Raw genomic sequence first — 57,671 nt, 5'->3', positions numbered from 1 at the left:
CGCCCGGATCGCTTTCCCAGATGCCGGAAAAGAATTTGCCGTCCGGCGACGCATAGAGGTTCCAGGTGCGGTTCGCCGGATTGCCGTTCACAAGCCGCTCGGGCGGCGGTGCGCCGGTCTCGGGCGTGAGGCCGTCGATGTCGAAAGGGATGAGGGTGTGTGGCATGGAGGCTCCCTGGCGTGGTGCGGGCGTTGCGGCAGCCGATCCTAGCATGCCGGATTTCGGCCGGTTTGTGGTCCGGCGCTGGCCGGAAGCTTGCTTGGTTCGGGTTGGGGGCGAAACCTTGTCCTGAATTGGGACGGTGTCGCGCCGAAAACGGACGGGTGACGGAAGCATGAGCCTGACGACGGACGATACAGACACGGTGTCCACGATGCTGCCCCAGCGGCGCATTCGAGGCGTAGCCGCCTCCTTTCCGGAACGTGTGGCGCGCGCGGCCGGCATCACGGTCTATACGAGTTTCGAGGCGGCGGAACCTGTCTGGCGCACTTTCGAGACGACGGCGGCCGGCACCGCCTTTCAGTGTTTCGACTGGCTTTCGGCCTGGCATGCACATGCGGGCGTTGAGACCACCCCGGCGATTGCGGTTGTGTCGCGACAGGGCGAACCGCTGTTGCTCGCGCCTTTCGGCATCGAGCGTTTCATGGGGCTCAAACGGCTGGTCTTCATGGGCGGCCGCATGGCCGACTACAAGGGACCGCTGCTCGCGCCCGATTTTGCGATGCATGTGCCTGACGGCGAATTTCCGGCGATGTGGCGCCAGATCGCCCGCGCCCTGCCGCGCCACGATCTCGCAATGCTGATGGACCAGCCCATTGCGCTGGGCGCGCCATTGGCGCCTGTACACAATCCTTTCGCCGAACTTGGCGGCGTGGCGGCCCCCGACAACGCCTATGTTTTCGATCTGCCGGCGACCTTCGACGAACTCGCGCTGCGCTACCGCGCCGAGACGCGGCGGATCGACCGTTCGAAAATGCGCAAGCTCGAGGCGGCGGGCGCGGTGACTTTCCGTTTTGCGGAAACGCCCGATGAATGCGTTGCGATGACCGGTGAGATCCTGTCACGCAAGGCGGCGCAGCTTGCCGCGCAGGGCATCCGTTCGATTTTCTCTGAACCGGCATATCGCGACGCCTATCTGGCGCTGGCGGCGTTGCCGCCTGAGCGGCAACTGCTCGATGTCGCCGAGCTGCGGCTCGACGGGACATTTCTCTCCGGCAGCATCGGCCATCGCCGCCAGGGCCGCACGACGCTGATGGTGCACACCTACGAAGCCGGCGCCTATGGCCGCCTCTCGCCCGGCCGGATGCATCTGCTGAAGCTTCTGCAGGCCAGTATCGCGCGCGGCGACACGGTCTACGACCTCTCGGTCGGTTATCTTCCCTACAAGGAAAGTTTCTGCGACACGCCGATGGAGATGCGCAGTCTCGTGATGGGCGCCAGCCTGCCGGGTCTCGCCTTTGCCGCGGGCATTCGCGGGGCGCTGGCGCTGAAGCGCCGGGTGAAGCACGACCCCCGGCTGATGGACCTTGTCGGACGCGGGCGCGCGGCACTTGGCCGGATGCGGACGCCCGGTCAATCCGCCGGGACGTGACTTCATATATTGACACGTATATTGCCAATTTAAACGGGCGGTCCTAGGCTTCCTCCGTCACAGGAGGAAACGCCCCATGCCCCGCCTCACCGGCCCCCGCCTTCTCGCTCTCGCATTGGCGCTGCTCTATGCCGCGTTCTGGGTCTGGTACGGCGGCGTGGGCAAACCGCTGTCGCCGGACGAGGTCGACCGCTTCATGGCGCAGATCGACGCGATGGTCACCGATCACCAGAGCCCCTTCGGCGCCCGCGAAACCCTCGAGGCCTGGGCGCGGGCCGATGACGGGCGCGAATTCTACATGGTCAATCTCGTCAACGATCCGGCGGACCTGGCGGCAGCCGAGGCCTATAACCGCGTCATCCTGCCGGAACTCTTCAAGCGCGCCGGGCATCCCATTTTCATGTCGCGGCCGATTGCGCGCTTCATCGAGCCGGCCGGGCTGGCGCCCTGGGATTTCGTCGCCATCGTGCGCTACCGCTCGATGCGCGACATGCTCGACATGATCACCGGGCCGGAAGCCGAGAAAATCCGGCATTTGAAGGAAGGCTCGGTGTCGAAGACGCATGTGTTCCCGACGCATATCGGCTTCAGCCTGCTCTGGGTGCGAATTCTCATGGCGCTCGTTTTCGCGGCGCTGGGCGTTGGCTTGCATTTCGTCTTCCGCCCGTTCGGCTGGTACGCACGCTGAACGTCAGCGCGGTCGCGCGTCCCAGGGTTCCAGCGTGCCGGCGATGCGGCGCGCGAGCGGCATTTCCATCTGGGCGATGGCGGCGGCCGAAATCTCCTCATGGTTGAGCCAGCGCGAAGTTTCGCCTACGCGCACGAAACCGAGCACCACCTGCGCATAGGTGAAGCCCGTCTGCTGCGCCAGCGCCTCGCCGCGCAAGGCGGCGATGGAGGGCTCGCCCTTCGGCCCGGTCAGGATCGAACGCGAGCCCATCACCTCGACCAGCAGCCCGCCCGGCGCCACCAGCGCATCGAGCGCGGCGCGCAGAAGTTCGGCGCGCGGGTGGATCCATGTCAGCGCGAGATCGAAGGGCGCGTGGCGTTCCAGCGCGGCAAGCAGGGAAACCGTGTCGCCGTAGTCGGCCGCCACGCGCGTCAGCTTGACGTCGAGCAGATCATTGCCGAATGAAAACCCGCCGGCGTTGCGCGACACGACGACGGCCTTCTTCACCCGCGCCGTCGCATGGGCCGCCGCCGCGTTCAACATGCCGGTTGTGCCAAGGAGGAGGGCGGTTTTCAAAACATTCCTTCCGGGAGCTTTCCTCGGCGCGTGCGGCGCCGCGGGCTCACGCGAGCGTCCGTTCGCGCTCCGGTTCGATCGCAGGCTCGATCTTCGTCAGGCGGTCGAGGAGGCGGTACAGCGCCGCGCCGGCGATCATCGCCGCAAGGCTCATGACGACGCCGGTGTCGAAGGTCTGCGGCAGATAGGCCTCGGATACAACGAGGCGCATCTTGCCGCCGACTTCCATGTATTCGCGGTGCTGGAACGGCCAGACCGCCAGCAGCGAACCGCCCATCAGCCCCGTCACCGCAATCGTGACCGTTTGCGCATGGCGCCGGAGGAGCGATGCGATCAGGCGCGACAGCGACACGACGCCGACCAGCGCGCCGGCGGCGAAGGGCGCGAGGTAGAGGAAATCGACGTTCGCGATTGCTTCGAGGGTTGTTGCGTATTTGCCGAGGATCAGCAGGATCAGCGCCGCCGACAGACCGGGCATCATCGCCGCCGCGACGGTGAACACGCCGCACAGGAAGACGAACCAGATTTCATTGGGGGTGTCGACCGGCGTCAGCAATCCCATCGCCAAGCCGCAAGCCACGCCGGCGCCGAGCCAGAGCCATGCGATCCCGTGGGGCAGGCCGTTGCGCCTCAACAATGCGACGACGGCTGCCGCGAGAAGGCCGAAGAAGAGGCCGAATGTAATTTCCGGTATTTCCGCCGCGAGAAGCTCAATCGGTACGACGCGGCTGAAAAAGATCACCGCCGCTATACCGCCGCCGAGAAGCGGCAGCACGAAAACGAGATCGGCGCGCCGCAGCGCGGCGGTAAACTCGCCGCGTCCGAGCAGGCGGATGAACTCGGTGTCCAGATGCGCCACCGCCTCGATCAGCCGCCGGTAAAGACCGAGTACCAGCGCCATGCTGCCGGCGCTGGCGCCGGGGACAAGCTGTATCGCGCCGATGCAGATGCCGCGCATGAACTGTTTTGCGGGGTTTGGATTGTCGCGTCCTTCGCGGCCGAGCCGCGACACGGCCAGTAGCCAGAAATCCACCGCCGGATCGGAGGCGAGGCGGACACCGCGCTGCAGATAGTGGACGAGCGGCGTTCCGAGCAGCAGCGCCGCCGTCAACAGGGTCACGAAGCCGCCGCCGATCAGCGCGTCGGTCGTCCAGTGGGCGCCGGCCGCCATGCGCGGCAGGGCGAAGACGATGGTCAGCACGGCGGCAAGCGTACCGAGGCGGCGGCCGAGGCCGAGGCCCCAGGTGAGCGCCAGAATCATCATCACTGTCGCGTGGTCGCCGGGAAAGGACGTGGCGGAGGCTTCCTTGGCGCGCGACCAGGGAATGAAATCGCGGATCGAATGTGTCGCGTCGAGGACCAGCGTCGGCGACGGGCGGGGATACTCGATCAGCTCGCGCTGCAAGGCGATGATGACCAGTAGCAGGATCGAGACCACGCCGCCAAAAGCGACGCCGAAGCGAAAGCGCGCAAGGTCGCCGCGCGAGATCACGACGAGATAGATGATGAGCACGATCAGCGCGGAAAAATAGTCGAAGCGACGGTCGCCGGTCAGCGCCCAGAAAAAGGCGATTGCGTCGCTCGCCGCCACCGTTGCGTTCAACGCCCGGAAGATCGCCAGGTCGAACGCATCCCAGAGCGCCCGCGTTTCCGGCCAGAACCACGATCCGGCCAGCACGAAGGCCGCGCCGGTCCAGATCAGGAGATGCCGGACATTCCAGCGCGGGGCAAAGATGCCGGTGTCGTCTTCGCGGTCCATCGGGCCGAATCCCATTGTGAAAGTCGATGGATTATAGCGGTCCCGCACCGCTTGCCACGAATTTTCCGGGTCCGGATGGCCGCGGATTTCCGGTTCGGTCGCGGAATCGTGGCTTGCGCCTGTATGATGTTGCTTGCTGGATATGCGATCCCGAACGACGACAGGCGAAGGAGGAAGGTCATGGACGGGTTTATCGAAGCGTTCATCGCGGCGCAGGCGGCGCAGGACGCCTATGTGGCGGCGCTGCCGCAATGGGTGCAGCTCTGGATGTACTGGATGCTGGCCGTGCTGGGCGTCGGCAGCCTGGTCTTTTCCTTCTTCCGCTCCGAGGCGCGCTGGCTGCTGCTGTCCTTCGTCGTCACCATCGTCGCGACGATGGCGCTCGGCATGACGGTGGGCTGGAACAAGCTCTGGGGCGTCACGCATCTCGTCTTCTGGACGCCGGTCGTCGTCTATTACATCAAGCGCTGGCCGCAGATCGAGAAGAAGAGCGTCTTCGGCGTCTGGTTCGTCGCGGCGCTGGCGACGATGATCGTGTCGCTCGTCTTCGATGCGAAGGATCTGGTGGAGTATTTGATGGGGGTGTGAGGTTTACCGCCTCTTGTATTTCCCCGCCCGCGTCCCCGGCTTTCCGCTTGTCGAACGCCCCTTCGGCTTCACCGTCCGCGCCACGCTTTCCTCGACCGCCGATTGCCGCGCCATCGGGTCGTCGGCAATGGCGAGTTCGGTTGCTTCCAGCCGCTTGATTTCGTCGCGCAGGCGCGCCGCCGTTTCGAATTCGAGGTCGGCGGCGGCTTCCTTCATCTTGCGTTCGAGTTCGGCGATATGGGCGCGGAGGTTGTGGCCGATAAAGGCTTCGTCCGCCTCGCCGGTATCGACGCGCACATGGTCGCGCTCATAGACGCTTTCGAGAATGTCGCCGATGTTGCGGCGGATGCTTTCCGGCGTGATGTTGTTTTCGATATTGTAGGCCGTCTGCTTTTCGCGGCGGCGGTTGGTTTCCGCGATGGCGCGCTCCATCGAGCCCGTCACCTTGTCGGCATAGAGGATCACGCGGCCGTCGATGTTGCGGGCGGCGCGGCCGATGGTCTGGATCAGTGAGGTTTCGGACCTGAGGAAACCTTCCTTGTCGGCATCGAGGATCGCCACCAGCGCGCATTCCGGGATGTCGAGGCCCTCGCGCAGCAGGTTGATGCCGATCAGCACGTCGAAGGCGCCGAGGCGCAGGTCGCGCAGGATTTCGATGCGTTCCAGCGTGTCGATGTCGGAATGCATGTAGCGGACGCGGATGCCCTGTTCGTGCATATATTCGGTCAGGTCTTCGGCCATGCGCTTCGTGAGTGTCGTGACGAGGACGCGCTGGCCCTTCGCCGCCACCTCGTGACATTCGGCGATCAGATCGTCCACTTGCGTCGCGACCGGGCGGATGAATGTCGGCGGGTCGATCAGGCCGGTGGGGCGGATCACCTGTTCGACGAAGACGCCGCCGGTTCGCTCCATCTCCCAGGGGCCGGGCGTTGCCGACACGAAGACCGATTGCGGCCGCATCGCGTTCCATTCCTCGAAGCGCATCGGCCGGTTGTCGACGCAGGAGGGCAGGCGGAAGCCATATTCGGCCAGCGTCGATTTGCGCCGGTAGTCGCCGCGGAACATGCCGCCGATCTGCGGCACGGTCACATGGCTTTCGTCGGCGAAGACCAGCGCGTTGTCGGGCAGGTATTCGAAGAGGGTGGGCGGCGGCTCGCCGGGTTTGCGGCCGGTCAGGTAGCGCGAATAATTCTCGATGCCGGCGCAGCTTCCGGTCGCTTCCATCATCTCGATGTCGAATTGCGTGCGCTGTTCGAGGCGCTGCGCTTCCAGCAGCTTGCCCTGGCCCTTCAGCTCCTGCAGGCGCACCTGAAGGTCGTGCTTGATCTCCTCGATCGCCTGATTGAGCGTCGGGCGCGGCGTCACGTAGTGCGAGTTGGCGTAGAGCTTGATCTCGTCGAGCTTGCCGCTCTTCTGGCCGGTCAGCGGATCGAACTCGGCGATCTCCTCGACCTCGTCGCCGAACAGCGAGACGCGCCAGGCGCGGTCCTCGTAATGCGCCGGGAAAATCTCGACCGTGTCGCCGCGCACGCGGAAGGTGCCGCGGACGAAGGACTGGTCGTTGCGCTTGTATTGCAGCGCCACGAGGTCGGCGATCAGCTGCTTGCGGTCGAGCCGCTCGCCGCGCTTCACGCCGAAGGTCATCGCCGAATAGGTCTCGACTGAGCCGATGCCGTAGATGCAGGACACCGAGGCGACGATGATCACATCGTCGCGTTCGAGCAGGGCGCGCGTCGCCGCGTGGCGCATGCGGTCGATCTGCTCGTTGATCGAGCTTTCCTTCTCGATATAGGTGTCGGTGCGCGGCACATAGGCTTCCGGCTGGTAGTAGTCGTAATAGGAGACGAAATACTCCACCGCGTTTTCCGGGAAGAAGCTCTTGAACTCGCCATAGAGCTGGGCGGCCAGCGTTTTGTTGGGCGCGAGGATCAGCGCCGGGCGCTGGGTGCGGGCGATCACCTGCGCCATCGTATAGGTCTTGCCGGAGCCGGTGACGCCGAGCAGCACCTGGTCGTTCTCGCCCTTTTCGACGCCTTCGACCAGTTCGGCGATGGCGGTCGGCTGGTCGCCGGCCGGCTCATATTCCGACACCAGCTTCATCGGACGGCCGCCTTCGGATTTCGCCGGGCGTTCGGGACGGTGCGGTTCGAAGAGCGGCCAGTGTTCCGGGTCGCCCTTCAGCGCGCCGGCCCAGGTTTCGCGGTCGGCCGCGCCCGCGGGCACAAAACTAGCCCCCGGCGCCTCGGCAAAGCCTGAAGCACCCTTCGCCGGGAGGGGCCGTTCGGAGCCCCGCCCGAAGGATTTGAATTTATCGCGCGCCATGTCGCCCAATATGGGGCGCGGCGCGCGGATTCGCCAGAGTGCGCGTCAGCTGAAAATTACGATCAGGCTCAGCGCCGCCCAGGCGGCGAAGAGCGAGAAGCCGAGCACATAACGCACGCCATGCCCCGTCTCGCCCTGTCGCGTATCGTCGGTGTTCCGAACTATGCCGGTCATGTTTCCTCCCGTCGTCGCTTGCGTCGGGGGTGCGGGCGTCGTCTCGAAGGCCCGCACATATCGTCGGGGCCCCGCGTTTCGCGGCCGGTTTCGATTGTAGCCCGGCGCTGCCGCTCATGCCCGCGAAATCGGCGGCGGGGTGGAATCCGGCGGCTTCCGGCGCTTCCCAAGCGGCGGACCATCTGCAATTCTGCGGGTCATGACCGATCCCGCCGCCGCGCCGGTGCTTTTCCGCGCCCATTGGACGATTTACCTGCCGTCGCTTGTCGTGGCGGCGGTCTGGGCGGGCGTTTATTTCTGGGCGGATACACGCGAGCCGCCGCTCGCCGCCATTCGCAGCGTTGCGCTCGCGATCGAGGCAGTCGTGGTGCCGTTGCTGCTTCTGCATGCGTTCATGCGGGCGCGGAGCTTGCGCGTTGCGGTCGCGGCCGGCGCACTCGATGCGCAATGGGGTTTCCCGTGGCGGCGGCGGCTTGCATTGCCGCTGCGTGACATTGCTGCCGTGCAGGTGCGACCCTCGATCGCGCAGCGGCTTTTCGGCGGCGGGGCGCTCGCCGTGACGCTTGGCAACGGCAAACGGCATCTCATTGCCGATCTCGGCGATCCGGCGGCGGTGGCGCGCATCGTCGCGGCACATCAAGGAGGCGAAGGCGCATGAGCGGCATGATCGAATTCGACGATGCGGCGGCCAAATCCGTCGAGGCGATGTATCTGACGCCCGATGTCGTCGGCCAGCGCGCCCGCGTGCTCGACATGCTGTCGCCGAAGCCCGGCGAGCGGATCATCGATATCGGCGTCGGCCCCGGTCTGCTGGCGCAGGACCTGGCGCGGCTGGTCGGCGATACGGGCCGCGTCGTCGGTCTCGACGCGGCGGCGGCGATGATCAAGATGGCGCGCACGCGGCTCGCGGCATTGCCGCAGGCCGAATGCGTCGAGGGCGATGCCTGCGCCTTGAAATTTCCGGATGCCTGGTTCGATGCGGCGGTGTCGACGCAGGTTTACGAATATGTTGCCGACATGCCGGCGGCGCTTTCCGAATTGCATCGCGTGTTGCGGCCCGGCGGGCGGGCGCTGGTGCTCGACACGGACTGGCGCAGTATCGTCTGGCACTCCTCCGACGAGGCGCGCATGGGTCGTGTGCTTGCGTGCTGGGACGGGCATCTGGCCGATCCGCATTTGCCGGCCAGGCTCGCGCCGCTTTTCAGGCGCGCCGGTTTCACGGTTGCCCGTGTCGAGATCGTGCCGATGCTTTCGCCGCATTGGCAGCCGGTGTCATACGCCGCCGGCATCATGCGCGCGATCCATGGCTATGCGCGCGGCAACGGCGCGAGATACGGTCTGTCGGAAGTCGAGGTTCAGGCCTGGTATGACGATCAGCTCCGGCTGATCGAGCGCGGCGAATTCTTTTTCAGCGTCAACCGCTATGCGTTTCTGGCGACCCGTCAGGACGCGGTGGGGCCGTAGAGCTTCAAATAGGCGTCGATGCAGGCTTCGATCTTGTCTTCGGCGTCTTCGGGTATCTGGAAGTTGGCGTCGAACAAGGCCGGCCAGACGAAGAATTCCTTCAGCATGCCGGCACCGATCCGCACACCGAAGGAGCTGTCATGCGGACGCAGCATGCCGCGCTCGATCATTGCGTCGATAACCGCCATCAAACCTTCGTTGCGGCGGTTGCCGATGACCTCGTACATCTCGGCGGCCAGTTTCGGCGCGCTCGGAACTTCCGCAATGACGATGCGCATCAATGCGTTGACGTTGTGGTCGTACTGGACGGAAATATAGGCCTTGCAAAGTTTGTAGAGAATGTCGCGCGCTGTGTCGTCGGGGGCAACCAGGCCCGTATAGTTGGCGACTGACCGGCCGGCATGTTTGACCACGGCGGAGAACAACTCTTCCTTCGACGAAAAATGCTTGTAGAGCGTCGCCGTCGACACATCCGCGTCGCGTGCGATTTCCGCCATGCCGGCGCGGCTGTAACCGTTTTCGAGAAAGCTGTTGCGCGCCGCCTCGAGAATGGATGCGCGCTTCCGCTCGCTGACGTTTCTTCTATGGGTGTCGAGTCCCAATTGAATTCTCCCTATCCGGTTATTCTTGCGGCGGTGCGATGGCCGTAGATCGAGAGATAGGCGCTCACGCAGGCACCGATCGTATCGTCGATGTCGTCCGGTATGCTGTAGTCTTTCGTGAAGAGCGCCGGCCAGACGATGAATTCCTTCACCATCCCTCCCAGTTGGCGCACACTCGTTTCGGTGTCGTGCGGCGCAAGGTCGCCACGCGCGACCAGTGCATCGAGCACTTTCCTGAATTGTCGGTAGCGCACGGTGACGCCACGCGTGAAAACCTCTTGTGCCAATTGCGGCGATGTCGGCACCTCGCCGATGACCATGCGCAACAGGCCGTTCATCTGATCTTCGAATTGTTGACGGAGATAGATGCGGCAGATGCCGCGCAGGACGTCGTGCGCGGACGCGTCGCCGATGTCGGAGATCGGACGTTCATCGATGCCACCATAGGCTTCCTCGATGACTGCCCTGAAAAGCGTTTCTTTCGACGAAAAATGTTTGTAGAGCGTTGCTGTCGAAACATCGGCGTCACGCGCGATTTCCGCCATTGCTGCCTTGCTGTAACCTCCGGTCAGGAAATTCTGCCGCGCCGCTTTCAGGATAGCCGCGCGCTTCGTTTCGCTGACAGAGCGCCTGTAGTCTTCAAGTCCCAAACTTTCGCCGCCTTCCACGAGCCAATATCGGCTCACGCACACCCTGTATCCTATACGGCTAAATTGCATCTCGCGGGTCAAGCAGATTTGGGAAAACCGCCGTCTTGCCTTGTGAATGCGCGGGCCGCAGACGATCTGTACGGATGAACTTCCAGGCCGGATCAATCTTTCCTGATTTCAGATCGCATCAGGCGCTGGCGTTGCAAAAACGACGTAGCGCAAATCTCCGCGTTCCGTTGCGTCGAAGGGGTAGCAGGTCACAAGCGCGATGCCGGTTTCTGCACTCGGGTCTATTTGAGTCAGACGTGCATCGACAATGTCGGCGCCGTCGACGATATATCGTCGCGCCAACCCATTGGCTGTCGTCAGAATGACGACATCGTCACTTTTGAGGTTGCGCAAAAAAGAAAAATGAGTGTCGCGATGACCGGCAATTACCGACGTGCCGCCGGCGCCGGCGCCGGGCAAGGGCGAGCCGAGCAAATGCCCCGGTCCGAACGCAAGTGCCTCGCCGCTCGCGTTCGACAACACGATCTGCCGCCTGCCATGCGCGGGTGCTTCGAGCATTGCGACCGGCCATGTGTCGGCCCAGGGCCATGCCTTGTGTGAGTTGCCGTCTATCAAAGTTCGCTGCCAGGCGCGTTCGAGCAATATCTGGGCAAGTTCGGCCTTTGCCTTGATGTAGACGCCCTGACCGGCTTGCCAGATGCCGAAACCGAGGCAGAGCGCGATTGCGGCGGCCCAGAAAAGGGCCGCCGCGTTTTTTCCGGGCACCGTCACAGGCGCCGCCGTGCATAGGCGCCGCGCGTCCATTGCCGTTGCAGCCAGCGAAGGGCGACAAGCAGGGCCGCCAGCATGAAGGCCAGCAATCCGCCATGGATCAGCGCGTCGGCGTCGGTCGAGGTCTGCGGCAGGGCGAGGCCGGGGGCGGCGGCATCGGCGGAGGCCGGCATTGCCGCCATGGCGAGCATCGGTGCGGCACTGGTCCTGAAGGCAGCGCGCTGAGCTGCGGGCATCGCCTCGCCACCGAAGACTTTTTCGTAGTCCCAACCTTCCGGCAGATTGACCGGCATGTCCCGCGACGTCAGAGGTGCGCCGTCGGGGCGCGCCGGCGTCACATCGACCGCGACAAGGCTCGTCAACCGGCTGACAATATGATGACCGAGCGCGGTCTTCAGAATGTCGCCGTCATGCTTCTGCCAGTCACCCTCGATGCGGGCGTCGGCTTCGAGCTGTTCGATCTTGCGCCTTGCCCAGAGCTTGCCGATGCCGGGCCGCGTTTCGCCGGCGTCGAGCGGCAGGCGTATTTCCCAGGGCGCGCCGGCAAGCTGACCTTTCAGCGTCAGCGTTCCCTCCGCATTCGGCATGCGGGCCGACAACACGATCGGTTCGCCCTTGTAGAGATCGGGAACCGGGTTCGGCCAGCTTTGCGTATTGCGCCCGTCGGGCCAGCTTGCCGCGATGTCCGTCATCACCGGGTGCTGCAACTTGTCGAAAAGCACACTCATGCGCTCGGCAACCTGCGTTTCCTTGCCGATATGCGTGAAGGTGCCGCGCCCGGCTTCGGCGGCGCGAGCCATGAAGTAGCTGTTGGGGGCCGAGCCGATGCCGACCGTGAAGATGCGCGACCGGCCGAGATTGTTGGTGATCTCGGTGAAGAGTTCGCGTTCGTTGTAAATCGCGCCGTCGGTCAGGAACACAATCTGGCGGAGACGCGAATTGTCGTTTGCGTTGGGGTCGATGAGCGAAGCCTTGAGCGCCGGCAGCATTTCGGTGCCGCCCTGCGCCGACAGCCCCCGCACATACCGGCGGGCCACGTCGAGGTTTTCGCCATGCGCCGCGACGGCTTGCGGGAACAGGACCGTCATCGTGTGGTCGAAGCGGATCACGTTGAAAGTGTCGTCCGGCGTCAACCTGTCCAGCGCCCAGAGAAGGCTCTGCTTGGCTTGAACCATCGACGGCCCCGACATGGAGCCGGAATTGTCGATCACGAGGATGATCTCGCGCGGTTTTGCTTTCGGCAGCGTCTGGCCGGCCGGCGGTGTCAGCATGACGAGGATGTAGTCTTCGTCGCCGACACGCTCGCGAAAGAGCGCCGCGGCGGGCGCGGATGCCGCAGCCGGCTTCCACACAAGCTCGAAGTCCTTGTTGGCCGGCGTCAGTTCCTGGGCCAGCGTCAGCTTCGCCTTGCGCGCACCGTCGCGTGTCAGGGAAATCTCATGATGCGCACTCTCCACCGTGCCGAGCGCGAAACCGGCGTCGAGCGAGATGGCGAGGCTGACGGGGTTGATCTTGCCCATGTCGGGATGAAGAACCGGCGGTTGTTCGAGGTCGAGCGGCGCTTCGGGCGGAAGTATTTCGCCCCAGCCGCCCTCGCCGGGCTTGAAGTCGACGAGTTGCGGCGTGGCGCTCATCGGCACATAGCGCGGCGCGACGACCATCGGGAAGCGCAGCGAGAAGGCGTCGCCATCCTGGCGCACGGTCTGCTGATATTCGATCTGGACGACAATCGTTTCCCTCGGGCCGATATTGGCGACCGAGTTGGTGAACACGTTGGGGCGCTGCTGTTCGACAAGGCTGGCGCGGCGGCCGTCGGCGCGCGCCTCTTCGTAGATCTGCCGCGCTTCCTGCTTTTCCTTGATCTGACCTTCGATCACGCGGGTGCCGATCACCATTTTCAAAGTGTCGACGGCCGAATTCTCCGGCAGAGGAAAGACGTATTTGCCTTCGACCCAGCCGTCGCCCGGGTTGATGAAGTGCTGCGTCACACGCGCGCGCGCCAGTGGGCCGGTCACGTCGATCTGTACATCGGTGGCGAGCAGCGGCGCCGGCACATATTTGCCGGGTTCGGTCGAATTCAGCAGCAGGGCGCCGCTTTCGACATCCGCCATACGAACAAGGCCCGCGCTGTCGGCGCGAGCCTGGTGCTGGGCAAAACTGACGAGGACAAAGAGAGAAACACAAAGGAAGAAGAGAAACAGGGAAAAGGAGTGGGACCGATTCTGCCGTGGTCCGGCGGAGCCGAAGCGGCGTTGTGTGTTGTGCATGATTTGCTCCCCGCGACATGCTGATGCCCGGAGGTGCTGATTCCTCCGATGGACAAAGTGTCGCGGGTAAATGCGGCGGTCAGCGTTCGGAAAGCTGACGAGAGCCGAGCCATTTTGAGGCCATTTTGTGTCACGCCGACTCACACGGCGCGCCGGGGCGGAAATTCCGCCTATCGATGCGGTCTCACGGGCGCCAGTCCATCGGGACGTGACCGGGCTCGCTCCGTATGCGGTCCATCCAGCGGCCGATTGCCTTGTAGGGAGCAAGATCGAAGCCGCCTTCATGGGCGACATGCGTGTAGGCGTAGAGTGCGATGTCGGCGATAGAGTATTGTCCGCCCGCGAACCAGTCATGGCTGGAAAGGTGACGTTCCATGACGTCGAGGGCCTGATAGCCGCGCTCGTGCCAGTAGGGAAAGCTGTCCTTCTTCTCTTTGTAGCCACCGGGCTTGATCGACTGCCAGAAGCGGGCCACCGCGATATAGGGCTCGTGGCTGTACTGCTCGAAGAACATCCATTGCAGGGCCTGCGCGCGCGCCATGCGGTCGTCCGGCAGCAGGGCCGAGCCTTCGGCCAGATAGAACAGGATGGCGTTCGATTCCGGCAACGTCCGTCCGTCGTCGAATTCGACGGTCGGCACGCGTCCGTTCGGGTTCATGGCAAGGAAATCGCCGGTCCGGCTTTCGCCTTTCAGTATGTCCACATCGACGAGCTCAAGGGCCATACCGAGCTGATGCGCGGCGAGGCGCACCTTGTAGCAGTTGCCGCTGTCCTGCATCTGGTAGAGGCGCATGGGAATCCTGTCAGAAGCGCCGGGGGCAGCCGGCCTTTGCCAATATGCCGGCGAGGCGGGTTGCCGCCTTGCCGATTTCCGCCTCGGGCACCGAAGCGTAGCCCATATAAAGGCCCGGCCGTCCGGTTTCCAGCCGATAGAGCGAGAGTGGACTGATGTGAATATCGGCTTCGGCCGCCGCGCGCGCCATGGCTGCATCGTCGGCGCCGTCGGCCAGATAAGCCGAGAGCTGCAGCCCGCCTTCGCCCGGCGCCGCTTCGAGCCAGGGGGCAAGTTCGTTGTCGAGCGCCTTCAGCAGCAGGGCGCGCCGTTCGGCATAGAGCGCCCGCATTCGCCTGACGTGACCGCCGAAGTGGCCCTCGCCGATGAAGTCCGCCAGTGCCGCCTGCACCGTCGCGGGCGGCACATGGCCGGTGATGCGGATGGCGGTGCCGAAGGCGTCGACCAGATTTTCGGGGACGATCAGGTAGCCGATCCTGATGGCCGGAAACATCGTCTTGGCGAAGGTGCCCATGTAGATCACGGTGCCGGCACGATCGAGGCCCTGCAGCGAGGCGATGGGGCGGCCCTGATAGCGGTATTCCGAATCGTAGTCGTCCTCCAGCACCCAGGCGCCGGATTGCCGCGCATGGTCGAGCAGGGCGAGGCGGCGCGGCAATGAAAGCGTTGCGCCGAGCGGGAACTGGTGGGACGGGGTCACATAAATCAGGCGCGGCGTTTCGTGCCGGGCGATGCCCGCCTCGACATCGATGCCTTCGCCGTCGACGGGCACGGGGACAAGCGTCGCGCCGGCGCCCAGCAGCGCGCCACGTGCGCCGAGATAGCCCGGATCCTCGATCCAGACCGGGTCGCCCGGATCGAGCAGCATCCGCGCCGCCATGTCGAGCGCGCCCTGCGCGCCGACCGTCACGATCACTTGTTCCGCCGTGCAGACGACGCCGCGTGCCGCACCCGCATAGGCGGCAATGGCCTCGCGCAGCGCAGGCAGGCCGATGCCGACCTCATAGCCCAGATTGCCGCGCCGCGGATCGCGCGCATGGCGCGCCAGCAAACGGCTCCAGAGCATGTTCGGGAATTGGTCGATGGCCGGCAGGCCGTGCAGGAAGGGGCGGCCTTCGCCGCGGCTGTAGGCCGGTGCGAGGCGGCGCGTCGCCGAGAGTGCCTGGCCGCGCTCGGACAGGCCGCGCGTATTGCGGGCAGGGCGGCCCGGCTGGTGTGGGCGCGCCTGCCGGTCGAGTTGCAGCAGGCTGTCCGGCAGGACGGCGGCGATGCGGGTGCCGGCGCCCACCTGTCCCTCCAGATAGCCTTCGGCGGTCAACTGGTCGTAGGCGGTCAGCACCGTATTGCGCCCGACACCCAGGTCGCCGGCAAGTGTGCGTGAGGAAGGCAGGCGCGCGCCGGGATGCAGCCTTCCATCGAGAATGGCCTCGCGCAGCGCGTCGTAGAGCTGACGATAGAGCGGCGCCTCGGCGTCGTTGTCGAGCGCCAGCGTGCCGAGGGGCAAGGGGCTTGCGGGCATCGGACGATCCTCCGTAATTCAGTGGACCTATCATATTTTACAGAATGGACCTTTTGATAGGGCCAATTTCGGCAAATGGTGCGGGCCGAAATCGAGAGGAGAACGCGATGCTCGAAATGAAATCCGCCTGCGAGAAATGCGAGGCGCCGACGCCGAAAGACGGCGCGGCCGAAATCTGCAGCTTCGAATGCACCTTCTGTCCGCCCTGCGCGGAGGGGATGGCGCATGTCTGTCCGAACTGCGGCGGCGAGCTTCTGGCGCGGCCGAAGCGGACGCTGGACGTCTGAAAGGAACATGCGATGAGCGGCTACGAGACATCGGCGGCGCACCGGGTACGGCAGGTGCCGAAGCGGGCGGCCTATGACCGCGCGACGGTGCACGGCATTCTCGATGCCGGCTATGTCGCCCATGTGGCATTCATGGGCGAGGCGGGGCCCGTCGCTCTGCCGATGGTCTATGTCCGCGACGGCGACGCCGTGCTGATCCACGGATCGCGCAAGAGCCGGCTGATGCGGATGATCGGCGGCGGCGCGCCGATCTGCCTGACCGTTACGCTGATCGACGGGCTGGTGCTGGCGCGCTCTGCCTTCCACCACTCGATGAACTACCGCTCGGTGATGGCGCATGGCGTGGCTGAGACGGTGACGGAGGCAGAGAAGCCGCGCGCGCTCGACCTGTTCACGGCCCGCGTCCGGCAGGGGCGCCCGCCCGAGACACGGCCCGCCAACACGCAGGAATTGAAGGCGACGCAGGTGTTGCGGCTGCCGCTCGCCGAGGTCGCGGCCAAGGTCCGCAGCGGCGGCCCGCTCGACGACCCGGAAGATATGGACCTGCCGGTCTGGGCCGGCGTCGTTCCGATGCAGATGGTTTTCGGAGAGCCGGTGCGCGACATGTCCGTCGCTCCGGCGGAATAGGAGAAGCGAGCAATGATCCAGATCGTCATCGGCGTCATCTTCGTGGCCGTCGGGCTGCTGAACGCTTATCCGGCCATCGGCATGCTGGGGGCGAAGCAGCTTCGCGGGCTTTACGGCCTCACCTTCACCGACGCCAATTTGCTGACCCTGATGCAGCACCGCGCGGTCATGCTCGGGCTGATCGGGCTCTTCCTGATCGTGGCGGCGTTTCGCCGCGAGTTGCAGCCGGCCGCTTTCGTTCTCGGCTTTGCCAGCATGCTCTCCTTTGTGGTTTTCGCCAGGCTGCAGGAGGGTCCGAGCCCGTGGATTTCGAAGGTTGCGACGGCCGATATCGCGGGCTCGGCATTGCTCCTCGTCGCGCTGGTGCTTTATTGGCTGCGGGCCTAGGAAGGCGGTTGCGCGGGCTCCCGGAGCGGCATAGGTTGCAGCCGCTTTTCGGACCAACCGCCCTTATGGAGACCGTGTCATGGGCTTCCTTTCAGACTCGCTTTCGCGCATCAAGCCGTCGGCAACCATTGCCGCGACCCAGAAAGCGCGCGACCTGAAAGCGGCCGGCGTCGATGTTATCGGCCTCGGCGCGGGCGAGCCCGATTTCGACACGCCCGACAACATCAAGGAAGCGGCGATCGCGGCGATCCGGCGCGGCGAGACGAAATACACTGCCGTCGACGGCATTCCCGAATTGAAGGCGGCCATCGCGGCCAAGTTCAAGCGCGAGAACGGGCTCGACTACAAGCCCGCTCAATGCTTCGTCGCGCCTGGCGGCAAGCCGATCATCTACAACGCGATGATGGCGACGCTGAACCCCGGCGACGAGGTCATCATTCCGGCGCCCTATTGGGTCTCCTATCCCGACATCGTGCTGCTGGCGGGCGGTACGCCCGTGTTCGCCGAGGCGGGAATGGCGACCGGCTTCAAGCTGCAGCCGGAGGCGCTGGAAAAGGCGATCACGCCGAAGACCAAATGGCTGATCTTCAACTCGCCGTCGAACCCGACGGGGGCCGCCTACACATGGGACGAATTGAAGAAGCTGACCGATGTGCTGGTGAAGTATCCCCATGTCTGGGTGCTGACCGACGACATGTACGAGCATCTGACCTATGACGGCTTCAAGTTTGCGACGCCGGCCCAGGTCGAGCCGAAGCTTTACGACCGTACACTGACGATGAACGGCGTCTCGAAGGCCTATTCGATGACCGGCTGGCGCATCGGCTATTGCGCCGGTCCGATCGAACTCATCAAGGCGATGACGACGATCCAGAGCCAGTCGACGTCGAATCCGACCTCGATCAGCCAGTGGGCTGCCGTCGAGGCGCTCAACGGGCCGCAGGATTTCATTGCCGAGCGGGCGCAGAGCTTCAAGGAGCGGCGCGACCTCGTGGTGTCGATGCTCAATCAGGCGAAAGGCATCAAATGCCCGACGCCCGAAGGCGCCTTCTATGTCTATCCGTCCTGCGAGGGGTGCCTCGGCAAGACGACGCCGGCCGGCAAGCTGATCGAGACCGACAAGGATTTCGTCGAGGCGCTGCTGGAAGAGGAAGGTGTTGCCGTCGTACACGGCGAAGCCTTCGGCCTCGCGCCGTTCTTCCGCATCTCCTACGCGACCTCGACCGAGAACCTCGTCAAGGCCTGCGAACGCATCCAGCGCTTCTGCGGCAATCTGCGCTAGAGGCCGGCCGCCGCCGAAATCGAAGGCCCCGCGTTTTACGCGGGGCCTTTTTCGTCACACCTGATAGCCCATCTTCCGAAGTTCCGTCTGCAGCGCATTGATGCGCGTTGTGTCGGAGGGGTGGGTCGACATGAATTCCGGCGGCGGGGCCTGGCCGGCGCGCTGGCGCGTCATGTTCTGCCAGAAACGCAGCGACTGGCGCGGGTCGTAGCCGGCCTTCTGCATGTAGTTGACGCCGAGGCGGTCGGCCTCGAGTTCGTGCTGGCGCGAATAGGGCAACAAAATGCCGAATTGCAGGCCGGCGCCGAGAATGGCCGCGATGCCGGCGGGGTTGCTCACATTGGCGCTTTGCAGGCCGACCTGCGCGGCCTGCATGCCGATGCCGGCCGCCATGTGCTGGCTGTAGCGTTCGGCCGAATGGCGCGCCGTTACATGCGCGGTTTCGTGGCCCATGACGGTGGCGAGCTGGTCGTCGTTCTCCATGCGCTCGAAAATGCCCTCATAGAAGCCGACCTTGCCGCCCGGCAGCACGAAGGCGTTCGCCTCCTTGCCCTGAAAGACGGTGAACTCCCAGGGCTGGTTTTGCAGATTGGCGGCTGTGACGATCTTGCGGCCGACGGTTTGCAGCCGCGTGTTGAGCGCCCGGTTGGTCGAGACTTTTTTCTGTTGATTGATCTGCGTCCAGGCGGAGGCCGAAAGCTGCGTCATCTGCGCTTCCGACACCATCAGCAATTGTTGGCGCCCTAGCGCCTTGTTTTCGACGCAGCCGGTCAGTGCGACGACATAGCCGGCGGCCAGTCCCTTCACGAGCTGGCGGCGGTTCAGTTCGATCGGTTTGGTGTCGAGAAAGCGGAATGTCGTTTCCATCGGCGGGTTCCCTGACGCTGCGGCGAGGGGGTCAGTCTAGGGCAGGGTTAATGGGTGTGTCAGCCTGAATGGCACAGGCCATATATTAGAATGAATATAAAGTACCTTGCAGAGTATTGCTTCTGAACTATATGTATGGGGTACCCAACGAAAGGAGGCCTATCGTGAAAGTTGACACAGGCATCGCGGCGAAGGACCGGAACGAGATCGCCGAGGGGCTCTCGCGCGTGCTGGCCGACACCTACACGCTCTATCTCAAGACCCACAACTACCACTGGAACGTGACGGGGCCGCAGTTCCGTACGCTGCATCTGATGTTCGAGGAGCAGTATCGCGAGCTCTGGGCGGCGACCGACGAGATCGCGGAGCGCATACGGGCGCTGGGCGAATTCGCGCCGGGCACCTATGCCGAGTTCGGCAAGCTCAGCACGCTCCAGGAAGACAATGGCGTGCCGGGCGCGGATCAGATGGTCAAGAATCTGGTCAAGGGCCACGAACAGGTGGTCAAGACCGCGCGCGACCTCTTCAAGGTGGCGAGCGACGCCGACGACGAAGTGACCGCGGACCTGATGGTGCAGCGGATGCAGGTGAGCGAAAAGACCGCCTGGATGCTGCGCAGCCTCGCGGAATAAGTCGCTGTAACGCTTCGTCACAGAAATTGATGCGGGAAGCGCCATGATCGCGGATAATTTCGCGGCATGGCGCTTTCCTTTTCTCCCTCTCTTGTGATTTTCGATTGCGACGGCGTGCTCGTGGACACCGAGCCGGTCGCCAATCGTCTGCTGGTGCGCGTGCTGGCGGAGGACGGGTTCCACATTTCGTATGACGAGTGCCGCCGGCTTTTTGTCGGGCGCACGATGGATGCGGTGATGACCCATGTCGAGGCGGCCATCGGCCGGCCGCTCGGCGCGCACTGGCCGGCCTATATTCGCGACGAGACGCTGAAGGCGTTCGCGGAAGGTGTGCAGGCCGTCGCCGGTTCGCGCGACGCACTACAAGCATTGCGTCGGAAGGGCCTTGCCTTTTGCGTGGCGTCCTCCGGCAAGTTCGAAAAGATGCGCTTCACGCTTGGTGCGACGAAGCTGTTGCCGCTGGTCGAGGATGTGCTGTTCAGCGCCGAAGAAGTGGCGCAGGGCAAGCCCGCGCCCGATCTCTTCCTGCATGCGGCGGCGCGGATGGGCCATGCGCCCGAAACCTGCGTTGTTGTCGAGGATTCCGTGCCGGGCGTGCAGGCCGCCGTCGCGGCGGGGATGCCGGTCATCGGCTATGCCGGCGATCCGCTGACCGATGCGGACGCGCTCAAAAGCGAAGGCGCCCATGTCATTTCAGACATGAGCGCCTTGCCGGCACTTCTCGGATTGAAATAGACGGTTTATTCCGCCGCTTCGGCGTGCGCTTCCTGGCCGGCGAGCCAGCGTTCGGCTTCGAGCGCCGCCATGCAGCCCATGCCCGCCGCCGTCACTGCCTGGCGGTAGATGTCGTCGGTGACGTCGCCGGCCGCAAAGACGCCTGCAACATTCGTCGTCGCCGTGCCCGGTACGGTTTTTAGATAGCCGCCCGGCTTCATGTCGAGCTGGCCCGTGAAGAGTTCGGTTGCCGGTGAGTGGCCGATCGCCATGAAAACGCCGTCGGCCTTCAGCTCGCGCGTCTCGCCGGTCTTGACGTTCTTGATGCGCGCGCCGGTCACGCCGGGCGGATTTTCGGTGCCGAGGATTTCCTCGATGGCCGAATCCCAGATCACCTCGATCTTCGGATTGTTGAACAGGCGCTCCTGCATGACCTTCTCGGCGCGGAACGTGTCGCGGCGGTGGATCACCGTCACCTTGGTGGCGAAGTTGGTGAGGAACAGCGCTTCCTCGACGGCGGAATTGCCGCCGCCGACCACCAGTACCTCCTTGCCGCGATAGAAGAAACCGTCGCAGGTGGCGCAAGCCGAGACGCCGAAGCCCTGGAACTTTTCCTCAGACGGAATGCCGAGCCATTTGGCCTGCGCACCCGTCGCGATGATCAGCGCGTCGGCGGTGTAGACCGTGCCGCTGTCGCCCTTCAGCGTGAAGGGCCGCTTCGACAGGTCGGCGGAGACGATCGTGTCGGCGACCATCTCGGTGCCGACATGGCGCGCCTGCGCCTCCATCTGTTCCATCAGCCACGGGCCCTGCACGGCTTCGGCAAAGCCCGGATAGTTCTCGACATCGGTGGTGATGGTAAGCTGGCCGCCCGGCTGGATGCCCTGTATGAGCACCGGCTCCAGCATGGCGCGGGCGGCATAGATCGCAGCCGTGTAGCCGGCCGCGCCGCCGCCGACGATCAGAACCTTGGCGTGTTTCTTTTCCGACATATTGTTTCCGTTCGGCTTGGGCTTTGAATGCAGGGCGCGAGAGGCGGGCTCGCCGTTATTATATAGGGACCGGGCGGGCCCGCCAAAAGTGGTGCCGGGCGTACCCTCAGAGCGCTTCGGCGTGGGCGCCCAGATATTTTGCGACGCCTCGTGCGTCGGCGGTCATGGCCTCCTGGCCCTTCTGCCAGCCGGCCGGGCAGACCTCGCCATGCTCCTCGTGGAACTGCAGCGCATCGGCCATGCGGAGCGCCTCGTCGGCATTGCGGCCAAGCGGCAGGTCGTTGACGAGCTGGTGGCGAACGACGCCCTCCCGGTCGATCAGGAAGGTGCCGCGCAGCGCCACGCCGTCCTTTTCGATCAGCACGTCGTAGTCGCGGGCGATCTGCTTCGTCAGGTCGGCGACCATCGGGAACTTCACCGGGCCGAGGCCGCCATCGTTCGGCGCGGTGTTGCGCCATGCGGCATGCGTGTACTGGCTGTCGACGCTGACGGCGACGACCTTCACGCCCATCGCCTCGAATTTCGGCACGCGATTCGAATAGGCGAGAATTTCCGACGGGCAGACGAAGGTGAAATCGAGCGGATAGAAGAAAACGAGGCCGTAGGCGCCATCGAGGTAGGTGCGCAGGTTGAAATCCTCGACGATGTCGCCATTCGGCAGGACAGCCGCGGCGGTGAAATCGGGGGCCTGTTTGCCGACGAGTACGGCCATGGGGGAACTCCTTTGAAACGGGGTTGGCGACCGGCGGAAGCGGCCTTTCCCGTTATTTAGACGCATTCTAAAATCGACGCAAGGGCAAATGCTGCACTGCGACAAGATGCCAGGGGCCGGGTATGCGCGGCGCGCCCTAGCCGCCGGCACGGCTCCGCACTTGACCGAAAATCCTTATCTCTTGTCCTTGTCGTCATAGTTTGGTCCGCTCAATTGCCGTTCGGGCGCGGTTCGGGCAGACACCGCGCAGACAAATTGCCGTTCAGGAAAAAGGGGTGAAGAGCCATGGCCAGAATGTCGTCTTTCGTCGCCATCGGCGCTGCCGCCGTCGCGGGCGTCGCATTCTTCGCGGGCGTCGCGCCGCAGGAAACGCAACCCTCAAAGGCCGAACTCGAAATATTGTTCGATCCGCGCCTGATCGCGCAGAACCAGTGCGGCCGCACCGGGAAATATCGCGGCGCCTATTTCCAGCCGTCGTTCCAGCTGGCGCTGGCGTCGGCGGCGCAGGCCGCGCCGTCCGCCGAAAAGGAGCGCACGCCGCTCTGGCCGGGTCTCGGCGACCGCTCGTATCCGGTCACGACCGAAAGTGCCGAGGCGCAGGCCTATTTCGATCAGGGTTTCGCGCTGCTCTATGGCTTCAATCACTGGGAATCGATCCGCGCCTTCCGCGAAGCGCAGCGGCTCGATCCTGCTTGCGCGCTCTGCTATTGGGGCGAGGCCAAGGCGCATGGCCCCAACATCAACGCACGCATGGGCGCCGACGCCGAAGACCCCGCGCTTGCGGCGATCGGCAAGGCGCAGGCCCTTGCCGGCGCGGCGTCCGTCCGGGAACAGGCGCTGATCGAGGCGCTGGCGCTGCGTTACGCGCGCGAAGGCGAGAGGGCCGAACTCGACCGGCAATATGCCGCGGCGATGGAAGACGTTCATCGCCAGTTCCCCGGCGACCAGGACATCGCGACGCTCTTTGCCGAAGCGCAGATGGACCTCTCGCCTTGGGACTACTGGGAGCGCGATTACCGGACGCCGAAGCCGCATATCGCGAAGGCGATTGCCGCCATCGACGGCGTGCTGGATGCGAACCCCGATCACGCCGGCGCCATTCACATGCAGATCCATCTGATGGAAGCATCCGCCACGCCCGAACGGGCGGAGCCGGGTGCGGATCGCCTCGCGAATCTGATGCCGGGCGCCGGGCACCTCGTCCACATGCCGGGGCATATCTATTTCCGCATCGGGCGCTATCTCGACTCGCTTGAAACCAATGTGCGGGCGGTGGCCGTCGACGAGGATTATCTGTCGAAGACCGAAGGCTCGCCGCTCTACCGCTACGGCTATTATCCGCACAACGTCCATTTTGTGATGGTGTCGGCGCAGATGGCGGGCGACGGCAAGACGGCGCTCGAATATGCGCACAAGCTCGATGCGCTCATCCCCTTCGAGGCGGTGAAAACCGCCGCGCTGGTGCAGCCGGTCAAGGTCGCGCCTTATTACGCGCTGCTCGAATTCGGCTCGCCTGAGGAAATTGCCGCCATTCCGGCGGCGCCCGACGATCTCCCCTTCGTCAAGGGCATCCAGCATTATGTGCAGGGCGTTGCCGCGACATATGCGGACGATCTTGCGGCGGCGCGCACCCATGCCGACGCCATCGCCGGGCTCCGCGACGATGCGGCGATGGACGCGCTTGCCGCCGACGGCGTGCCGGCCGCCAGCATCCTGCATTTGTCGGAGCTGGTGCTGCGTGCCCGCATCGACCGGGGCGACGGTGCGCTCGACGCCGCGCGCGCGAAACTCGAAGAGGCGGTCAAGGTTCAGAACGGCCTTGCCTACACGGAGCCGCCCTACTGGTACTATCCGGTCGAGCAGACGCTCGGCGCGGTGCTGCTCGAAGCGGGCGAGCCGGAAGCCGCCGTGGCGCAATTCCGCGCCGCGCTGATCCGCCATCCGAACAATGCCTGGTCGCTTTACGGGTTGATGAAGGCGCAGGAAGCGGCCGAGGACGCCACAATGTCCTACACGGCCGACCTGCTGGCGGCGGCAACGGTCAATCCGGACGCCATCTCGCTCGACAGGCTGTGAGGCGTCAAAACCCGAACATGTGATCGAGGCAGAAGCTCTTGTCGCCGTTGACGAGGCCGTGGAAGCCGAAGAGGCGGCAGGTGGTGTCGCGGATGATCACATAGCCGGTGCCGCCCATGCGCTCGCGTTCGTCGCGGTCGAACATTTCGCTCAGGCGCCAGTGGAAGGAACCGCCGCAGGCGATCTCGACCTTGCGTTCGGCGACGGGCTTTCCTTCGGCGTCGTGCAGGATCAGCAACGTCGTGCTTTTCGGGTGCCAGGGCGTCGAGGCCGGATAGATCAGGTGGCAGAGCGTGTCGAGCGCGCCGGCGTCGAGCGCCGGGCCGCCGATGCGCAGGAAAAGCCGCGTCGTCAGTCCCGGCGGCTTGTTGGTGTAGCTCTGCGGCTCGTCCTTGTAGATGACGGCGGTGTTGTAGATATGGGCGCCGAAAATCGTCTCGGCGCGGTGGCCGCTCGACTTCTGCTCGAAACGGCCGAGCGCATGCAGCCAGCCATTGCCGTCGCCGCCTTCGCGGAAGTCGTAGAGGAATTCGACATGGCCGTAGCCTGACGGCAGCTTCAGGGCTTCGTCCGCGATCCAGGCTTCGACATCGACCTCGACGCTTTCGCGGCGCGGAATGCGACCGAGGTAGCGCGTGGCGACGGTCGCGCCGTTGGCGTCGATCATTTCGGCGCGGATCGGCATTTCCTGTTCGTCGCGCGCCATCGGCGTCGGCAGCATCACAGTTTCGAATTTGTCGCGCGGCAGCACCGGCAGCGGCATGATGTAGCCCTTGCCCATGTGCTTTTCGAGCTTGGCGATTTCGGGGTTCGGTTTCAGGTCGGTGCGCTCGACATTGGCGTGGGCGATGCGGCGCTGGCCGCCGTCGCGCTTCACCTCGTAGCGCGGCCGCACGAAATAGCGACCGGCGACAATCTCGATCTGGTCGGGCCATTTTGCTTGCGGCAGCAGCGTTTCAACCGGAATGCCGCGCGTCGCGAAGGGCGGAATTTCGTCCTCGTACCACGACACATCCTGCGCGCCCATTATGTTGAGGCCGACGGTGCGCGGCGGAATGGGCATCGGATGCGAGTTCTGGATGTAGAGCGTCACGCTCTCGCCGGCGTCGCCAGCCGGCATGCCGGCGTAATAGTCGGCCGGCCAGGCATTGGCGTCGTGGCTGCAGGACAGCGCCAGCCCGTCCTCGCCATACATGTCGAGCGCGTATTTCACCACATCGTGGCCCTTGATCCGCAGCGCATGAATGAACAGCGAGCCGGCGAAATCGTCGAGGCCGAAGCGGTGGCGCACCTCGGCGCTGTCGATGACGAAGGGCGCGCCGGGAGCCGGCAGCGTCTCGCGCCACTCGGCCAGTTGCTCGCCCGTCTCGTCGAAGAGGCAGAGCCAGAGTTCCGGCTTTTCGGCGCCGTGCAGCGCCCAGTAGTTCGCGCTGGCGACGCGGGTGTGCAATCCGTCCACGCCGTTCGCGCCCTTGCGGTCGCGCAGCAGGGCGAAGTTGGTGGCGAAGTTCATCGGGTCGAGATAGTTCGCCTTGTTGGTCAGCATGTCGTCGGGCAGGCGGATCTCGTCAAGCGTCGCGACGCGGGCGCCTTTCGGGAAGACGTGTTCGATCGAGGGCAGCGTCTTGTTGGCGTCGAAGGCGAGCACCAGCACCGCCGTCGCGCCGGATTTCGCGATGGCGTTCACAGGCTGCGCGTCATGTCCGAGAAAGGCGCCGTCGAGGTCTTCGACGCGCTGCACGAAATACCCGGCGATGTCGAGTTGCGAGAGATCGTAATAGGCGTGGAAATTGCCGATGGTGCCGACGGGGTCGTAGATCGCGACAGGGCCGGCTTTCGCAAGATCGGCAATCAGCGCGCGGCCTTTCGGCGCCGTCAGCGGGTGGCCGAGCGCCTTGAACAAGGTTGCGCCGCCCGCATTGTTGCCGGGGCGCCAGCCCTGTGAAAGATCGGCATTCTTGAAGGTTTCGATCTGTAGCGTCATCTGCGGCGTTCCCGTGACCTCGTTCTGCCGGTCATTCTGTTCGGCATGCCCCCGGGGCTGCAACATCCGAAACGGCCCCGGCGTCTTATTGCCGCGCTCCGTTAACCCTTGCGGAGGCGCATTATGTGTTGCGTCAGGCCCGCCGCAATCGCCTGCGCGATTTCATTGGTAGCATTTAACGGCTCGCACTCCCAGTGTTCGAGACGGCCCTGAAAAGGCCGTGCGGCGCCCTGCACATAGAGCGCGTCGAGAAACTGGCGGAACTTTCGTGCCTTGTGCGGACGTTCGGGGGTCATCTCGATCACATGGACAGGCTTTCCGGCGAATGTCGCCTCGCCGACCATGTTGACGGAATCGCAGGTCACGACGATGGCGTCGGCGCTGCCGAGATAGCCGAAATAGGGGTCCGGGCCGGTGCCGTCCCACATCACGGCCGATGTGCCGGCGATACGCTCGCGGATTGCCTTTTCCTGTGCGGCGCCGGTGCGGCGCGAGGCGGTGACCATCAGTCCGGCCCCCTCGCGTTCGGCGAGGGCCGCAAGTTCGGCTCCGATGCGTGCGGCCGCTTCTTCCGACAGCGTGTAAGCGGAATTGGTGCCGCCCAGCAACACGGCAACGCGCGGATGCGGCAGGTGTGCGACTTCGGGAGCGATGCGCGCCGTTTCGGCGGCGAGCTTCGCCTGGGTCAGTCCGTGCGGCGAGACCAGCGTCGAAATGACGTTCGGGCCTTCGAGGTGGTCATGCGCCGGCGCCCAGACGAGGTCGAAATTCGACGGGTCGATGCGCGGGTCCTGCAGAAAGACGGTATAGGTGCGTCCCCCGGTGCGGCGGCGGATGGCGCGTGCGAACGGAACCGCCTGCCGGCCGCAGGCGATCAGCAGATCGGGCCAGGGCGCCGCGATTCCGGGCATCGGCGGCGCCGGACAATAGGGGGCGAGCCAGCGGAATGGCGGCGGCGGCGACACATGCTTGAGTTCGGGGGTGAAGCCCAGCGCCTCGGCGACGCCGACCACCTGCACGTCGCAGCCAATCAGGCCGCCGGTCAGCGCCCAGCAGGTCATACCTTCCCGGAGATCCGGGGGTAAGGGCACGCTCGATTCGGGCTTGTCGGTCATAATCATGCGCCGGGTGGTAATTTTATTGCTGAAATACGCGCGGTCAGGCAGTAAGTAAAGCCTCACGATGGACACAGGCCGCGCGCCATGAAACGGGCAAAGCTCGACAAGATCGATCTTCACATTCTCGCCGAACTGCAGGCCGACGGGCGGATTACCAATGTCGAGCTTGCGAGCCGGGTCGGCATTTCGGCGCCGCCTTGCCTCAGGCGCGTCCGGGCGCTGGAGGAGGCGGGCCTCATCCAGGGTTATCACGCCGATCTCGACGGGCGTTCACTTGGCTTCGAAGTCACGGTTTTCGCGATGGTCGGGTTGCACAGCCAGGCCGAAGCCGATCTCAAGGCTTTCGAGGCCGAAGTCGCGACATGGCCGCTGGTCCGCGAGTGCCACATGCTGAACGGCGAAATCGACTTCATATTGAAATGCGTCGCGCCCGACCTCTCGACCTTCCAGAGCTTCCTGACCGAGAAGCTGACGCCGGCGCCCAATGTCGCCAGCGTGCGCACCTCGCTCACCATCCGGCAGTCGAAACATCTGCCGGGCGTGCCGCTCGAAGCGCTGGAAAGCGACTAAGGCTTACTTGAATTCGACCTTCAGGACTTCGTAGCTCTTGCCGCCGCCGGGCGTCACGACCTCGACGGTGTCGCCGGCCGACTTGCCGATCAGCGCGCGGGCGAGCGGTGAGGTGATGGAGACGCGGCCGGCCTTCACGTCGGCCTCCAGTTCGCCGACGATCTGGTAGACCGCTTCCTCGTCCGTGTCCTCGTCGACCACCGTCACGGTCGCGCCGAATTTCACCGTATCGCCCGAGAGCTTCGAGACGTCGATCACATCGGCGCGGGAAATCTTGTCCTCAAGCTCGGCCACACGGCTTTCGTTGAGGCCCTGCTGTTCCTTGGCCGCGTGATATTCGGCGTTCTCGCTGAGGTCGCCATGGGCGCGCGCCTCCGAGATCGCCTTGATGATGCGCGGGCGCTCCACGGATTTGAGAAACCTGATCTCGTCTTCCAGAGCCTTGTAGCCCGCGGAAGTCATCGGAACCTTTTCCATCTCTCTCGACGATCTCTCTCAAAGTTGCCCCCGCCCGGAAATCCCGGGACGGAGGGTGCGGTCCGCATCATGAAAAATCCCGCCAGGCGCTCGGAGCGCCCATGAAGGCGGGTGACAGGTGCCGATTGTGGGTCAGCGCGGCGGGAAAGGTCAAACCCGTTTTATGCCCGCCGCCGCCCGGCCTCGTTATTCCGCCGCGTTTCGCCCCATATTGTAGGACTGCAGCGAGGCAACTTCCAGTTTGCCCTTGCGGATGGCCTCGATGCCTTCCACGGCGGCGCGGGCGCCGGCCACGGTTGTATAGTAAGGCACCTTCATCAACAGCGCGGCGCGGCGCAGCGACATCGAATCGGTCAGCGCCTGCGCGCCTTCCGTCGTGTTGAAAACCAGCGCCACCTCGCCGTTCTTGATCGCGTCGACAATGTGCGGCCGGCCTTCCAGCACCTTGTTGATGGTTGCGACCTCAATCCCCTGTTCGGCCAGATAGCGCTGCGTGCCGCCGGTGGCGATCAGCTTGAAGCCCATCGCGATCAGTTTTTTGGCGGGCGCAATGATTTTCGTCTTGTCGGCGTCCTTCACCGACACGAAGACCGTGCCTTCGACCGGCACTTTGGTGCCGCCGCCGAGCTGGCTCTTGGCAAACGCCACGGCGAAACTCTTGTCGAGGCCCATCACTTCGCCGGTCGAGCGCATTTCCGGCCCGAGGATCGTGTCGACGCCGGGGAAACGCGCGAAGGGGAAGACGGCTTCTTTCACCGCGACGCGGCCCTCGACTTTCGGCTTCAGATCGAAGCCCGCCAGCGGCATGCCCGCCATCACCTTGGCGGCGATCTTCGCCACCGGCTCGCCGATCACTTTCGCAACGAAGGGCACGGTGCGCGAGGCGCGCGGATTAACTTCGAGCACATAGATCGTGCCGTCCTGCACCGCATATTGCACATTCATCAGTCCGCCGACATTCAGCGCCAGCGCCATGTCGCGCGTCTGCCGCTCAATCTCGGCGATGGTCGCGGCAGGCAGCGAATAGGGCGGGAGCGAGCAGGCGCTGTCGCCCGAATGCACACCCGCTTCCTCGATATGCTCCATGATGCCGCAGATCACGACATCCTTGCCGTCGCACAGCGCATCGACATCGACCTCGATGGCGTCGCGCAGATAATAGTCGATCAGCACCGGGCTCTTGCCGGACACGATCACGGCTTCGGTGATGTAGCGGTCGAGATGCGCCGCGTCGCGCACGATCTCCATGCCGCGGCCGCCCAGAACATAAGAGGGGCGGATGACCACCGGATAGCCGATGCGTTCGGCAATCGCCTTGGCCTCGTCGGCCGAACGGGCAATGCCGTTGGGCGGCTGTTTCAGGCCGAGCTTTTCGAGCAGCGCCTTGAAGCGGTCGCGGTCTTCGGCAAGGTCGATCGCGTCGGGCGAGGTGCCGAGGATCGGAATTTTCGCGCGTTCGAGATCGCCGGCGAGTTTCAGCGGCGTCTGCCCGCCGAACTGCACGATGACGCCGGCCAGCGTCCCCTTCGACTTTTCGAGATCGATCAGCTCCAGCACGTCTTCGGCGGTCAGCGGTTCGAAATAGAGGCGGTCCGACGTGTCGTAGTCGGTCGACACCGTTTCCGGATTGCAGTTGACCATGATGCTTTCGATGCCGATTTCATCGAGCGCGAAAGCGGCGTGGCAGCAGCAATAGTCGAATTCGATGCCCTGGCCGATGCGGTTCGGACCGCCGCCCAGAATGATCGCCTTCTTTCTGTCCGACGGATCGGCTTCGCAATCGGCGGACCCATCGAAGTCGGTCTCGTAGGTCGAATACATATAGGGCGTCAGGCTTTCGAACTCGGCGGCGCAGGTGTCGATGCGCTTGTAGACGGGGCGCACGCCGAGCGCGCGGCGTGCGGCGCGCACGGCGTCTTCCTCCATGCCGCAAAGCTCGGCGAGGCGCGCATCCGAAAAGCCCATCGCCTTCAGCCGCCGCATGTCGGATTTCGATTTCGGCAAGCCGTTCGCGCGCACATCCGCTTCCGCGTCGATCAGGCCCTGCAATTGTTCGAGGAACCACGGATCGTAGGCGCAGGCCGCGTGGACCTGGTCGTGGCTCATGCCGTGGCGCAGCGCTTGCGCGATCACCAGCAGGCGGTCCGGCGTCGGACGGCCGAGGGCGGCGCGGATCGCGTTCTTGTCGTCGCCTTCGCCCATGCCGGGCACGACGACTTCGTTGAGGCCGGTCAGCCCGGTTTCCATCGAGCGCAGCGCCTTCTGCAAGCTCTCCTGGAAGGTGCGGCCGATTGCCATGGCCTCGCCGACCGATTTCATCGCCGTGCCGAGCAGCTTTTCGGCGCCGGCGAATTTTTCGAAGGCGAAGCGCGGGATTTTTGTCACCACATAGTCGATGGTCGGCTCGAAGCTTGCCGGCGTGACCTTGGTGATGTCGTTCTGCAATTCGTCCAGCGTGTAGCCGACCGCGAGCCTTGCGGCGACTTTCGCAATCGGAAAGCCGGTCGCCTTGGAGGCCAGCGCCGACGAGCGCGAGACGCGCGGGTTCATTTCGATGACGACGAGGCGGCCGTCCTTGGGGTTAACCGCGAACTGCACATTGGAGCCGCCGGTCTCGACGCCGATCTCGCGCAGCACCGCGATGCTCGCGTTGCGCATGATCTGGTATTCCTTGTCGGTCAGCGTCAGCGCCGGGGCAATGGTGATGCTGTCGCCCGTATGCACGCCCATCGGGTCGATGTTTTCGATCGAGCAGATGATGATGCAATTGTCCGCCTTGTCGCGGACGACCTCCATCTCGTATTCCTTCCAGCCGAGCACGCTTTCTTCCACCAGCACTTCGTTGACCGGGCTTGCGTCGAGGCCGCTTTCGATGATGTCGGCGAATTCCTGCTTGTTGTAGGCGATGCCGCCGCCGGTGCCGCCCATCGTGAAGGAGGGGCGGATGATCGCGGGCAGGCCGACGAAATCGAGCGCCGCCATCGCCTCTTCCATATTGTGGGCGACGCGCGAGCGCGGGCTTTCGAGGCCGATACGGTCCATCGCGTCGCGGAAGAGCTGGCGGTCCTCGGCCATCTCGATCGCTTCGCGCTTGGCGCCGATCATCTCGACGCCGAATTTTTCCAGCACGCCCATATCGGCCAGCGCCAGCGCCGTGTTGAGCGCGGTCTGTCCGCCCATGGTCGGCAGCAGCGCGTCGGGCCGTTCCTTTTCGATGATCTTGGCGACGACTTCCGGCGTGATCGGCTCGACATAGGTGGCGTCGGCCAGTTCCGGGTCGGTCATGATCGTGGCCGGGTTCGAGTTGACCAGAATGATCCGGTAGCCCTCGTCCTTCAGCGCCTTGCAGGCCTGCGTGCCCGAATAGTCGAACTCGCAAGCCTGACCGATAATGATCGGCCCCGCGCCGATGATCAGAATGCTGTTTATGTCGGTGCGTTTGGGCATTTCAGAGTCCGAGAAGAATTTTAATGGCCGCCCATGTCGCCGCAGCTAATGCGCCGATGGGTTCGTCTGCAAACTTTGTGGCGAGGTAGCCTAGGGAGCCATAGAGAACAGCTTCAATCTTTGTTGGGCTGGCGGTATTGCTGTTTAGCAACTCACGACCAGCTTTAAGTTCTGCCAAGCGCTGATCTTTGTCTTCGAAGTCATTGCTGCGATCTGCCCCGACGGCTTCGATAAGCTCGTCAAGATGATGCGTAGCTTCTTGATACTCATTGCTATTGTGATCAAGCTTCACCAATCGATCTGACGCTGGTATCTCTGCCGGGTCATGCTGTTCGATGGTTTTGATTCTTCCCCCAGTCTCCCAAAGCCATTTGTTGCCTTTTTCAGAATACTGGTGGGAAAAAGAAGAAGGGTCGTCGAGATCATTTTCGACGGCCAAGTAGCCCGTGCGAGTTATCTGCAATTTGGTCCCCATGGGACCGGTGCGTGCCGAGCAAAGGTCCCTTTCTGACAGGTGTTCTACCGCCAACCGGACTTGCTTTTCGGATATGTTTCTCTCAAACGATTCCGACATGTCTTCGGGTGAGATATATCCGTCGCCCGACTGAGCAACACGAAAAAGTTTGAACAATGTTGCAGATGCAATCACTTCAAGTTTGAGGGGTGTGGCCATCACTTCCCCTCCTTGATCAGCTTCACGAAGCGTTCGAAGAGGTAATGCGAATCCTGCGGGCCGGGCGAGGCTTCGGGGTGGTATTGCACCGAGAAGACCGGCTTGCCTTTCAACCGGATGCCGCAATTCGAGCCGTCGAAGAGCGACACATGGGTTTCCTCGATATCGGCCCCCAAACTCTCGCGCGACACCGCGAAGCCGTGGTTCATCGAGGTGATCTCGACCTTGCCGGTCGTGTGGTCCTTCACGGGATGATTGGCGCCGTGATGGCCCTGATGCATCTTTTCGGTTTTGGCGCCGAGCGCCAGCGCCAGCATCTGGTGGCCGAGGCAAATGCCGAAAACGGGCTTGCCGCTCGCCACCAGCTTTCTGATTTCCGGCACCGCATATTCGCCGGTCGCGGCCGGATCGCCCGGACCGTTCGACAGGAAGACGCCGTCCGGCGCCAGCGCCAGAATGTCCTCGGCTTTCGTTTCGGCCGGCACCACCGTCACCCGGCAGCCGGCGCTTGCAAGGCAGCGCAGGATGTTGCGCTTGACGCCGTAATCGATGGCGACGACGTGATGTTTCAGGGCCGTCGCCGGTTTGTGGCCTTCGTTCCAGACCCAGCGCGCCTCGTCCCACTTGTAGCTTTGGCCGCAGGTCACGTCCTTGACGAGGTCCATGCCGACAAGGCCCGGCCAGCCGCGCGCCTTTTCGAGCAGCTTGGGCACGTCGAAATTGCCCGCAGGGTCATGCGCGATGATGCCGTCGACATAGCCCTTCTCGCGGATGCGCCGCGTCAGCGCCCGCGTGTCGATGCCCGAAAGGCCGATGATGCGCCGCGCCTTCAGCCACTGGTCGAGATGCTGCGCCGCGCGGTAGTTCGATGGTTGGGTGATGTCGGCGCGGATCACGAGCCCGCGCACGCCCGACGACGACGCCATGTTCGACGTCTCGATGTCGTCGTCATTGGTGCCGACATTGCCGATATGCGGAAAGGTGAAGGTGATGATCTGCCCGGCATAAGACGGGTCGGTCAGGATTTCCTGATAGCCGGTCATCGCGGTGTTGAAGCAGACCTCGCCCACCGCTTCGCCCGTTGCGCCGATGCCGCGGCCCGAAAGCACCGTCCCGTCCTTCAGTACAAGGAGGGCGGTCGGCTTTTCGGTATCGGTCATCGTCTGGCTCTTTGCTTCGGGCGCCCGCGTGTTCATGCCGACTCCTCCCCGGAACTTTGCGGGCCCTTGGGCGCGCGCCGTTCCGTGGCGGCTTTCGTCGACACCTTCATACTGGCTCTCCAGGGGAGGGCGTGTCTGTCTTCGGCCTGCCCGCAAGCGGGCAGGGGGCGGACGCCCCCGGCGACAGACTCGGTTTCCCGTTGAATTTGGCGGACACTAAGGGATCGCCGGATTTCCGTCAAGACGCGGCGCGCACGAAATAGTTCAATTAAATCAGACATTTATGGGGTGTGCGGCAACGCATCATTGAATTGCGCTGCCGGAGCGATTGGTTTAGCGTGGCGCCGATTCTGGCCCGGCCTTCGCGCCTCGGGCCGCGACCCACGGAGCGACCCGATGAGCGACAGTTTGCGCGACCGCATCAAGGCGGGCCTGACCGAGGCCACCAAGGCCCAGGACAAGCGGCGCATGTCGACGCTGCGGCTGATCCAGGCGGCGCTGAAGGACCGCGACATCGCCGGCCGCACCGAGGGGCGCGATGCCGGTGTCGGCGAGGCCGAAATTCTCGAGGTGCTCGCCAAGATGGTGAAGCAGCGCCGCGAATCGGTCGAGACCTACGAATCCGCGGGCCGCGTCGAGCTTGCCCAACAGGAGCGCGAGGAGATCGGCATCATCGAGAGCTTCATGCCGAAGCAGCTATCGGACGCCGAAACCGAAGCCGCCGTCGCCGCCGTGATTTCCGAAACCGGCGCGGCCGGCATCAAGGACATGGGCCGTGTGATGGGCGAACTGAAAAAGCGCCATGCCGGCCAGATGGATTTCGGCAAGGCCGGCGCGATTGTGAAGGCGAAGCTGGCCTGAACGCCCCGACTCGCTAAGGCCGGGCACGGGTGGCACAATGGCCGACCGATCCCGGAGCTTGAGCGGCGGCCCCCATGTCCTTCCCGAAGTCCTTCCTCGATGAACTGAAGGGGCGCATTCGCGTCTCGGAGGTGGTTGGGCGCAAGGTCAAGCTGACGCGGCGGGGAAGGGAGTTTGTCGGGCTGTCGCCCTTTTCCAACGAGAAGAGTCCGAGCTTCACCGTCAATGACGACAAGCAGTTCTATCACTGCTTCTCGAGCGGCGAGCATGGCGACATCATCTCGTTTGTCGAGAAGACCGAGAACCTTTCTTTCCTCGAAGCGGTGGAGCGGCTCGCGGCCGAAGCCGGCATGGAAATGCCGAAGCGCGACGCCCATGAAGCGCAGCGCGAGAAGGAAGCCGCCACGCTTATCGACGTGATGGAAATGGCGGCGCAGTTTTTCCGGCAGAAATTGCAGGAGGGCGCCGGCGCCGAGGCGCGCGCCTATCTCGAACGGCGCGGCATGAAGGGCAAGACGCTGGAGGAATTCGGCGTCGGCTATGCGCCGGGCGACGACCGGGCCGAGCGCGTGGCGCTGATGCGCTACCTGAAATCGCGCGACGTGACGCTCGAACAGATGGCCGAAGCCGGGCTCGTCATCCACGGCCCCGACATCGCCGAGCCTTACGACCGTTTCCGCAACCGCGTGATCTTTCCGATTGCCGATGCGCGCGGTCGCGTCATCGCGTTCGGGGGCCGCGCGCTCGCCGCCGACGCCAAGGCCAAATATCTGAACTCCCCCGACACGCCGCTCTTTCACAAGGGCCGCGTCCTCTACAACCTGCACCGCGCGCGCAAGGCCGCGCATGACGCGGGCACGGTCGTTGCGGTCGAGGGCTATATGGATGTCGTCGGTCTCGCGCAGGGCGGCATCGACCACGCGGTGGCGCCGCTCGGCACGGCCTTGACCGAAGACCAGATCGCGCTGCTCTGGCGCATGGCGCCAGAACCGATCCTTTGTTTCGACGGCGACAAGGCGGGGCTTCGCGCCGCCTACCGCGCGGTCGAGCGCGTGCTGCCGCTCCTGAAGCCCGGCCACAGCTTGCGCTTCGCGCTGCTGCCGGAAGGAAAAGACCCCGACGATCTGGTGCGCGAGGAAGGATCGGCCGCCATGCGCGCCGTGCTCGACGCCGCGCGGCCGCTTGCCGAAATGGTCTGGGAAAAGGAAGTCGCCGCCGGCACCTGGGACACACCGGAGCGCCGCGCCGCGCTCGAGACGCGGATCGAAGCCGTGATCGGCATGATCGGCGATCCGAAAGTGCGCGGGCATTACGCCGAGGATTTGCGCGGCCGCATTTCGCGCATGTTCGGCCGCGGCGAACGTCGGGCGGGCGGACAACAGGGCGGTTTTGTGCGGAACAACCGCCCCTTCGGCTCCGGCGGCAACCGGCCATGGCGCGGCCGTCAATCCTTCGGGCAGGGTGGGTCATTCGTCCCCCCCGTCACACCCGAATTGCGCCGTTCGGCTATCGCCAGCGGCACCGGCGGCGGCCAGGGGCGCGAGGGGCTTTTGCTCCTCACGGTCCTTAACCACCCGGAACTCCTTGAGAATTACGCCGAGGAATTTTCAAGTGTCGAGATCAGGACCCCGGCGCTTGACAGATTACGCAATGAAATCATAGATATAGCCGCCCTTCATGCGCCTCTTGAAAGGGAGGCGCTGAAGAACCACTTGCTGAGCAGGGATTTGGCGGATATCGCACGGCGTCTTGAGGCCGGAACGGCCTTTGTCGGCGACCGCCACGCTTGGCCCGATGCGCCGCCCGACGAGGCGGAAGCGGGCTTCCTGCACACGCTGGCGCGGCATCGCCGCGCGATCGGGCTGGAAGCCGAGTTGAAAGCCGCCGAGCGTGTGCTTGCCGAGGAGATGACGGAAGAGAACTACGCCCGGTTCCGGGCCATTCAGGAGCAGCTTGAGCGCTCCGAACTGGTCGACGGGCTCGGGTGACGCTTCGGACTTTAAGACTTCGGAACGGGACTTTAAGGGGATCGGGTCAACCAGCGGGAATTTCGAGGGCGGTGCGCCGGCGAGGTGATGGCTCGAGCCATCCGGGGAAACGAGGGCGCACAAGAGATCAGGCGGAGAGCGAGGGAAGCTTAGCGGCCGGGCGGCGTCCGGCGGCATGCGTCCTTTTACACGTTCGCTCCGTCTGTCCGGCGCTCGCCCCGCGCGACCCCACGACCTATATCGGATACATGCGCGGCCTCGCAGGCCCGCGCCAAGGCGGAGACGGACTGAATGGCGAAGACAGCGGAACAGGCAGAAGCACCCGAAGCGGCGCCCGAAGTGGCGCAGGACGGTCCGCTTCTCGACATGTCCGATGCGGCGGTCAAGAAAATGATCAAGGCCGCCAAGTCTCGCGGTTTCGTCACCTATGACGAACTCAACAAGGTTCTGCCGTCGGAAGAGTTCTCCTCCGAACAGATCGAGGACACGTTGTCGATGCTCTCCGAAATGGGCATCAACGTGGTCGAGAACGACGAGGCCGAGGAGCAGGCCGACAGCGACGGCGAACGCGACGCGGAAGCCGAGGGCGACGACGACGAACCTGCGACCGGCAAGGCCGTCGCCACCACGACCACCACCTCCACCGCGCTCGACCGCACCGACGATCCGGTGCGCATGTATCTGCGCGAAATGGGTTCGGTCGAGCTTCTGTCGCGCGAAGGCGAAATCGCCATCGCCAAGCGCATCGAGGCGGGCCGCGAAACCATGATCGCGGGCCTCTGCGAAAGCCCGCTGACCTTCCAGGCCATCATCATCTGGCGCGACGAATTGAACGAGGGGAAGATTCTCCTTCGCGACATCATCGACCTCGACGCGACCTTTGCCGGTCCCGACGCCAAGAAGGTCGACCACAGCCAGGCCGCGCTCGCCGGCGAGGCCCCGCCCCGCATCGAACCCGAAGAAGAAGAAGTCGATGAGGATGGCGAGGACGACAACTCCATGTCGCTCGCCGCGATGGAAGCCGAACTCAAGCCGAAAGTGCTCGAAACCTTCGACAAGATCGCGGCCGACTACAAGAAGCTCCGCAAGCTGCAGGACCAGAAGGTCGAACTGGCGCTCAAGGGCGAGGATTTCGGCGGCGCGTCGGACAAGAAATACCAGAAGCTGACGTCGGACCTCATCGAGGAAGTCAAAAGCCTCTCGCTCAACAACAACCGCATCGAAAGCCTTGTCGAACAGCTTTACGCGATCAACAAGCGCCTGATGGGTCTCGAAGGCCGCATGTTGCGCCTCGCCGAAAGCCACGGCATTCCGCGCGAGGAATTCCTGAAGCAGTATTTCGGCAACGAACTCGATCCCAACTGGCTGCGCCGCGTCAGCCGCCTCAAGGGCAAGGGCTGGGCGGGTTTCACCAAGGACGAGCGCGACCAGGTGAAGGATCTGCGTCAGGAAATCCAGACGCTGGCGTCGGAAACCGGCCTCGACATCGCCGAATACCGCCGCATCGTTTCCGGCGTGCAGAAGGGCGAGCGCGAGGCGCGCATCGCCAAGAAGGAAATGGTCGAAGCGAACCTCCGCCTCGTCATCTCCATCGCCAAGAAATACACCAATCGCGGGTTGCAGTTCCTCGATCTGATTCAGGAAGGCAATATCGGGTTGATGAAGGCGGTCGACAAATTCGAATACCGCCGCGGCTACAAGTTCAGCACCTATGCGACATGGTGGATCCGTCAGGCGATCACGCGTTCGATCGCCGACCAGGCGCGCACCATCCGCATCCCGGTCCACATGATCGAGACGATCAACAAGCTGGTGCGCACCTCGCGCCAGATGCTGCACGAAATCGGCCGCGAGCCGACGCCGGAAGAGCTTGCCGAAAAGCTCGGCATGCCGCTCGAAAAAGTCCGCAAGGTGCTGAAGATCGCCAAAGAGCCGATCAGCCTCGAAACGCCCATCGGCGACGAGGAAGACTCGCATCTCGGCGACTTCATCGAGGACAAGAACGCGATCCTGCCCATCGACGCCGCGATCCAGTCGAACCTGCGCGAAACGACGACCCGTGTGCTCGCCTCGCTCACGCCGCGCGAGGAGCGCGTGCTGCGCATGCGCTTCGGCATCGGCATGAACACCGACCACACGCTGGAAGAAGTCGGCCAGCAATTCTCGGTGACGCGCGAACGCATCCGCCAGATCGAGGCCAAGGCGCTCCGCAAGCTGAAGCATCCGAGCCGTTCAAGGAAGCTTCGGAGCTTCCTCGACAACTGAGGCGCCCCGCGCCGTCGTCCGGGCACAAAAAAAGGCCGGGTTTTCCCGGCCTTTCCCGATCATCCGTCGCCACGCCATTACATCCGTGGTCGCAGCGCCTGCGATGATTGAATGCTATATGGGGCGCCCGCGCGGGATTGCAAGGGGCTCATTTCAGCAGCAGGCGCCGCCTTCCGCCGGGCTTTCGTTGGCGCCGAACGGCATCTGGGTGCCGCAGCCCTCGAAAATGCCGTAATGCCGCGCGAAATCGCCGATGAAGTCGAAATGCGGGGCGAAACGGCTTTCCTTCAGCATGTTCCAGGTGTTGCCGCAGACCGGGAAGACGCGGCCTTTCTCGATCCGGTGATGGGCGTCGAGGGTGAACGCATCTTCCGCATGCGGAATGCCGCCCTTGTAGATCACGGCCTGTCCGTAATCCTCGCAGGCCGGTTCCAGCCCCTCGATGTTGAACAGCCGGTAGGTTGCCGAGAAGAAGCGGGCGTTGCCCAGCGCGCGGCGGATCGACGGTTCCAGCACTTCAAGCGGGCGGTCGGCGACGAGGCGCGGGTCGGCAAAGCCCGCCTGCTTTGCAAGGTTCAGGAAATCGTTCCAGTAGAGCGCGCCGCCCAGGCATTCGCCGAGCAGCACCGGGTCGTCGCGCAGGCCCGGATCGAGGCGGCGATCGGCATAGACATCGGCGAAATAGATCTCGCCGCCCGGTTTCAGCAGCGCCCGCGCGCCGTCCAGCACCGCCTTCTTGTCGGGCGAGAGGTTGATGACGCAGTTCGAGACCACGATGTCGAAGCTCTGGGGCTCAAGGCCAAGCTCGCCGAGCCGTTCGATATAGCCTTCGCGGAATTCGACATTCGAACGCGCATAGCCGAAGCGCGCGCGGTGCCAGTCCTCATGCGCGCGCGCGACCGCCAGTTGTTCGGCTGTCATGTCGACGCCGACCACCGCGCCTTCGGGGCCCACAAGCTGCGCCAGCGCATAGACGTCGCGCCCCGCGCCCGAGCCGAGATCGAGCACGCGCATGCCGTCGAGTTTTTCGGGGATCACAAGGCCGCAGCCGTAATAGCGCGTCAGCACCTCGTCATGGACATTGGCGAGCGCCGCCTTCACATGGGCCGGCACGGCGCCGGGGTCGCAGCAGGCATCGGTCTTGAGGTCGGCCGTGTCTTTCAGCGTGTGGCCGTAATAATCCTTCACCGTCTCCAGCGACATCTCGACCGACATTCCGCGCCTTCCTCATCCATTGTGACTTGTGGCGCGAGCCTGCCCGGCGGCGGGGCTCACCGTCCAGTCACAATCGGGAGAGGCGCCGGTCAGGGGCGCGGATATTCAAGCTGCACGGCAACGAAATGCGCCGTGCCCGCTCCAAGGGCGTCGCCGATAAAGGCGAGGAAGTCCTCGCGCAGCGTCGCGGGGTTTGCCAGCGTCACGGTGGCATCCGGGCCGCCTTCGGGCGCGCCCGGCAGCCGCACGAGGCGCGCGGATCGCGGTGCTTCGCCGGTCACATCGGCGATCACCACAAGGCCGTGGCGGGTGCGGATTTCCGGCGTGGCGGCAAGTGTCGCCGACGAACCGCGATAAGTGCGCGCCGCGAAGTCGAGCGGGAAGGCCATGTCGACCTCGTCGGCGCCGTCCCGCACCTCGATCAGGTAGCGGGCGCGCGGCCAGCCGAACAGGATGTTCTTCGCCGCCGTCGCCATTTCGCGCCCGCCGATGCCGAAGGCGTCGCTGTCATGCGCCGGGCCATATTCGGCAACGCCGTAAGCCGCCGCGATTTCGCGCGCGCGTTCGGCGCCCGCCAGCCGTTCGGCCAGCAGCAGCGAAACGGGAAGCGAGGCGCTGACGCCGGACGAAGAGATCACGCCTTCGTCCTCGACATAGCGAATGTTGCGCTGCCATTCGACATTGGGATAGCGCTTCACGCGGGAATCGTGTTCGTAGAAATGTCCGGTGGCGCGCTTGCCGTCGAGCAGGCCGGTTTCGGCAAGCGTGCTCGCGCCTTCGCAGATCGACACCATCAGCGCGCCGGTCGCGGCCTGCGCGCGCAGCCATTCGACCACCGCCGCGTCGCCCGGCTCGATCATCGCCGGCACGATCACGATGTCGGCGCCTTCAGGGTACGCCGCATCGAAGGCGGCAAAGTCCGCGTCGGGCCGCACCGCGCTTGCGGGCCACAGCGCGACCGGCGCCGTGGTCGGCGCCACCGCCGCCACCTCGGCGCCTGCCTGATTCAAAATGCCGTAGGGCACCAGAAAATCGGTCACTTCGGTGCCGGCATTGAGCGCCACCACGGCGACGACAGCGCGCTCGCGGCCGGACTTGAGGTCAAACGTCCCGGCGCCCGCCGCCGTCGCGGCCACGAGGCCCGCCAGCAGCAGGAAGAAAGCGAAAGGTATGGCAATGCTCGGCGCGCGCATGGGGATCTCCGGGGTCCGGCTGAAACTCGGCCGACCCTCGCCGATTGCCCGCGCGGCGGAAAGGACAAGGAACCCGCAAATCCCGCCAAAAGAAAAAGGCGGAACCATGTTTCAGGTTCCGCCCTTGCCGAAAATGGGGGGCAGTTTCGGCTGAAGTCCCCTTCAGTCGATTTTGATGACCAGCGTCACATTGGCCGAAACCGTCTGTTCGCCGGCGGCGACCGGCGCGCCTGCGTCGCGTTCCATCGCCATGGCGGCCTTCATGTACATCGGTTGCGGATAGCTGCCGCCGCTCTCGGAAATCGACATGATCTGGCCGAGCGCGACGCCGGCGGCGCCCGCATAGAGCTTGGCCTTGCGCAGCGCGTCCTCGACGGCCTTCTTGCGCGCCTCGTCGAGCAGCGGCTCAGGCTTGTCGATCGAGAAGCGGATGCCCGAAAGCTGGTTCGAGCCCTGCGACACCACCTTGTCGAGAATGCCGCCCAGCGCATCGATGTCGCGCACCCGCACGGCAAGCTGGTTCTGCACGCGGTAGCCGCCGATCTTCGGCGTCTGCGGGCGGTCTTCCGGCCGCATCTGTTCATATACGGGGTAGACGGAGAATTGCGAGGTCTGCATGTCGCGCTTCTCGATGCCGGCCTCCTCCAGCGCCTTGAACACGGCCTGCATGGCCTTGGTATTGGCGGCCATGGCCTCGGCGGCGGTCTTGGCCTCGGTCACGACGCCGGTGTCGATCCAGGCGATGTCGGGTGTGCCATAGGCTTCACCTTCGCCCGAAATGGTGATGGTGCGCGGCGCGGGCTCGGTGGCTCCGGCCGGGGCGGCGAGGGCGAGGCCCACAAAAAGCGCCGCCAGAAGCGGGGCGGCGGAAAAGAGACGGCGCGGCATATTCAATGCCTCCTGTTTGAAGCGTATCCCGGCCCGAGCTTCGGCGCGGATCGGGGCAAAATTGCGGCGCTTTCGGCGCCCTTTCGGACCCCCCTCGAATGAGGGCGGTCAATCACCGTATCGCGCGATGGCGCGGGCGCGGCGGCCAGCCGAAATTGGCATGAAACCCTCCGGAACAAAAAAGAGATTTGCGAGTGACGTTTCAAGTAACCGTGCGCTATTCCGACGGGACCGTGCGGGTGATGCCGGCCACTCCCGACCAGACCGTTTTGCAGGCGGCCGAGGAATACGGCATCCCGGTCGTCAGCGCTTGCCAGAGCGGCGTCTGCGGCACCTGTGTCGGGCGCTGCACCGAGGGCGATTACGAGCCCGGCAATGTCGTCGCGCTCAATCGTTCGGAATGCGACGAAGGCCGCATCCTTGCCTGTCAGGCGCGCGTCCGTTCGGATTGCACCGTCGAATTCGAATATCCCTTCGACGGCAATGCGGCGCGCATCGTCGTCGGCGAGGCCGTGGTGACGCGCATCGAGCGTCTCGCGCCCGAAACCGCGCTGCTGGCGCTCGATATTTCCGGTCTGCCTTCGGCGCTCGGCTTTCGTCCCGGCCAGTTCGCGCAGCTTCGCGTGCCCGGCGCCGAAAGCTGGCGCAGCTATTCCTTCACCCATGCCGACGGCAATGCGTCGGAGGTCGAATTCCTGATCCGCCTGCTGCCGCAAGGCGCGATGTCGGATTATCTGCGCGACCGCGCGCGGCCCGGCGACCGCGTCAAGCTTCGCGCGCCGAAGGGCGATTTCTACCTGCGCAGCGCCGCGCGGCCCGTCGTTCTCGTCGCCGGCGGCACGGGGCTTTCGGCGATCCTCGCCATTGCCGAGGAGCTTGTGGCGCGCGGCTGTCCGCAGCCGGTGCGTCTCAACTACGGCGTCACGCGGGCCGCCGATCTCGTGCTGCTCGACCGTCTCGCGCGGCTCGCCGCTGCGTATCCGAATTTCACCTTCGAGACGATCGTTGCCGAACCGTCGGCGGATTGGGGCGGCCGGACCGGGCTCGTGACCGATCTCCTCGACGGCACCGATCTCCGGGGCGGCGATGTCGACATCTATCTCTGCGGTCCGTCGGCGATGATCGACGCGACGCGGGCCTGGCTCGATGCGCGGCGTCTCAACAATGCCAATCTCTATTACGAGAAGTTCCTGCCGAGCGGCGCATCCTCCGCCCGGACCGCCGCGCCGGTTCCCGAATTCGATCCGGCCGATATTCGCCGGCGCGGCCGCGGCAGGGCGGTTGTCATCGGCGGTTCGATCGCCGGCATGTCGGCGGCCAAGGTTCTCACCGAGACTTTCGACAAGGTGATCGTCGTCGAGAAGGATCAGGACCATCGCCGCGCCGAAGGTCGTCCCGGCGCCGCGCAGGGCTGGCACATCCATCATCTGCTGGTCGCCGGCCAGCGGCAGATCGAGACGATCTTTCCCGGCGTCGTCGACGACATGGTCAGGGCCGGCGCCTTCCGCGTCGACATGGGCGAGCAATACCGGCTGATGCTGGCCGGATCGTGGAAAAAGCAGGTCGCAAGCGGCGTCGAGATCATCTGCGCCGGGCGGCCGCTGCTCGAATGGTGCGTCCGCCGCCGTCTCGACGGCGAGCCGGACATCGACTACCGCTACGAAAGCGAAGTCGCCGACCTCATCCTCGACCGCGACAATCACGCGGTCATCGGCGTCGTCGTGACGCGCAACGGCGAGACGGAAATCCTGCCCGCCGAATTCGTCGTCGATGCAGCCGGCAAGAACACGCCGGTTCCCGCCGCGCTCGGCCGGCTCGGCCTCGACACGCCCGAGACCGAGGAAGATCACATCAACTGCTTCTATTCGACGATGCAGCACAATGTTCCGCCGGAGCGCGCCTGGCGCGACCGCGTCATGACCATCTGCTATGCGCATCGTCCCTATCAGCGCTACTACGCGGCGCAGTTTTTCACCGACAGCAGCCGTTCGGTGCTTGCGACCAGTCTCGTCGGCTACAATTTCTACAGCCCGCCGCGCAACCCGGACGAGTTCCGCGCCTTCGCGAGGCAGATGCCGACGCCGGAAATCGGCAGCGAGATCGACGGTCTCGAACCCCGCTCGCAGGTCTTCAATTTCCGTTACCCGACGATGCAACGCTGGCACTACGAAGACATGAAGACGCTGCCCTCCGGCCTCGTTTCGATCGGCGATGCCTATTGCAGCGCCGATCCCGTGTCGGGCGCCGGCATGACCAAGGCGCTGCTCGAACTCGACGAATTGCGCAAGCTCCTGCGCAAGGGCCATATCCACGACAAGCGTTTCGTGCGCCGCTACTACCGCCGCATCAGCTGCATCGCTGATCTCGTCTGGTCGGTCATCCGCGAGCAGAATTTGCGCTATCCGTGGATACCCGATGTCGAGAAGAAGCGGCCGTTCTATTTCCGCGCCCAGAACTGGTACATCGACCGCGTGCTCGAGGCGATGCACGAAGACCCGGCGATCTATCGCAGATATCTGATGGTGACGCATTTTGTCGCGAAGCCGTCGGTGCTGATGCGGCCGGACGTGACGGCGCGCGTCTTGTGGAAGTGGTTAGCGAGCCGGCTGTGCGGGCAGCCGACGCTGGTCGAGCGCAATTTCGGACAACAGAAAATCGAGTTGCGGCAGGGCGCGCGGCAAACGGGGGGAATTCATGGGTGAGCGGCAACACCGGCTGGTCGATGTCAACGGCGTGCGCCTGCATGTCGTCGAGGAAGGCGAGGGGCCGCTCGTCATCCTCGTTCACGGCTTTCCCGAGCTCTGGTATTCGTGGCGCTTCCAGATGCCGGTCATCGCCGGGGCCGGCTACCGCGTCGTCGCCATCGACCAGCGCGGCTATGGGCGCTCGTCGAAATTCTGGGATCCCGACGCCTACCGCATTCATCCGCTGGTTGCCGATCTCGTCGGCCTCGTTGCGGCGCTCGGCGAAAAACAGGCCATCCTGATCGGGCATGACTGGGGCGCGCCGGTCGTCTGGACGGCGGCCTGGCTTCACCCGGAGGTTTTCACCGGCGTCATGGGCATGAGCGTGCCCTTCGCGGGCCGCGGGCTGATCGGCCTGCCGGGCAATCCCTTCGGCGAGCGTTCGCCGCATGAGGTGCATCTGGCGCTGTCGGGGCCGGATCAGGATTTCTACCAAGTCTATTTCAGCACGCTGGGGCCGATCATTACCGAAATCGAGCGCGATCTGCGCGGCTGGGTGCGCGACCTCACATGGACGGCGTCGGGTGCGGCGCTTTCGGGCGCCGGCATCGATTTCGACGCCGGCGATCCGATCGAACTCATACGCGGCAGCGCCTTCTGCATTCCGCCCGGCGCGCGCATGTGCGAGCGTTTCATGTCGCCCGACAAGATGCCCGCCTGGTTCACCGAAGAAGACCTCGACGTCTATGCCGATGCGCTGGAATGCGGCGGTCTATCAGGTCCACTCAGCTTCTACCGCAATCTCGAAAACGGCTGGAACGATCTCGCGCCCATGCAGGGCAAGCCGATGACGGTCCCGGCGATGTTTCTCGGCGGCGAATACGATGTCGGCACCTGGTGGGGCCGCGAGGCGCTTGCCCGCGTTTCCGAGGTCATCCCCAACTGGCTCGGCGCCCGCATCGTCAAGGGCTCCGGCCACTGGGTCCAGCAGGAATACCCGGAAGAAACCAACGCCGCCGTCCTCGAATTCCTCCGCGCGCTGCGCTGAAAACCCGGCTTCCCGGTTGGCGGCCCGGCCCCCTTGCTGCTATATGGCGGGGCGCTGGGGGCCTGTAGCTCAGTTGGTTAGAGCGGACCGCTCATAACGGTTTGGTCGCAGGTTCGAGTCCTGCCGGGCCCACCAGCCTTTGTATCTGTCGCCGCAACTTCAAAGTGACTCAAATCCAAGCTGAAATGACTCAATTTTAGAGCGAGTCAAATCTTCCGCTCACGTTGGAGACGCTTGCGGTTCGTTAAGCGCTTGAAAGATAAAGGAAAAATTTTCAGTCTTTTGCGGGGGACAAATCTGCCGCTTGGCGCAGAGCATCAGGGCGTTCCTAGGCAGCTGCGCCGTCGGGCGCTTCTGCGTCCATGAAACCATGAAAATTGGCGCCGAAAAATGGCGTCTAGCGAATTGTTTCACCGGTTCAACCTGATTCATTTGCCAAGCGATCCGACTGGCATCAGCGCAGAAACGAAAGTGATCTCTCGATTTATTGAGACCGCGCTTTCGAAAATTGCCGACATCTCTCAGAATGCATTTTTCTATTTTCGGATTGGGAAGGTATGCCCCGGCGGAGCGCGATCCATGCACCAGAACCGCGTTCTCGCGTTCGCAAATGGAATCGCGAGGCAAGGGAAGAACGTCTGAGGAGCGCGGTCTTTGCCGCCATGACGGAGAGCCGCGCCAATCCTCTCAGCCCTTCCGACATAGCAAGACATGCGCAGGTATCGAAAGCTCTCATCTACAAGCACTTCGGCTCCTTGGATGCGCTGGTCGACGATGCGATCCGTTCCCGCCTTCAACTTCTGGAGCTCGGCCCTCAGGCGGACCACGAAGCCGAAGTCGAGGTTTTGGGGCACATATTGAGGGTTGCGTCGAAACTGCGAGAGGATGCTCAAAATCAGCCTGAGCTGATCGACCTCATCGGCTGGAGCTTCGGAAATCCCGATCCACGGGCAGTGAATGTAACCGAGGCGGTTCGAGGGTTCTGTGAAGAGTTGGCCGCAAGAGCTGGTGCCGGCGCTGAAGCCGCAACTTTCTTTCTGGGGGTGATCACGAGTGCCATATGCGACCGGCGACAAGGTACTTTGGAGGAAGCTCAAAAAGACGGATCGTGAAGCCGTCTTAGAAGCGACATCCAACTTAGCAACACGATCAACAGAATGGTGCCCAACTCAGCGCACAGGAGTGTGCGGGACAATCATGTCTGCTTCGCGCCAAGAGCGGACATCGTCACTTGCGTGATGACTCGACCCGGCTGGCGACATTCTGGATAAAGACCTAGAATGCCTCATTATGAACGAAGGATCGACTGCCCCGTCCGAGCCGGCCAGCGCTGCTCACATCCTCGCAGGTTTCCGCTACCAGCTTCTGCAAAGCATCGCGGCTTTGATCGCGCTCGAGGAAAACGAAACCCTCCACCTCGAAGTCTCGGAGGATTTCTCGGTTACGGCTCCGGGCCGCGCGACCGACCATCAAGTGAAGAACTCTCAGGCGGTGGCGGGGCCCCCTTCCTATAGTTTGCAATCCAGCTTGGTCCGAAATTGCCTCGCGCGATTTTGGGAGACGAGCAGCGTCGGTTCGGTGGAACGCCGTCTTGTATTCATGGCGCGGGGGGGTGCTGCGGTTGAACGGGGCTTCACTTTTCCCGGAGGACAAGCGGGATTGCTCTATTGGCAAGCCGCGGCCGTCGATGCCGACACCGCACCTATCCGTGAAGCACTCTCAAGTCTCTTTGCCGAGCACCCGCTCGGTACTTGGCTCGCCTCCGGTCCGAGCGACGCAGAACTGCGTGAAAAACTCCTGCGTCGCGTGAATTGGCAACTGGAACTTGTCTCGTCAGCCGAGCTGGCTGCACAGATCAAGGACCAGTTGCGACCGCTGTTCCGCGAGCACGGTTGGCCGGTCAGTTTGGCCGACCAGGCGATGCGACTTCTGCTGGATCGTGCCTTCGAGGTCGCTTCCAGGCCCAAAACCGAAGACCGGCAACTTAACCGGCTCGTCTTGCATGAGGTGCTCGAAACCACCGTATCGGGCGCCTGGCTCGCCGGCCAGTTTGCCCAGCCCGTGACCGATGCTTCCTCCGCACAAGACATTCTCGTCTCGCAGCTCGAGAACGTCACTCCCGGTACGCTACGCTCGGCGACGATCGACCAGTTGCTGACAGAGGTGCGGGGTCAGCCCCTCGTGTGGCTCCATGGTGCACACGGTGTCGGTAAGTCTATACTCGCGAAGCTCATGGCACAGCGGACCGGCGGTCGTTGGCTGATCGTCGATCTGTGGCCTGTGCGCCGAGACGAAACTTCCGCAATGGCGGCATGGCGCGAACTTCTGCGCCTAATTGCAGGACCACCGCTCGACGGCATAATTATCGATGACTTCGTCGGCGAAGCCGCTCGCGCTCTCACCTCGCGCTTGGCCGCGCTCGCTCGAACGCTCGCACCACGCGGCATCCGAGTTATCGTCACATCTCATCAGCCCCCATCACCGGCCCACCTCGCCGATGCGGGTTCAACCGCGAATGCGAGCTTGCAGGCTCCCTACTTTAGCGAAAGCGACATCGCCGAACTCATCGCGCTTGCTCCGGCACCGCCGGTCGAAATGATCAGGGGATGGTCGGCCATGCTGTACGTCACTACAGGCGGCGGGCATCCAGTCTTGGTCACGGCCAAGCTTGCGAGTCTGCGGGCGCGCAACTGGCCGAACACCGCATTGATCGAGGATTTTGGGACAGCCCCCAGTGCGGCCGTCAAACTTACTCGCGAGGAGGCATGCCGTGATCTCCTTGCGAGTCTGCGCGATCTAGATGAGACGCGCTCGCTGGAAGCTGGTCAGTTGTTGCGCCGCGCCAGTGCGGTGTTCGACCGTTCGGACGATGCCCTGCTCCTTAAGCTGGCCGCTGCCGAACCACCGTTGCGCAACGCGGGCGATGCCATTGCCGCACTGAAAGGCGCATGGTTGGAAATCCTTCCCCAAAACGATGTGCGGGTCTCGCCTCTGATCGCCGACATCGCCAATGATGTGCCCGCCGCTGACCGCAAAGCCTGGCGAAAACTTGCAGCCTTGCACTGGCTCGAAAACCGCACTCTCAACGAGCGCACGCTGCCTTTGTGTTTCTGGAATGCCTTTTGGGGCGAGCACGATGGCGTTCTCATGAAGCTCTGTGAAGTGATGCAGACCATAAATCCCGACAAGCTTCGTGCCGTAGCGCCTATTCTAGCACCCTTATCGTATTTCACCACGGATGGTCCCATCTACCAGAGCCATCCCTTGGTGGGCTTATATCTGCGCTACCTACAGTTCCAAATCGCTGATGCGGTCGACAAGCCTGATATCGCGGGCAAGGTGGCGAAGCGCTTTCTCATCGAAGTCGATGAAATGGGGGATCGCGGTGCGATATTCCTTACGTCGGAAGGGCCCCGCATCCTTATGTCGGATTCGGCGGATATTGGTCCCGAGCTTCGCATGGACTACGCGCTGCGGATCAGGCGCGCATTTCCATTCGCCGAGAAAATCTCGAAGGGCCTCATCAAGGAACCGTTGGCGCTGCTGCCGCCCCAGTTCGGTCTATACATGGACTTTGCCGATTTCCTGTTTACGACCGTGGTGCGGCACATCAAGGGGTCAGACGATCAACTCGCCGCCATCGAGACCCTTGACCGGCTTGAGCCTGCCGTCCGAAACCGCTTCATCGACGCTATAGGTGTCATCTACGACGGTCCGTCTGTCTTCGTGAACTCCGGTTGGTCACAGGACCAGATCGAGAACCGGGATCTGCGACCCGCGCTTGGCATCTACGACAAAATCCGCGAGATTGCGGCGTCCTGGAATCGACCTGACGTTATGGCCGAAATCTGCTGCGCCCGCTCGGCGATCCTCGGTGAGGGACTGAATGAAAAGGACGCAGCTTTGGCTGCCATCGATACCACGATCAAAGAGCTCGGTACTCTTCCGACCCTCATTCGCCAAAAGGCCAAGGTGCTCGCGCACCTCGATCGACACTCCGAGGCAACCGATCTGCTGCTGGCTATCGAAGATACTATCGGCGCGGGCACTTCGCTAGAGCGGGGCTTAGCTTTGCGCGATGGCGGAATTTCGGCCGCGAAGTCAGGACGCTTCCCCGATGCAGTCCGCTTGCTCGATAAAGCGCACGAAGCTTTCGTGATGAACCCTGACAATGCACCCTTGGCCGCTGGCATCCTCGTCGAAAAATCGCTGGCACAATGGCGCGGCGGCCAAAAGTTGGCAGCGGTTCTTACCGCCGCTGATGCCCTAGACGCCGTAGAACTATTGGAGCCCGCGTTTTCGCGCCAAGCTGAACGGTCACATCAATTCGCGCGCGCGATTGTTGGCTTGATGTATGCGGAGCCGGAATCTGCTGCGGAGCCGTATACCGTGCCCTTCACCTTCGGGCAAGCATCACAACTTGAACTAAGCTCCGCCAAGCTGACGGGTGTAGCTCTCAAATCACTCGCCAACAATTGGCGCATCCTCGCCGCTGTCGAAGCAAAGATCGACGCGAAACTCGGCATCGATGCGCGCTCTATGGCAAAGCAAGCAGGGCTACTGCGCTTGGATATCGAAAGGTTGATCCTAGCCCACCGGTATGCCGCCACGGTCAAGGCAGGCGCGGTAGGCGAGATGTTGCGAGCGGGAGTCAAGTTAGTGGCGACCACAAAGCTCTTGGTGGGCGTAACGCTTGATGCGGAAGGTAATCAGTATATCACCCCCGAGGCTTTGGAAGTCATCGACCCCTCTCAGTTACTTACGGATACGAGCCTCGTTGATGCCACCCAGTCGTTGATCCTTGATGTGCTTACCGCTCGGTTGCTGACAGCACCTCTTGATGCTCACACACTAGAGGTGATGCGTGCCGAGACCCGCGCTGTGTTTGGAACACTACCGCAACTGGAGGAGATATTCGACGCCGCCTCGCACCTCTACGCCGTCGGCCCGGACGCCGCGCGTGCGGTCATACTCTCAAACGGAATTTCTATTGCTTCCGATACTGTTGAAGAGGAGCCATCCCGGCGATTTCATCGCGATATGATGCTGATCATGCACGTGATTTACTCCATCGCCCGTACTGAGCTTGAGCCCGGCGCGGCCAAGATGATCGTAACCGGTTGGGAATCTGTCTTTAGAGAACAGAACTTTCTACTGAAGAATCCCGGAAGAGTCGTTCCTGCGATCATGGATGCAATTAACGGCATTGAGCTCCCCAAACTCGCGACCGCCGCCGAAGTGCTCCTTGTCGCCAGGGACTCCGTTGCCCATCGTTTTGGGGAAGAATGGTTCGATACGCTGAAAGGCGTGATTGAAAAATCTCGATGAACGTCACTTGAGTCAGTGAACCGAAACGGAGAGCTTCTTCCTGCTGCGGCTGGTGGTCAACCGGACGAATTCGCGGCTATACTTAGTCTTGCAACTGGAGCGGCTTCCAGCCAACGCCGTGTCTAGGAGAAGAGCTGCGAGGTTCGAAGGGCCGGCGAATTTTGACCAATTTCATCCTGATTGATCCTGATCTTTGGGCCAGAACGCGCGCGGGCGCCCGCGCAGGCCGTGGCTTCCGCTATCAGGATGCGGTTTGCGCAGCCTTGGCCGTCGACTCTTGGGCTGGAACTTCGGTCTGGACGGCGGTAGTGCCTGAAGGCCTCGACGATGTAACCTTGCATGGCAGCGGACTTGAAATCCGAGCCCAGATTAAATCGCGGCATGATCCTCGCGGGGAGTTCACCCTCAAGGAGGTGGCCGAGTATCTGGCCAAAATGAACCTTCCCTTGCAGGGCGATCATCCCAACGAGCTGAAATTCTCCCTCGTGCTGGAACGCCCGGTCAGGGAACTTGAGCCGAGCGGATGGGATGCTACCCTTGCCCAGACAGGGCAGGCGTTGTCGGCGCTCGAGAACACCCTTTCGATGGCGTGTGCGCCTCGTCCGGTGGACGTGCCAGCGGTCTTTGAGCGGCTGCACATCGTCGTGGCGCCCGATCCGTTGGGCGCGGTCCCGGCGATTCTGGCGCATATGAGCGGCCTCGAACCGGCGGCGGGCCGGTTGGTCGGCCAGATGCTGCGTGAAGCGGCCGGTCGGGCCGCGGACGACAACTATGCGCAGCGCCCGGGGGATCCTGCGTCCCTCGGCGCGACTGCGGTCCAGGCATTGATTGATGATGTGCACCGCATCGTCGACCCTCTGGGGAGATTGGACCTCGCCGACGAGCTTTGCGACGCGGCCAACTTTCACGAGCCTTTGACGTCCGCGGACTTCTACAGCGGCGTCAATGTCATGCCGGGCCATGTCGGCGCCGGTCTTGTGTTTGAGCGCCCAACCGAAACCACCGACGTTCTACAGGCGTTGGAAACCTCGCGAACGGCGCTGGTCGCCGGCCCTTCCGGCGCAGGAAAATCGGCGCTGACATGGCTTGCCGCCTACCACAGCCGCCATGCTGTCCGCTGGTATCGGGTTCGACAACTGGCCGATCCAGACGTACCGCGGCTGATTCAGTTCGCGCGGTTACTCGACGCCGGGCCCACCCGACCGGTCGGCTTCGTTGTCGACGATGTCGGGAGGGCGGGAGCGGCGGGCTGGGACAGGCTGATGACGGAGGTCCACGCCATCGCAGGCCTGCTGATCCTGGGCTCGGTCCGAGAGGAGGACGTTTTCCTGCTCGACAGCGCGAAAAAGACGCCAGTCATCCGACCGATCTTGGACGAGTCCCTGGCCGAGCGGCTGTGGTCTGCGCTGTCGTCAGAGGGGCAGGTCGTCTTCTCTCACTGGGTCGAACCGTTCGAGCAAAGCCGGGGCCTTCTGCTCGAGTACACACATCTGCTGACCGAGGGACGAAGGCTCGAGCAGACCCTCGCCGAGCAGGTGCGCCGACGGTTGGCGGAAGATCGATTCGACGAGCTTCAATTGCTCGGCCGCATCGTGTTTCCCGGGCGCTATGGAGCGACAATCGAAGGCCGGGTTCTGCGGGATCGCCTTGGTTGGAACGGCCCCCGAATGGCGAAGGCGCTCGCCCGACTGGTCGAAGAACACGCGGTTCGAGAGGGCGTCGACGGCGTGCTTGGAGGATTACACGAGATTCGGTCCGCCTACCTCGATGACGCCACGCGCGCCTGTCTCGACGAACCGGCCTCCGAGTCGGTCACGGAGTCGGCCTGGGTCGTCAGCGCGCCGTCGCTTCCGACTTTCATTGCGCGGGTCTTGCGCGCCCATCCGGGTCAACAGTCCGCCCTGATCGGCGCCTTGGCGGCGCGTGTCATGAGCGGAGAGGTGCTTGCTCTTGGGCCGATTCTTCACGGCCTAGGCTTGGCCACCGCAGACATCGTAGCGGCGCGCTGGCTGGAAATTTGTCGCCGGCTTGAGGTCGAAGACCGTTTCTCCAGCCTCCTCTTCATGCTCTCGGCGACCGGAGCCATAGATGGTGACCTCCCGCTGTTCGTGAAACTCCGCGCGGCTGTGTCCACCTTCGCGGAAACCAAAGTCCTGGACCTCAGGGTAGCTTTCCTCGACCGGCTCTACGACGTCTCAAAGCTGAACTTCCAGGCGATTGATCTGGAGTCCTATCACCGCCTTCAGGCCGCGCTGATGCCCCTGCGGGGATGTGAGGCAGCGCCGCGACTGGATATGTCGCTCGACCGGGATCTGTCGAGCGCGCCGTTGATTCCCTTGCTCGAACTCATTCGCACGACGACTGAGATCAAGCCCGACGAAGCGGCGCGCCTGGTTGATCTCGCCGGCGGGTCCCAATCGCTCTTGGCGCGGCTGCCCGATGAGCTGGCCTGGATCACGCTACCTCACCTGATTGAGGCCGAGGGTGACGACACCGAGCGCGAACTTACCGTGGAAGCCTATGTCAGAGTGATCTCTGAAACGGTGCAGACCGATTTGCACGGCGATGTCGTGCGGCTCTGCGAGCTGATGTTGGCGGCGGCACCTCAGGCGAGGCGCGCGGTATCCGATTCCCTGCTGCCGGACGGCACGCCCCTGATGGTTGGCGGCTCCAGCGTCAACAGCAAACGCATCCCACGCGGAAACCTGCCAGGACCTGCTCAGATCGCATGGAACCGCGCGCAGGCCCGTGCGATCGACCGTCTCGTCGGTGCGCCGCAGGAGACCGGTCGAACGGCGTCTCTGGCCAGCCTGATCGGGGAATTGAACCAGCGGCTCGACGAAGCAGCCAACATTTATCTCAGGATGGAGCTGCCGAAGGAGCGCTGGCGTCTGCTCGTCAACATCGGCGCGATGTTGCGCGACTTTGTGCCGCCGCCACGTGTCGACGAAGCCATGTCGGATCCCCTAGATCCTGGCAGCTACGACTCATCCGATCGCATGCACGCCTTCGCCGCCGACCTGCAAAGGTTAGTCACCGAGCTCGCTGATGACGAGGGTGACAATATGAATGCCCGGGCCATGCGGGTCGCCGATCTCGCCGCCACAGCGCGTAAACTGGCAGATCCCGAAATTTGGCGAATGATCTCGGCGCCTCCGACCCAGGCGATGTCCGACCTTGCCGAGCGTCTTGAGGACGTTCGCGCCATCTACGGGCACATCGCCAACGACCCTGCTCAACGGCAGCGGTGGGCGACTCACTTCAGCACCACCAGCCGCCGTCACTCAGCCTTGCCCAAGGCGGCGACTCAAGCGCGAACTCACGCTGAACAGGCGCTCGCCGCGCGCAAGACGGCCTACGAGGCTGCGTTCGCCGAGGCGGGATTGGTCGTTCATGTTTGTGCGCGAGCGCCCGCCAAGGACGAAGGCTACGCTTGGCCCTATGCGTACTTCGCCTGCTTGCTGGAGGCCTCGTCCATCCAAGAGTGGCTGTCGGTGGTGGAACGGTTCTTCGAGGTCTGCCAAAAGCTTGAAGACACGCAGCGCATGAGCTGTGCACCCCTGATCCGGAGTCAAGTTCCTCCCATCGCCTTGGTCAGGATCGGTGGGGTCTTGTTGCCCGACACCGATTTTACCAAGGACTGGCGCGCGCAGCTCCCATGGCCGATTGTCGAGTCGCCACTTCTTGTGCGCGTCACGGAAGCCTTGAACGACATAACGGCCGTGTCTGCGATGCTCCAAGATAAAGGAGCCGATCTTAATCCTCTGGAGACCATCCAAGTCGAAAGCCATCTGCGCCGCATCAACGACGCGATGGTGTGGTTTGGTGAAGCGTTCGCAGTCGATCCCTCAGTCGCGAATGCCACGGCAGGTCAAATGTTGCTGTCATGTTTTCAGAGGCTGGAGCGCGAATTCGATAGGCCTCCACCTGAAGAGTCGTTGGCCGTCGAGTTCGGTCGCACGCTGAACAACGACCTCACCGAACTGACGGCGCAGCTCACTGGCTTGAGGATCGCCCTCATGGAGCACGCGCTTGGGCTAGAGGCGTGGAGCGACCTTGCCGATGCCGTGGAAGAGGCACCGGCTGGATGAAAGCCCGGGGGTCACGTCAGGCCAATCATTCCATACGCGATCTGGTACTCTTCACCATCGCAGCCTCACCTGAGACAGATGCGTTGTGCAAGCGCGCATTCGAGGAGGCCAGAGCACATTGCCGTCGGCTTTCAGAACATGGCGTGTATCACGCATCAAATCTTCTTTGAGAAGAAGGTGAACCAGTCTGTCGCTGTCACCGCCGAATTTACGTAAGAGCTTGGACATATACAAACCGAGTAGGCCCGACAAGCGCACTTTTGGCCAATGCCCGTCTAGCGAAGTCTCGAAAAACAACTCATAATTTCCACATTCTCTCTTTCCGATCGGATATTCATGGCAAATCTCGATCGACTTCGGGTGCTCATCGAACCTGACATTGTTGGCATCTTCACACACTGCGAGATCACCGAGATATTCGCGACAATCGATGGCCTGAGCGGGCCGCAGAACGTTCTTATTCTGGCGGTTCTTGAACAGCGGGACGCAATCGCGAAACCTGCTTACTTGAATCCGAAGCGATTGAACCTAGAAAATCTTGCCGGATGGAATTTCGGAATCCGGCGGTCCGTAGTGGCACTTGCCGACTTCTTGCGGATGGTGGAGACGCTGGAGGCGGCCGGAACCTGGGTTTCATCCGGAGATCGTCTCTCGACGGCCACGTTGCAGCCCGCCGCCCCGCAATTCGTGCCGCCCGATCAGGCCCGACCAATCCCGCTCAACCACATTCTCAAAAACAACTTCTGGGCCGGGTCGCACATTGTCGAGTGGGCCGACAGCGAGAAATCTCTCTTCACGCCTTTTTTTGAAAAACCAGAACGCCTGAAGGCGTTGGCAGCGGCGATAATCCCATATGTCCCGATCGACTTGGCCGTGGTATCGGACCGCCTCGGCAATATTCTTGTGCAGGTTCCCGTCACGGTTCTGACGGTGCAATGCGGGGAAACCCGAGATGACCAAGGGTATTATGTCCGGGTGGCATGGCGGCCAGGGGTGGCGCCGCGACCGCTTCGGGTCACAGTTACAGCCGATTTCGATGACACAGTCACCGGCCTAGCGACAGCCGTCATCGAAAACGAGCCAATCACCTTGCCGTTTCCGGCAAGCCCGGCTCAGCCGCATGCTTACCTGCTCGATGAGACACGCGATATCGTTCTGGCGGCGACCGGAGCGCTGTCCAGCATTTCCCAGATCAACATGCAAGTGCACGTGATGGGCAGTGCTGAGCCACGGACGTTTGAATATATGGATCGAGTAGGAGCGCCGCGTCGTGAACGCGTGGCGTTGAGACCACCTCGTCACGACATTTTAGTCGGGGAGCCGCGACGCGATCCCAACGGGGATTTTACAGGAAAACGTCTTTATCGATACGAAACAGAGCGCGTTGCCCGTGAGCGGCTGTTCGAACAGTATGGCAGAGCCGGGTCAGTCCCGGCGTTGGAGCGGGCCCGCGCTTTGAAGGACCTCGCGTATCTCATAAATGCGCACGGGGAAGAGGGCGCGTGGCTCTGGGATCCCTATCTGGACTGCTTTGACGTCTTGGACACCTTGTTCGCATCGCCGCACGGCGGGTCTGATCTGCGAGGGCTTGGCCGTGGAAAAAACGTTCGGGACAAGAATTTGTCAACCTTTGTGGCGGAACAGAAAGCGCTATTCGCTGGAGTAACGGGCAATCTCCTTGCGTTACGATTCGAGTTCCGCGTTGCCCACAATATGCCCAATATCGATTTCCATGACCGTTTTCTAATTTTTCCTAAGAAAGATGCGGGAGACCTAGCCTGGTCCTTGGGAATATCGCTCAACCAGATTGGCGAGGCCCATCACATCTTGCAACGAGTGGAGGACGGGCAACGGGTGAGTGACGCCTTTCAGGAGCTATGGGATCGTATGGGGCCAGACCAAATGATCTGGAAACATACATGAGCTGGTGGTCCGAACAGTTGAAATCCTTGATCGCCGCAACCGATGGACCGGGCGAAGAACTGGCGCCAGCACAGCTCCTCGCTACCTCACTGAGCCTCGGAACCCCGTTGGCGGCGTTGGTCAGCCGGGAAGGTTCAGATTCTCTTTTTCATGCACTTAATGACGATCTAGGCTTCGTCTTTCCCATCCGTCATTCCGGGCAGGCGTTGAGCGACGAACATACCCGAAAGCTGGCCGGCTCTTTGCGATGGTTGATCGACGGCCTCTGCAGTTGGCGGGTGACCGATGACCAGAAGGGCGTGAAGCTGGCCGCTCTAATGGTTGTCGCGGCCAGGCTTGATGAAGAAGGTGCTCTGTGGGAGGCGTTGCCGAGCAAGATTTCCGGTAACCCAGATCTCGCTAAGGGTTTGGTTCACGTCCTTTCCA

General features: G+C 63.5%; 46 protein-coding genes and 1 tRNA gene (2 of these 47 running past the window's edge). 24 read left to right on the top strand and 23 right to left on the bottom strand.

Annotated elements, in window-relative coordinates:
* Positions 1-166: the beginning of a cupin domain-containing protein gene (locus KF719_RS05075; protein WP_293507592.1), read on the bottom strand. It extends 188 nt beyond the left edge of the window; only the first 166 of its 354 coding nucleotides appear in the window; it begins with the start codon at positions 164-166; its stop codon lies beyond the left edge, outside the window.
* A gap of 169 nt (positions 167-335) precedes the next feature.
* On the opposite strand from KF719_RS05075, the gene KF719_RS05070 reads away from it, so the two are divergent.
* Both KF719_RS05070 and KF719_RS05065 read left to right on the top strand, forming a co-directional pair.
* A complete protein-coding gene (locus tag KF719_RS05070) occupies positions 336-1,592 on the top strand; it encodes a GNAT family N-acetyltransferase (RefSeq protein WP_293507591.1) in 1,257 nt (418 codons plus the stop codon).
* Positions 1,593-1,668: 76 nt separating this feature from the next.
* Positions 1,669-2,280 (top strand): hypothetical protein, encoded by a 612-nt coding sequence (locus tag KF719_RS05065; RefSeq protein ID WP_293507589.1) that lies wholly within the window; start codon positions 1,669-1,671, stop codon positions 2,278-2,280.
* A 3-nt stretch (positions 2,281-2,283) separates the two neighbouring features.
* On the opposite strand, the gene KF719_RS05060 is transcribed toward KF719_RS05065, so the two are convergent.
* Positions 2,284-2,838: a hypothetical protein gene (locus KF719_RS05060; protein ID WP_293507588.1), complete on the bottom strand. Its 555-nt coding sequence runs from the start codon at positions 2,836-2,838 to the stop codon at positions 2,284-2,286.
* Between the two features lie 46 nt (positions 2,839-2,884).
* The gene (locus KF719_RS05055) at positions 2,885-4,597 is read right to left on the bottom strand and encodes a DUF368 domain-containing protein (RefSeq protein WP_293507587.1); all 1,713 of its coding nucleotides are present in this window, start codon (positions 4,595-4,597) and stop codon (positions 2,885-2,887) included.
* Positions 4,598-4,777: 180 nt separating this feature from the next.
* On the opposite strand from KF719_RS05055, the gene KF719_RS05050 reads away from it, so the two are divergent.
* Complete coding sequence (locus tag KF719_RS05050; RefSeq protein WP_293507586.1) at positions 4,778-5,185, top strand: hypothetical protein; 408 nt, start codon at positions 4,778-4,780, stop codon at positions 5,183-5,185.
* A gap of 3 nt (positions 5,186-5,188) precedes the next feature.
* Here KF719_RS05050 and uvrB read toward each other — a convergent pair whose 3' ends face one another.
* Entirely contained in the window at positions 5,189-7,507 is a 2,319-nt protein-coding gene (gene uvrB / locus KF719_RS05045) for an excinuclease ABC subunit UvrB (RefSeq protein WP_293507585.1), read from the bottom strand.
* Positions 7,508-7,552: 45 nt separating this feature from the next.
* On the bottom strand, positions 7,553-7,681 hold the full coding sequence (locus KF719_RS05040) for a hypothetical protein (protein ID WP_293507584.1): 129 nt from the start codon (positions 7,679-7,681) through the stop codon (positions 7,553-7,555).
* A 199-nt stretch (positions 7,682-7,880) separates the two neighbouring features.
* On the opposite strand from KF719_RS05040, the gene KF719_RS05035 reads away from it, so the two are divergent.
* Both KF719_RS05035 and KF719_RS05030 read left to right on the top strand, forming a co-directional pair.
* The gene (locus KF719_RS05035; RefSeq protein WP_293507583.1) at positions 7,881-8,339 is read left to right on the top strand and encodes a PH domain-containing protein; all 459 of its coding nucleotides are present in this window, start codon (positions 7,881-7,883) and stop codon (positions 8,337-8,339) included.
* On the top strand, positions 8,336-9,145 hold the full coding sequence (locus tag KF719_RS05030; RefSeq protein WP_293507582.1) for a class I SAM-dependent methyltransferase: 810 nt from the start codon (positions 8,336-8,338) through the stop codon (positions 9,143-9,145). The genes KF719_RS05035 and KF719_RS05030 overlap by 4 nt, the downstream gene beginning before the upstream one ends.
* Here the strand turns inward: KF719_RS05030 and KF719_RS05025 are convergent.
* The 6 genes from KF719_RS05025 to KF719_RS05000 all read right to left on the bottom strand — a co-directional run bounded on the left by KF719_RS05025 (position 9,124) and on the right by KF719_RS05000 (position 15,756).
* Positions 9,124-9,747: a TetR/AcrR family transcriptional regulator gene (locus tag KF719_RS05025; protein ID WP_293507581.1), complete on the bottom strand. Its 624-nt coding sequence runs from the start codon at positions 9,745-9,747 to the stop codon at positions 9,124-9,126. The two genes, KF719_RS05030 and KF719_RS05025, sit on opposite strands and share 22 nt — an antisense overlap.
* An 11-nt stretch (positions 9,748-9,758) precedes the next feature.
* On the bottom strand, positions 9,759-10,433 hold the full coding sequence (locus KF719_RS05020; protein WP_293507580.1) for a TetR/AcrR family transcriptional regulator: 675 nt from the start codon (positions 10,431-10,433) through the stop codon (positions 9,759-9,761).
* A gap of 141 nt (positions 10,434-10,574) precedes the next feature.
* On the bottom strand, positions 10,575-11,171 hold the full coding sequence (locus KF719_RS05015; RefSeq protein ID WP_293507579.1) for a class GN sortase: 597 nt from the start codon (positions 11,169-11,171) through the stop codon (positions 10,575-10,577).
* Positions 11,172-11,173: 2 nt separating this feature from the next.
* Complete coding sequence (locus KF719_RS05010; RefSeq protein WP_293507578.1) at positions 11,174-13,288, bottom strand: marine proteobacterial sortase target protein; 2,115 nt, start codon at positions 13,286-13,288, stop codon at positions 11,174-11,176.
* 340 nt (positions 13,289-13,628) lie between these two features.
* Complete coding sequence (locus tag KF719_RS05005) at positions 13,629-14,237, bottom strand: glutathione S-transferase family protein (RefSeq protein WP_293507577.1); 609 nt, start codon at positions 14,235-14,237, stop codon at positions 13,629-13,631.
* A gap of 10 nt (positions 14,238-14,247) precedes the next feature.
* The gene (locus tag KF719_RS05000; RefSeq protein ID WP_293507576.1) at positions 14,248-15,756 is read right to left on the bottom strand and encodes a PLP-dependent aminotransferase family protein; all 1,509 of its coding nucleotides are present in this window, start codon (positions 15,754-15,756) and stop codon (positions 14,248-14,250) included.
* A 107-nt stretch (positions 15,757-15,863) separates the two neighbouring features.
* Here KF719_RS05000 and KF719_RS04995 point away from each other — a divergent pair, with 107 nt between their 5' ends.
* From KF719_RS04995 to KF719_RS04980, 4 genes are all read left to right on the top strand, one after another.
* A complete protein-coding gene (locus tag KF719_RS04995; RefSeq protein ID WP_293507574.1) occupies positions 15,864-16,043 on the top strand; it encodes a DUF1272 domain-containing protein in 180 nt (59 codons plus the stop codon).
* Between the two features lie 12 nt (positions 16,044-16,055).
* On the top strand, positions 16,056-16,670 hold the full coding sequence (locus tag KF719_RS04990; RefSeq protein ID WP_293507572.1) for a pyridoxamine 5'-phosphate oxidase family protein: 615 nt from the start codon (positions 16,056-16,058) through the stop codon (positions 16,668-16,670).
* Positions 16,671-16,682: 12 nt separating this feature from the next.
* Entirely contained in the window at positions 16,683-17,057 is a 375-nt protein-coding gene (locus KF719_RS04985; protein WP_293507570.1) for a hypothetical protein, read from the top strand.
* 79 nt (positions 17,058-17,136) lie between these two features.
* On the top strand, positions 17,137-18,339 hold the full coding sequence (locus tag KF719_RS04980; protein WP_293507569.1) for a pyridoxal phosphate-dependent aminotransferase: 1,203 nt from the start codon (positions 17,137-17,139) through the stop codon (positions 18,337-18,339).
* Positions 18,340-18,393: 54 nt separating this feature from the next.
* On the opposite strand, the gene KF719_RS04975 is transcribed toward KF719_RS04980, so the two are convergent.
* A complete protein-coding gene (locus KF719_RS04975; RefSeq protein ID WP_293507567.1) occupies positions 18,394-19,206 on the bottom strand; it encodes a M48 family metallopeptidase in 813 nt (270 codons plus the stop codon).
* A 131-nt stretch (positions 19,207-19,337) separates the two neighbouring features.
* Between KF719_RS04975 and KF719_RS04970 the strand changes: the two genes are divergently transcribed.
* Together KF719_RS04970 and KF719_RS04965 are read left to right on the top strand one after the other, a co-directional pair.
* Positions 19,338-19,838 carry a Dps family protein gene (locus KF719_RS04970; RefSeq protein ID WP_363318024.1) on the top strand — a complete coding sequence of 167 codons (501 nt, stop codon included), beginning with the start codon at positions 19,338-19,340 and terminating at the stop codon, positions 19,836-19,838.
* Between the two features lie 66 nt (positions 19,839-19,904).
* Positions 19,905-20,573 carry an HAD family phosphatase gene (locus KF719_RS04965; protein WP_293507564.1) on the top strand — a complete coding sequence of 223 codons (669 nt, stop codon included), beginning with the start codon at positions 19,905-19,907 and terminating at the stop codon, positions 20,571-20,573.
* A 5-nt stretch (positions 20,574-20,578) separates the two neighbouring features.
* On the opposite strand, the gene trxB is transcribed toward KF719_RS04965, so the two are convergent.
* Both trxB and KF719_RS04955 read right to left on the bottom strand, forming a co-directional pair.
* Positions 20,579-21,544, bottom strand: a complete 966-nt coding sequence (gene trxB / locus KF719_RS04960) for a thioredoxin-disulfide reductase (RefSeq protein ID WP_293507562.1) — start codon at positions 21,542-21,544, stop codon at positions 20,579-20,581.
* 106 nt (positions 21,545-21,650) lie between these two features.
* Positions 21,651-22,256 carry a peroxiredoxin gene (locus KF719_RS04955; protein WP_293507560.1) on the bottom strand — a complete coding sequence of 202 codons (606 nt, stop codon included), beginning with the start codon at positions 22,254-22,256 and terminating at the stop codon, positions 21,651-21,653.
* 285 nt (positions 22,257-22,541) lie between these two features.
* On the opposite strand from KF719_RS04955, the gene KF719_RS04950 reads away from it, so the two are divergent.
* Positions 22,542-24,332 carry a hypothetical protein gene (locus KF719_RS04950; protein ID WP_293507559.1) on the top strand — a complete coding sequence of 597 codons (1,791 nt, stop codon included), beginning with the start codon at positions 22,542-22,544 and terminating at the stop codon, positions 24,330-24,332.
* A gap of 4 nt (positions 24,333-24,336) precedes the next feature.
* On the opposite strand, the gene KF719_RS04945 is transcribed toward KF719_RS04950, so the two are convergent.
* A complete protein-coding gene (locus KF719_RS04945; RefSeq protein ID WP_293507557.1) occupies positions 24,337-26,316 on the bottom strand; it encodes a hypothetical protein in 1,980 nt (659 codons plus the stop codon).
* 101 nt (positions 26,317-26,417) lie between these two features.
* Entirely contained in the window at positions 26,418-27,431 is a 1,014-nt protein-coding gene (locus tag KF719_RS04940; protein ID WP_293507556.1) for a mitochondrial fission ELM1 family protein, read from the bottom strand.
* An 87-nt stretch (positions 27,432-27,518) separates the two neighbouring features.
* On the opposite strand from KF719_RS04940, the gene KF719_RS04935 reads away from it, so the two are divergent.
* Complete coding sequence (locus KF719_RS04935; RefSeq protein ID WP_293507554.1) at positions 27,519-28,004, top strand: Lrp/AsnC family transcriptional regulator; 486 nt, start codon at positions 27,519-27,521, stop codon at positions 28,002-28,004.
* Positions 28,005-28,007: 3 nt separating this feature from the next.
* Here KF719_RS04935 and greA read toward each other — a convergent pair whose 3' ends face one another.
* The 4 genes from greA to carA all read right to left on the bottom strand — a co-directional run bounded on the left by greA (position 28,008) and on the right by carA (position 33,797).
* Positions 28,008-28,481 carry a transcription elongation factor GreA gene (greA, locus tag KF719_RS04930; protein ID WP_293507552.1) on the bottom strand — a complete coding sequence of 158 codons (474 nt, stop codon included), beginning with the start codon at positions 28,479-28,481 and terminating at the stop codon, positions 28,008-28,010.
* A 186-nt stretch (positions 28,482-28,667) separates the two neighbouring features.
* Entirely contained in the window at positions 28,668-31,928 is a 3,261-nt protein-coding gene (carB, locus tag KF719_RS04925; RefSeq protein WP_293507550.1) for a carbamoyl-phosphate synthase large subunit, read from the bottom strand.
* 1 nt (position 31,929) lies between these two features.
* Positions 31,930-32,601, bottom strand: a complete 672-nt coding sequence (locus KF719_RS04920) for a hypothetical protein (protein ID WP_293507548.1) — start codon at positions 32,599-32,601, stop codon at positions 31,930-31,932.
* Positions 32,601-33,797 carry a glutamine-hydrolyzing carbamoyl-phosphate synthase small subunit gene (carA, locus tag KF719_RS04915; RefSeq protein WP_293507546.1) on the bottom strand — a complete coding sequence of 399 codons (1,197 nt, stop codon included), beginning with the start codon at positions 33,795-33,797 and terminating at the stop codon, positions 32,601-32,603. The genes KF719_RS04920 and carA overlap by 1 nt, the downstream gene beginning before the upstream one ends.
* A 360-nt stretch (positions 33,798-34,157) precedes the next feature.
* Between carA and KF719_RS04910 the strand changes: the two genes are divergently transcribed.
* From KF719_RS04910 to rpoD, 3 genes are all read left to right on the top strand, one after another.
* Positions 34,158-34,622, top strand: coding sequence for a GatB/YqeY domain-containing protein (locus tag KF719_RS04910; protein ID WP_293507545.1), 465 nt, complete (start codon positions 34,158-34,160; stop codon positions 34,620-34,622).
* 74 nt (positions 34,623-34,696) lie between these two features.
* Positions 34,697-36,610, top strand: a complete 1,914-nt coding sequence (gene dnaG, locus KF719_RS04905; RefSeq protein ID WP_293507544.1) for a DNA primase — start codon at positions 34,697-34,699, stop codon at positions 36,608-36,610.
* 291 nt (positions 36,611-36,901) lie between these two features.
* Entirely contained in the window at positions 36,902-38,875 is a 1,974-nt protein-coding gene (gene rpoD / locus KF719_RS04900) for an RNA polymerase sigma factor RpoD (RefSeq protein WP_293507542.1), read from the top strand.
* 153 nt (positions 38,876-39,028) lie between these two features.
* Here rpoD and KF719_RS04895 read toward each other — a convergent pair whose 3' ends face one another.
* From KF719_RS04895 to KF719_RS04885, 3 genes are all read right to left on the bottom strand, one after another.
* Positions 39,029-40,090 (bottom strand): methyltransferase domain-containing protein, encoded by a 1,062-nt coding sequence (locus tag KF719_RS04895; protein WP_293507541.1) that lies wholly within the window; start codon positions 40,088-40,090, stop codon positions 39,029-39,031.
* An 89-nt stretch (positions 40,091-40,179) separates the two neighbouring features.
* On the bottom strand, positions 40,180-41,283 hold the full coding sequence (locus tag KF719_RS04890; RefSeq protein WP_293507539.1) for a DJ-1/PfpI family protein: 1,104 nt from the start codon (positions 41,281-41,283) through the stop codon (positions 40,180-40,182).
* Positions 41,284-41,445: 162 nt separating this feature from the next.
* Complete coding sequence (locus KF719_RS04885) at positions 41,446-42,171, bottom strand: SIMPL domain-containing protein (protein WP_293507538.1); 726 nt, start codon at positions 42,169-42,171, stop codon at positions 41,446-41,448.
* Positions 42,172-42,365: 194 nt separating this feature from the next.
* Between KF719_RS04885 and KF719_RS04880 the strand changes: the two genes are divergently transcribed.
* The 8 genes from KF719_RS04880 to KF719_RS04845 all read left to right on the top strand — a co-directional run.
* A complete protein-coding gene (locus KF719_RS04880) occupies positions 42,366-44,873 on the top strand; it encodes an FAD-binding oxidoreductase (protein ID WP_293507537.1) in 2,508 nt (835 codons plus the stop codon).
* Entirely contained in the window at positions 44,866-45,903 is a 1,038-nt protein-coding gene (locus KF719_RS04875) for an alpha/beta hydrolase (RefSeq protein ID WP_293507536.1), read from the top strand. Before KF719_RS04880 ends, KF719_RS04875 begins: the two co-directional genes overlap by 8 nt.
* Positions 45,904-45,961: 58 nt before the next feature.
* Positions 45,962-46,038: transfer RNA gene (locus KF719_RS04870), tRNA-Ile, on the top strand.
* 527 nt (positions 46,039-46,565) lie between these two features.
* Entirely contained in the window at positions 46,566-47,015 is a 450-nt protein-coding gene (locus KF719_RS04865) for a TetR/AcrR family transcriptional regulator (RefSeq protein WP_293507535.1), read from the top strand.
* Between the two features lie 178 nt (positions 47,016-47,193).
* A complete protein-coding gene (locus KF719_RS04860; protein WP_293507533.1) occupies positions 47,194-51,231 on the top strand; it encodes an ABC transporter ATP-binding protein in 4,038 nt (1,345 codons plus the stop codon).
* A gap of 161 nt (positions 51,232-51,392) precedes the next feature.
* On the top strand, positions 51,393-55,322 hold the full coding sequence (locus tag KF719_RS04855; RefSeq protein ID WP_293507531.1) for a hypothetical protein: 3,930 nt from the start codon (positions 51,393-51,395) through the stop codon (positions 55,320-55,322).
* A gap of 336 nt (positions 55,323-55,658) precedes the next feature.
* The gene (locus tag KF719_RS04850) at positions 55,659-57,245 is read left to right on the top strand and encodes a VPA1262 family N-terminal domain-containing protein (protein ID WP_293507530.1); all 1,587 of its coding nucleotides are present in this window, start codon (positions 55,659-55,661) and stop codon (positions 57,243-57,245) included.
* Positions 57,242-57,671, top strand: partial view of a hypothetical protein gene (locus KF719_RS04845; RefSeq protein ID WP_293507528.1) — the start only. The gene runs 1,052 nt beyond the window's last position; only the first 430 of its 1,482 coding nucleotides appear in the window; it begins with the start codon at positions 57,242-57,244; its stop codon lies beyond the right edge, outside the window. The genes KF719_RS04850 and KF719_RS04845 overlap by 4 nt, the downstream gene beginning before the upstream one ends.

Origin of the sequence: Parvibaculum sp. (genome assembly GCF_019635935.1) — a bacterium.
Taxonomy (GTDB): domain Bacteria; phylum Pseudomonadota; class Alphaproteobacteria; order Parvibaculales; family Parvibaculaceae; genus Parvibaculum.
Note: the sequence above shows the minus strand (reverse complement) of the source record. Positions and strands in the feature narration are given on the sequence as shown.

Excerpts from the sequence above, each read along its gene's own strand:
- KF719_RS04865 (WP_293507535.1), top strand. The coding sequence starts at position 46,566 with ATGACGGAGAGCCGCGCCAATCCTCTCAGCCCTTCCGACATAGCAAGA.
- KF719_RS04995 (WP_293507574.1), top strand. The coding sequence starts at position 15,864 with ATGCTCGAAATGAAATCCGCCTGCGAGAAATGCGAGGCGCCGACGCCG.
- KF719_RS05030 (WP_293507582.1), top strand. The coding sequence starts at position 8,336 with ATGAGCGGCATGATCGAATTCGACGATGCGGCGGCCAAATCCGTCGAG.
- KF719_RS04950 (WP_293507559.1), top strand. The coding sequence starts at position 22,542 with ATGGCCAGAATGTCGTCTTTCGTCGCCATCGGCGCTGCCGCCGTCGCG.
- KF719_RS04940 (WP_293507556.1), bottom strand. The coding sequence starts at position 27,431 with ATGACCGACAAGCCCGAATCGAGCGTGCCCTTACCCCCGGATCTCCGG.
- KF719_RS05000 (WP_293507576.1), bottom strand. The coding sequence starts at position 15,756 with ATGCCCGCAAGCCCCTTGCCCCTCGGCACGCTGGCGCTCGACAACGAC.
- uvrB (WP_293507585.1), bottom strand. The coding sequence starts at position 7,507 with ATGGCGCGCGATAAATTCAAATCCTTCGGGCGGGGCTCCGAACGGCCC.
- KF719_RS04910 (WP_293507545.1), top strand. The coding sequence starts at position 34,158 with ATGAGCGACAGTTTGCGCGACCGCATCAAGGCGGGCCTGACCGAGGCC.
- rpoD (WP_293507542.1), top strand. The coding sequence starts at position 36,902 with ATGGCGAAGACAGCGGAACAGGCAGAAGCACCCGAAGCGGCGCCCGAA.
- KF719_RS04895 (WP_293507541.1), bottom strand. The coding sequence starts at position 40,090 with ATGTCGGTCGAGATGTCGCTGGAGACGGTGAAGGATTATTACGGCCAC.
- KF719_RS04850 (WP_293507530.1), top strand. The coding sequence starts at position 55,659 with ATGGCAAATCTCGATCGACTTCGGGTGCTCATCGAACCTGACATTGTT.
- KF719_RS04990 (WP_293507572.1), top strand. The coding sequence starts at position 16,056 with ATGAGCGGCTACGAGACATCGGCGGCGCACCGGGTACGGCAGGTGCCG.
- KF719_RS04935 (WP_293507554.1), top strand. The coding sequence starts at position 27,519 with ATGAAACGGGCAAAGCTCGACAAGATCGATCTTCACATTCTCGCCGAA.
- carA (WP_293507546.1), bottom strand. The coding sequence starts at position 33,797 with ATGAACACGCGGGCGCCCGAAGCAAAGAGCCAGACGATGACCGATACC.
- KF719_RS04920 (WP_293507548.1), bottom strand. The coding sequence starts at position 32,601 with ATGGCCACACCCCTCAAACTTGAAGTGATTGCATCTGCAACATTGTTC.
- KF719_RS04965 (WP_293507564.1), top strand. The coding sequence starts at position 19,905 with ATGGCGCTTTCCTTTTCTCCCTCTCTTGTGATTTTCGATTGCGACGGC.
- KF719_RS04875 (WP_293507536.1), top strand. The coding sequence starts at position 44,866 with ATGGGTGAGCGGCAACACCGGCTGGTCGATGTCAACGGCGTGCGCCTG.
- KF719_RS04955 (WP_293507560.1), bottom strand. The coding sequence starts at position 22,256 with ATGGCCGTACTCGTCGGCAAACAGGCCCCCGATTTCACCGCCGCGGCT.
- KF719_RS04975 (WP_293507567.1), bottom strand. The coding sequence starts at position 19,206 with ATGGAAACGACATTCCGCTTTCTCGACACCAAACCGATCGAACTGAAC.
- trxB (WP_293507562.1), bottom strand. The coding sequence starts at position 21,544 with ATGTCGGAAAAGAAACACGCCAAGGTTCTGATCGTCGGCGGCGGCGCG.
- KF719_RS05065 (WP_293507589.1), top strand. The coding sequence starts at position 1,669 with ATGCCCCGCCTCACCGGCCCCCGCCTTCTCGCTCTCGCATTGGCGCTG.
- carB (WP_293507550.1), bottom strand. The coding sequence starts at position 31,928 with ATGCCCAAACGCACCGACATAAACAGCATTCTGATCATCGGCGCGGGG.
- KF719_RS05055 (WP_293507587.1), bottom strand. The coding sequence starts at position 4,597 with ATGGACCGCGAAGACGACACCGGCATCTTTGCCCCGCGCTGGAATGTC.
- KF719_RS05005 (WP_293507577.1), bottom strand. The coding sequence starts at position 14,237 with ATGCGCCTCTACCAGATGCAGGACAGCGGCAACTGCTACAAGGTGCGC.
- KF719_RS05040 (WP_293507584.1), bottom strand. The coding sequence starts at position 7,681 with ATGACCGGCATAGTTCGGAACACCGACGATACGCGACAGGGCGAGACG.
- greA (WP_293507552.1), bottom strand. The coding sequence starts at position 28,481 with ATGGAAAAGGTTCCGATGACTTCCGCGGGCTACAAGGCTCTGGAAGAC.
- KF719_RS04970 (WP_363318024.1), top strand. The coding sequence starts at position 19,338 with ATGTATGGGGTACCCAACGAAAGGAGGCCTATCGTGAAAGTTGACACA.
- KF719_RS05050 (WP_293507586.1), top strand. The coding sequence starts at position 4,778 with ATGGACGGGTTTATCGAAGCGTTCATCGCGGCGCAGGCGGCGCAGGAC.
- KF719_RS04985 (WP_293507570.1), top strand. The coding sequence starts at position 16,683 with ATGATCCAGATCGTCATCGGCGTCATCTTCGTGGCCGTCGGGCTGCTG.
- KF719_RS04860 (WP_293507533.1), top strand. The coding sequence starts at position 47,194 with ATGAACGAAGGATCGACTGCCCCGTCCGAGCCGGCCAGCGCTGCTCAC.
- KF719_RS05070 (WP_293507591.1), top strand. The coding sequence starts at position 336 with ATGAGCCTGACGACGGACGATACAGACACGGTGTCCACGATGCTGCCC.
- KF719_RS04890 (WP_293507539.1), bottom strand. The coding sequence starts at position 41,283 with ATGCGCGCGCCGAGCATTGCCATACCTTTCGCTTTCTTCCTGCTGCTG.
- KF719_RS05010 (WP_293507578.1), bottom strand. The coding sequence starts at position 13,288 with ATGGCGGATGTCGAAAGCGGCGCCCTGCTGCTGAATTCGACCGAACCC.
- KF719_RS05035 (WP_293507583.1), top strand. The coding sequence starts at position 7,881 with ATGACCGATCCCGCCGCCGCGCCGGTGCTTTTCCGCGCCCATTGGACG.
- dnaG (WP_293507544.1), top strand. The coding sequence starts at position 34,697 with ATGTCCTTCCCGAAGTCCTTCCTCGATGAACTGAAGGGGCGCATTCGC.
- KF719_RS04980 (WP_293507569.1), top strand. The coding sequence starts at position 17,137 with ATGGGCTTCCTTTCAGACTCGCTTTCGCGCATCAAGCCGTCGGCAACC.
- KF719_RS04945 (WP_293507557.1), bottom strand. The coding sequence starts at position 26,316 with ATGACGCTACAGATCGAAACCTTCAAGAATGCCGATCTTTCACAGGGC.
- KF719_RS04885 (WP_293507538.1), bottom strand. The coding sequence starts at position 42,171 with ATGCCGCGCCGTCTCTTTTCCGCCGCCCCGCTTCTGGCGGCGCTTTTT.